Source organism: Pedobacter nutrimenti, assembly GCF_003208655.1.
Classification (GTDB): Bacteria; Bacteroidota; Bacteroidia; order Sphingobacteriales; family Sphingobacteriaceae; genus Pedobacter; species Pedobacter nutrimenti.
This window is the reverse complement of the sequence record NZ_QKLU01000005.1, coordinates 319,246-376,916: the sequence shown is the minus strand read 5'-3', so window position 1 is coordinate 376,916 and position 57,671 is coordinate 319,246. Positions and strand designations below refer to the sequence as shown.

General features: G+C 42.5%; 51 protein-coding genes and 1 other RNA gene (2 of these 52 only partly in view). 24 read left to right on the top strand and 28 right to left on the bottom strand.

All coding sequences use genetic code 11. The features are described from left to right. Both B0O44_RS16545 and B0O44_RS16540 read right to left on the bottom strand, forming a co-directional pair. Positions 1-156: the 5' portion of a LytR/AlgR family response regulator transcription factor gene (locus B0O44_RS16545; protein ID WP_110832895.1), read on the bottom strand. 549 nt of this gene lie to the left of the window's left edge; only the first 156 of its 705 coding nucleotides appear in the window; its start codon is at positions 154-156; its stop codon lies beyond the left edge, outside the window. After that, positions 125-1,171, bottom strand: a complete 1,047-nt coding sequence (locus B0O44_RS16540) for a sensor histidine kinase (protein ID WP_170123356.1) — start codon at positions 1,169-1,171, stop codon at positions 125-127. The genes B0O44_RS16545 and B0O44_RS16540 overlap by 32 nt, the downstream gene beginning before the upstream one ends. Before the next feature lie 276 nt (positions 1,172-1,447). Between B0O44_RS16540 and B0O44_RS16535 the strand changes: the two genes are divergently transcribed. After that, positions 1,448-3,895 carry a TonB-dependent receptor gene (locus B0O44_RS16535; protein ID WP_146229856.1) on the top strand — a complete coding sequence of 816 codons (2,448 nt, stop codon included), beginning with the start codon at positions 1,448-1,450 and terminating at the stop codon, positions 3,893-3,895. Between the two features lie 257 nt (positions 3,896-4,152). On the opposite strand, the gene mnmE is transcribed toward B0O44_RS16535, so the two are convergent. After that, positions 4,153-5,523 carry a tRNA uridine-5-carboxymethylaminomethyl(34) synthesis GTPase MnmE gene (gene mnmE / locus B0O44_RS16530; RefSeq protein WP_110832889.1) on the bottom strand — a complete coding sequence of 457 codons (1,371 nt, stop codon included), beginning with the start codon at positions 5,521-5,523 and terminating at the stop codon, positions 4,153-4,155. An 86-nt stretch (positions 5,524-5,609) separates the two neighbouring features. On the opposite strand from mnmE, the gene B0O44_RS16525 reads away from it, so the two are divergent. After that, positions 5,610-6,749: an AI-2E family transporter gene (locus tag B0O44_RS16525; RefSeq protein ID WP_110832887.1), complete on the top strand. Its 1,140-nt coding sequence runs from the start codon at positions 5,610-5,612 to the stop codon at positions 6,747-6,749. A gap of 40 nt (positions 6,750-6,789) precedes the next feature. Here the strand turns inward: B0O44_RS16525 and argS are convergent, their stop codons facing one another. Together argS and B0O44_RS16515 are read right to left on the bottom strand one after the other, a co-directional pair. Next, positions 6,790-8,568 (bottom strand): arginine--tRNA ligase, encoded by a 1,779-nt coding sequence (argS, locus tag B0O44_RS16520; RefSeq protein WP_110832885.1) that lies wholly within the window; start codon positions 8,566-8,568, stop codon positions 6,790-6,792. A 3-nt stretch (positions 8,569-8,571) separates the two neighbouring features. Then, positions 8,572-9,522: an arginase gene (locus tag B0O44_RS16515; protein WP_110832883.1), complete on the bottom strand. Its 951-nt coding sequence runs from the start codon at positions 9,520-9,522 to the stop codon at positions 8,572-8,574. Between the two features lie 101 nt (positions 9,523-9,623). On the opposite strand from B0O44_RS16515, the gene B0O44_RS16510 reads away from it, so the two are divergent. Then, positions 9,624-11,015: an arginine decarboxylase gene (locus B0O44_RS16510; protein ID WP_110832882.1), complete on the top strand. Its 1,392-nt coding sequence runs from the start codon at positions 9,624-9,626 to the stop codon at positions 11,013-11,015. Positions 11,016-11,195: 180 nt separating this feature from the next. Here B0O44_RS16510 and B0O44_RS16505 read toward each other — a convergent pair whose 3' ends face one another. Then, a complete protein-coding gene (locus B0O44_RS16505; protein WP_110832881.1) occupies positions 11,196-12,041 on the bottom strand; it encodes an AraC family transcriptional regulator in 846 nt (281 codons plus the stop codon). 169 nt (positions 12,042-12,210) lie between these two features. Here B0O44_RS16505 and B0O44_RS16500 point away from each other — a divergent pair, with 169 nt between their 5' ends. From B0O44_RS16500 to B0O44_RS16490, 3 genes are all read left to right on the top strand, one after another. After that, positions 12,211-13,461, top strand: a complete 1,251-nt coding sequence (locus B0O44_RS16500) for an MFS transporter (protein WP_110832879.1) — start codon at positions 12,211-12,213, stop codon at positions 13,459-13,461. Further along, positions 13,451-14,944 (top strand): alpha,alpha-trehalase TreF, encoded by a 1,494-nt coding sequence (gene treF, locus B0O44_RS16495; protein ID WP_110832876.1) that lies wholly within the window; start codon positions 13,451-13,453, stop codon positions 14,942-14,944. The genes B0O44_RS16500 and treF overlap by 11 nt, the downstream gene beginning before the upstream one ends. A gap of 72 nt (positions 14,945-15,016) precedes the next feature. After that, positions 15,017-17,665, top strand: coding sequence for a TonB-dependent receptor (locus tag B0O44_RS16490; protein ID WP_110832874.1), 2,649 nt, complete (start codon positions 15,017-15,019; stop codon positions 17,663-17,665). Positions 17,666-18,530: 865 nt separating this feature from the next. Here the strand turns inward: B0O44_RS16490 and B0O44_RS16480 are convergent. Then, complete coding sequence (locus B0O44_RS16480; RefSeq protein ID WP_110832870.1) at positions 18,531-18,962, bottom strand: Hsp20/alpha crystallin family protein; 432 nt, start codon at positions 18,960-18,962, stop codon at positions 18,531-18,533. Positions 18,963-19,106: 144 nt separating this feature from the next. On the opposite strand from B0O44_RS16480, the gene B0O44_RS16475 reads away from it, so the two are divergent. After that, entirely contained in the window at positions 19,107-19,538 is a 432-nt protein-coding gene (locus B0O44_RS16475) for an acyl-CoA thioesterase (protein ID WP_245943684.1), read from the top strand. 71 nt (positions 19,539-19,609) lie between these two features. Here the strand turns inward: B0O44_RS16475 and B0O44_RS16470 are convergent, their stop codons facing one another. Both B0O44_RS16470 and B0O44_RS16465 read right to left on the bottom strand, forming a co-directional pair. Then, positions 19,610-21,007, bottom strand: a complete 1,398-nt coding sequence (locus B0O44_RS16470; RefSeq protein ID WP_110832867.1) for an FAD-binding oxidoreductase — start codon at positions 21,005-21,007, stop codon at positions 19,610-19,612. Between the two features lie 45 nt (positions 21,008-21,052). After that, complete coding sequence (locus B0O44_RS16465) at positions 21,053-21,412, bottom strand: dihydroneopterin aldolase (RefSeq protein WP_110832865.1); 360 nt, start codon at positions 21,410-21,412, stop codon at positions 21,053-21,055. A 167-nt stretch (positions 21,413-21,579) separates the two neighbouring features. Between B0O44_RS16465 and B0O44_RS16460 the strand changes: the two genes are divergently transcribed. Together B0O44_RS16460 and B0O44_RS16455 are read left to right on the top strand one after the other, a co-directional pair. Further along, positions 21,580-22,770, top strand: coding sequence for an acyl-CoA dehydrogenase family protein (locus B0O44_RS16460; RefSeq protein ID WP_110832863.1), 1,191 nt, complete (start codon positions 21,580-21,582; stop codon positions 22,768-22,770). 5 nt (positions 22,771-22,775) lie between these two features. Next, entirely contained in the window at positions 22,776-23,159 is a 384-nt protein-coding gene (locus B0O44_RS16455) for an SRPBCC domain-containing protein (protein ID WP_110832862.1), read from the top strand. Between the two features lie 44 nt (positions 23,160-23,203). Here the strand turns inward: B0O44_RS16455 and lysA are convergent, their stop codons facing one another. Both lysA and B0O44_RS16440 read right to left on the bottom strand, forming a co-directional pair. Next, a complete protein-coding gene (gene lysA / locus B0O44_RS16450) occupies positions 23,204-24,361 on the bottom strand; it encodes a diaminopimelate decarboxylase (protein WP_110832860.1) in 1,158 nt (385 codons plus the stop codon). A gap of 182 nt (positions 24,362-24,543) precedes the next feature. Beyond that, positions 24,544-25,857 (bottom strand): aspartate kinase, encoded by a 1,314-nt coding sequence (locus tag B0O44_RS16440; RefSeq protein ID WP_110832856.1) that lies wholly within the window; start codon positions 25,855-25,857, stop codon positions 24,544-24,546. Positions 25,858-26,101: 244 nt separating this feature from the next. Between B0O44_RS16440 and B0O44_RS16435 the strand changes: the two genes are divergently transcribed. From B0O44_RS16435 to B0O44_RS16420, 4 genes are all read left to right on the top strand, one after another. Then, the gene (locus tag B0O44_RS16435; RefSeq protein ID WP_110832854.1) at positions 26,102-27,835 is read left to right on the top strand and encodes a phospho-sugar mutase; all 1,734 of its coding nucleotides are present in this window, start codon (positions 26,102-26,104) and stop codon (positions 27,833-27,835) included. A gap of 194 nt (positions 27,836-28,029) precedes the next feature. Next, on the top strand, positions 28,030-29,112 hold the full coding sequence (locus tag B0O44_RS16430) for a sensor histidine kinase (RefSeq protein ID WP_110832852.1): 1,083 nt from the start codon (positions 28,030-28,032) through the stop codon (positions 29,110-29,112). Further along, the gene (locus B0O44_RS16425) at positions 29,105-29,860 is read left to right on the top strand and encodes a LytR/AlgR family response regulator transcription factor (RefSeq protein ID WP_110832850.1); all 756 of its coding nucleotides are present in this window, start codon (positions 29,105-29,107) and stop codon (positions 29,858-29,860) included. Before B0O44_RS16430 ends, B0O44_RS16425 begins: the two co-directional genes overlap by 8 nt. Before the next feature lie 17 nt (positions 29,861-29,877). After that, complete coding sequence (locus tag B0O44_RS16420; protein WP_110832848.1) at positions 29,878-30,378, top strand: hypothetical protein; 501 nt, start codon at positions 29,878-29,880, stop codon at positions 30,376-30,378. 308 nt (positions 30,379-30,686) lie between these two features. On the opposite strand, the gene B0O44_RS16410 is transcribed toward B0O44_RS16420, so the two are convergent. After that, positions 30,687-33,275 carry a M1 family metallopeptidase gene (locus B0O44_RS16410; protein WP_110832844.1) on the bottom strand — a complete coding sequence of 863 codons (2,589 nt, stop codon included), beginning with the start codon at positions 33,273-33,275 and terminating at the stop codon, positions 30,687-30,689. Positions 33,276-33,423: 148 nt separating this feature from the next. Between B0O44_RS16410 and B0O44_RS16405 the strand changes: the two genes are divergently transcribed. Together B0O44_RS16405 and B0O44_RS16400 are read left to right on the top strand one after the other, a co-directional pair. After that, a complete protein-coding gene (locus B0O44_RS16405; protein ID WP_110832842.1) occupies positions 33,424-34,338 on the top strand; it encodes a DnaJ C-terminal domain-containing protein in 915 nt (304 codons plus the stop codon). 10 nt (positions 34,339-34,348) lie between these two features. Beyond that, the gene (locus tag B0O44_RS16400) at positions 34,349-34,645 is read left to right on the top strand and encodes a chaperone modulator CbpM (protein ID WP_245943683.1); all 297 of its coding nucleotides are present in this window, start codon (positions 34,349-34,351) and stop codon (positions 34,643-34,645) included. Here B0O44_RS16400 and B0O44_RS16395 read toward each other — a convergent pair. The 6 genes from B0O44_RS16395 to B0O44_RS16370 all read right to left on the bottom strand — a co-directional run bounded on the left by B0O44_RS16395 (position 34,633) and on the right by B0O44_RS16370 (position 38,878). Beyond that, a complete protein-coding gene (locus B0O44_RS16395) occupies positions 34,633-35,610 on the bottom strand; it encodes a 2-hydroxyacid dehydrogenase (RefSeq protein ID WP_110832838.1) in 978 nt (325 codons plus the stop codon). The genes B0O44_RS16400 and B0O44_RS16395 overlap by 13 nt on opposite strands. Positions 35,611-35,653: 43 nt before the next feature. Further along, positions 35,654-36,058, bottom strand: coding sequence for a hypothetical protein (locus B0O44_RS16390; RefSeq protein WP_146229855.1), 405 nt, complete (start codon positions 36,056-36,058; stop codon positions 35,654-35,656). A 98-nt stretch (positions 36,059-36,156) separates the two neighbouring features. Beyond that, positions 36,157-36,795 carry an SCO family protein gene (locus B0O44_RS16385; RefSeq protein WP_110832833.1) on the bottom strand — a complete coding sequence of 213 codons (639 nt, stop codon included), beginning with the start codon at positions 36,793-36,795 and terminating at the stop codon, positions 36,157-36,159. Further along, positions 36,795-37,229 carry a hypothetical protein gene (locus B0O44_RS16380; RefSeq protein WP_110832831.1) on the bottom strand — a complete coding sequence of 145 codons (435 nt, stop codon included), beginning with the start codon at positions 37,227-37,229 and terminating at the stop codon, positions 36,795-36,797. The genes B0O44_RS16385 and B0O44_RS16380 overlap by 1 nt, the downstream gene beginning before the upstream one ends. 94 nt (positions 37,230-37,323) lie before the next feature. Then, positions 37,324-37,698, bottom strand: coding sequence for a hypothetical protein (locus tag B0O44_RS16375; protein WP_110833060.1), 375 nt, complete (start codon positions 37,696-37,698; stop codon positions 37,324-37,326). Positions 37,699-38,089: 391 nt separating this feature from the next. Continuing rightward, entirely contained in the window at positions 38,090-38,878 is a 789-nt protein-coding gene (locus B0O44_RS16370) for an AraC family transcriptional regulator (protein ID WP_110832829.1), read from the bottom strand. Positions 38,879-38,964: 86 nt separating this feature from the next. On the opposite strand from B0O44_RS16370, the gene B0O44_RS16365 reads away from it, so the two are divergent. Further along, entirely contained in the window at positions 38,965-40,116 is a 1,152-nt protein-coding gene (locus B0O44_RS16365) for an Atu1372/SO_1960 family protein (RefSeq protein WP_110832827.1), read from the top strand. Between the two features lie 228 nt (positions 40,117-40,344). Here the strand turns inward: B0O44_RS16365 and B0O44_RS16360 are convergent, their stop codons facing one another. Then, complete coding sequence (locus tag B0O44_RS16360; RefSeq protein WP_110832825.1) at positions 40,345-40,881, bottom strand: ferritin; 537 nt, start codon at positions 40,879-40,881, stop codon at positions 40,345-40,347. Positions 40,882-40,981: 100 nt separating this feature from the next. Next, positions 40,982-41,347 (bottom strand): hypothetical protein, encoded by a 366-nt coding sequence (locus B0O44_RS16355; protein ID WP_110832823.1) that lies wholly within the window; start codon positions 41,345-41,347, stop codon positions 40,982-40,984. Positions 41,348-41,513: 166 nt separating this feature from the next. On the opposite strand from B0O44_RS16355, the gene B0O44_RS16350 reads away from it, so the two are divergent. The 4 genes from B0O44_RS16350 (at position 41,514) to B0O44_RS16335 (ending at position 47,785) form a co-directional block, all read left to right on the top strand. After that, positions 41,514-43,427, top strand: coding sequence for an ATP-dependent DNA helicase (locus tag B0O44_RS16350; protein WP_110832821.1), 1,914 nt, complete (start codon positions 41,514-41,516; stop codon positions 43,425-43,427). 129 nt (positions 43,428-43,556) lie between these two features. Continuing rightward, positions 43,557-46,019 carry an outer membrane beta-barrel protein gene (locus B0O44_RS16345; RefSeq protein ID WP_170123355.1) on the top strand — a complete coding sequence of 821 codons (2,463 nt, stop codon included), beginning with the start codon at positions 43,557-43,559 and terminating at the stop codon, positions 46,017-46,019. Positions 46,020-46,066: 47 nt separating this feature from the next. Beyond that, complete coding sequence (locus B0O44_RS16340) at positions 46,067-46,528, top strand: DUF4268 domain-containing protein (RefSeq protein ID WP_110832817.1); 462 nt, start codon at positions 46,067-46,069, stop codon at positions 46,526-46,528. A gap of 54 nt (positions 46,529-46,582) precedes the next feature. Beyond that, the gene (locus B0O44_RS16335) at positions 46,583-47,785 is read left to right on the top strand and encodes a Bcr/CflA family multidrug efflux MFS transporter (protein ID WP_110832815.1); all 1,203 of its coding nucleotides are present in this window, start codon (positions 46,583-46,585) and stop codon (positions 47,783-47,785) included. 28 nt (positions 47,786-47,813) lie between these two features. Here B0O44_RS16335 and B0O44_RS16330 read toward each other — a convergent pair whose 3' ends face one another. The 3 genes from B0O44_RS16330 to B0O44_RS16320 all read right to left on the bottom strand — a co-directional run bounded on the left by B0O44_RS16330 (position 47,814) and on the right by B0O44_RS16320 (position 49,715). Continuing rightward, entirely contained in the window at positions 47,814-48,239 is a 426-nt protein-coding gene (locus B0O44_RS16330; RefSeq protein WP_110832814.1) for an SRPBCC family protein, read from the bottom strand. Positions 48,240-48,258: 19 nt separating this feature from the next. Beyond that, positions 48,259-48,576, bottom strand: a complete 318-nt coding sequence (locus tag B0O44_RS16325; protein WP_110832812.1) for an ArsR/SmtB family transcription factor — start codon at positions 48,574-48,576, stop codon at positions 48,259-48,261. Between the two features lie 134 nt (positions 48,577-48,710). Continuing rightward, positions 48,711-49,715, bottom strand: coding sequence for a beta-ketoacyl-ACP synthase III (locus B0O44_RS16320; RefSeq protein WP_110832810.1), 1,005 nt, complete (start codon positions 49,713-49,715; stop codon positions 48,711-48,713). A 100-nt stretch (positions 49,716-49,815) separates the two neighbouring features. Between B0O44_RS16320 and B0O44_RS16315 the strand changes: the two genes are divergently transcribed. The 4 genes from B0O44_RS16315 to B0O44_RS16300 all read left to right on the top strand — a co-directional run bounded on the left by B0O44_RS16315 (position 49,816) and on the right by B0O44_RS16300 (position 52,791). Then, positions 49,816-50,466, top strand: a complete 651-nt coding sequence (locus B0O44_RS16315) for an SCO family protein (RefSeq protein ID WP_110832808.1) — start codon at positions 49,816-49,818, stop codon at positions 50,464-50,466. A gap of 2 nt (positions 50,467-50,468) precedes the next feature. Continuing rightward, complete coding sequence (locus B0O44_RS16310; protein ID WP_110832806.1) at positions 50,469-50,891, top strand: c-type cytochrome; 423 nt, start codon at positions 50,469-50,471, stop codon at positions 50,889-50,891. A gap of 53 nt (positions 50,892-50,944) precedes the next feature. Next, positions 50,945-51,317, top strand: an RNA gene (gene rnpB, locus B0O44_RS16305) — RNase P RNA component class A. 70 nt (positions 51,318-51,387) lie between these two features. Then, complete coding sequence (locus B0O44_RS16300; RefSeq protein WP_110832802.1) at positions 51,388-52,791, top strand: sigma-54-dependent transcriptional regulator; 1,404 nt, start codon at positions 51,388-51,390, stop codon at positions 52,789-52,791. Positions 52,792-52,825: 34 nt separating this feature from the next. On the opposite strand, the gene B0O44_RS16295 is transcribed toward B0O44_RS16300, so the two are convergent. The 5 genes from B0O44_RS16295 to gatB form a co-directional block, all read right to left on the bottom strand. Then, on the bottom strand, positions 52,826-54,613 hold the full coding sequence (locus B0O44_RS16295) for a chloride channel protein (protein ID WP_110832800.1): 1,788 nt from the start codon (positions 54,611-54,613) through the stop codon (positions 52,826-52,828). 11 nt (positions 54,614-54,624) lie between these two features. After that, on the bottom strand, positions 54,625-55,347 hold the full coding sequence (locus tag B0O44_RS16290; RefSeq protein WP_110832798.1) for an RluA family pseudouridine synthase: 723 nt from the start codon (positions 55,345-55,347) through the stop codon (positions 54,625-54,627). Positions 55,348-55,376: 29 nt separating this feature from the next. Further along, a complete protein-coding gene (locus B0O44_RS16285) occupies positions 55,377-56,066 on the bottom strand; it encodes a response regulator transcription factor (RefSeq protein WP_110832796.1) in 690 nt (229 codons plus the stop codon). A gap of 105 nt (positions 56,067-56,171) precedes the next feature. Beyond that, on the bottom strand, positions 56,172-57,284 hold the full coding sequence (locus B0O44_RS16280; protein ID WP_110832793.1) for a TlpA disulfide reductase family protein: 1,113 nt from the start codon (positions 57,282-57,284) through the stop codon (positions 56,172-56,174). An 18-nt stretch (positions 57,285-57,302) separates the two neighbouring features. Then, positions 57,303-57,671: the 3' end of an Asp-tRNA(Asn)/Glu-tRNA(Gln) amidotransferase subunit GatB gene (gatB, locus tag B0O44_RS16275; RefSeq protein WP_110832791.1), read on the bottom strand. It continues 1,095 nt past the right edge of the window; the window shows 369 of its 1,464 coding nt (coding positions 1,096-1,464); the start codon falls outside the window, past its right edge — the gene reads right to left on this strand; it ends in the stop codon at positions 57,303-57,305.

Here is a 57,671-nt window from a genome sequence, read left to right as displayed (position 1 = left end):
GAGGTCAATATCCTTCCTTCTTAGAATATCGAACGCTTTGGCCGCATTTCCGCAGGTAGCAACAACCTCCATAAAATCAAGCTGCGCAATGTGATTTTCGAGGAGATTGATCGCTAAAGGCTCATCATCCACCAATAAACAGCGTATCTTCTTCATATGTTTTCTTCATCGTTAAATCGATTTGCAGGATTACTTTAAACAGCTCATCGGTTTGCTCAATTATCAATTGATGAGCTGCTCCATAGATCAGTTGCAGTTGCTGTTTGAGGTTGTTCAATCCAATTTTTTCATTGATTCCCTCCTGGTTTCCCCTGTTATAGCTTACAGAGTTAACTACTTTAAAAATAAATAAGCTTTCGGATACTTCCATGTCTATTGCAATAAATGGGGTGCCAGCATCTTTACCTACTCCATGTTTAAATGCATTTTCTACAATAGAAAGCATAAGCAAAGGTGCAATACTGATTTCCTGATCAATACGTTTATTAAAATGCACTTGCAAACGCTTATCATACCGCAACTTTTCAAGCCCAATATAATTGTCTAACAAGGCAATCTCGGTAGATAAAGGAACAACCTGCTGATCACAACGGTATAAAATATGGTCGAGTATTTCAGAAAGCCTGGCAATCGATGGTGCAGTGGCCGGTGATGACATCAAAGAAAGAGAATAAATGTTATTTAAAGTATTGAATAGAAAATGCGGATTTAGTTGTGTTTTTAACAACCTGAGCTCCGCAACCACCTTTTGTTTTTCAAGCGTAAGTGTGTGTTTCTGAATATTCAGTTGGTCTTTGAGCAGTTTGATGAACATAAAAACAAAAGCAAGTGAAAAGATGCTAAAGAAATAAACATAAAGAAGCTTGGGAAGATCCGTAAATATCTCCCGGTTGGTTTCAAATGCTTTGGGACTTGTTCCAGCCAGAGGCTCAGCAACGCGGATGATTAGAAAACGGCACAAAACACAGATCAAGTAGCTGACCAGGATAAAACCGGTTAGAGTTACCATATATTTCTTCTTGAAAAGAAATCTCGGTACCACCCAGTAAGTCAGAAAATAAGTGGCAAGGATCTGCGGGCCAAGGAAAAGGCCATTACCTATCAGTGCAAAACGATAGGTAAATGTATTGCCATCCCGATATTTGCTATTGCTGATAGCGATCAGCATCATCGTCAGCCAGAATAGTACGTGACTTAACAGTCGGTACTTTTTTTCTGCATCAAGGATTTTTTCAACAAAGCTCATCATCAACAAGTATAGATAATTTAAGGTATAAATTAATCACTGGTCGACAAACAGGCAGTTTCATCCCCCTGAACTGCTCAAAACATCTCCCCAACCAGATCAATCAGGAATTTTCGCCTGTCCGTCAGCATCTAATACCTATCGATCAACTGCAGGTACATTGTATATCAAATCGCGCTACTATTGGTGAAAATCAAACAAATGAAATTCAATTCTATCTGGATAGGAACGCTCTGCGGTTGGCTATTGTTTTTAACCGATCCGGCAAAAGCACAAACAACCGTTAACCGGTCATTTACAGGGAACATTGTTGATCACAAAAACAGTCCCCAACCTTATGCTACCGTTATACTGAAAAACGAACAGGATACCAGCATCACGCAATCAACAAAAAGCAATGATCTGGGCTACTTTACTTTTAAAAATGTGAAGCCAGGGAATTACCAAATTAAGATTACCATGATCGGGTTTGAACCTTTTATAAGATCAGGTGTATTGATCGACTCTAACTCCAAACCCGCTACATTGGGGGTCATTCGTTTACAAGTATCAACCCGGGTACTTCATGATGTCATCATTAAAGGAACCGTCCCAAAGATTGAAAGACAGATCGATAAAACGATAGTTAATGTTGATCAGGACATCACAAATGCCGGTTCAACCGTGTTAGAAGCGATGAAGAAACTTCCCGGGGTACAGATTTCAGAAGATGGTCAGCTCAGCCTTAATGGCAAGTCTGGTATCAATGTGATGATCGATGGGAAACCAACTTATTTATCTGCGTCCGATCTGGCTGCCCTACTAAACGGTATGCCTTCGGCCAACGTTCAAAAAATAGAGATCATGACCAGCCCATCTGCCAAATATGATGCTTCTGGGAATGGGGGGATCATTAACATCGTGAAAAAGAAAAACCGAAAGGAAGGCTTTAATGGTAGTTTTAATGGAAACTACAGGCAAGGTTATTATGGCAATTATGGTGGCGGGGTAAGCTTAAGTTATAAAACAGATTTTTATAATCTTTACCTGGATAACAGCTATACCTATAAAAAAGACTTTTTTAACCGGACAGTAAATGTGGATGTACTAGATGGAAACCATATTCTCCAATCAGAACGGACTTCCAGCAATGACAACATCACTAGCAACAAAACTTACTCACCTGCCCTGGGGATCGACCTCTATCTCTCCCGCAACACAACACTTTCTTTAACAGGTAACATGAATATACAATCAAGTAGCGACCAAACCTTGTCTGATATGAATATCTTTGATGGCAACCGTTCACTGTCCGGAACTGAATACTTTAGCGCATTGAATAAAAATAAGCCCTTCAATTATACCACCGGGATTGCATTGGCCCATGAACTGGATTCTTCTGGCAGGGTGCTAACCTTTAGCCTGGATTATTCTGGTTACCGAAACCATGCCGGACAAGACAATCAAACCTTATTAAAGGATGCCTCCGGAAATTTTCTGGACCGTTCTTTAGTTTTCCTGGATCAAAGCAGACGGCTAAAGATCTATGCCTTCAAAGTGGATTATACACATCCCCTAAAAAGTCAAGGACGTCTGGAGGTTGGCTTTAAATCAAGCTATATAAGGGCTAATAACAACAACCTTTACTATCAAGATTTGAATGGCCTCAATATCCTGGATTCCATGCAAACCAATTATTCGGTCAATTCGGAAAACATTAATGCAGCCTATATTAACGTCAGCAAAGTCTATAAAAAGCTAAGCATTCAGGCAGGATTGCGCGCTGAACAAACCATTACTAAAGGGCTACAGTTGCTAACTGGTGAATCTGTGAAACAAGATTTCCTATCGTTATTTCCGGCTGTTTTTTTTGATTATAAGTTCAACGAGCAGCATGGCTTAACCATCAGGCTGGGCAGGAGAATAGAACGCGCCAGTTACCATGAGTTAATTCCATTCCGTAGACCGCTTACCCCGGTTTTGTATTTTCAAGGAAACCCTGATTTAAAACCGCAACTTACCTGGCATGGTGAGGTGGCCTGGTCATGGTATGGGGAGTTATTTCTGACTGTCGGATATACCATTGACCGAAACTATGTCCGGACTTTGCCTTATCTGGACAGTAATCAGGTTACTGTTACCCGCATGCCTACTAATATACAGAGATCCAGTTCGTGGAATATCGACCTTAGTTATTCCAGGAAATTCGCTAACTTGTGGACAACCAACACCACTTTTTCCCTATATCAAAACCAATTCAGCGGACAAGTGGCCAATTTCAAGCTAAATAATCCTGGAATCCCAACCATTTATATCAGCTCCAACAACAGCTTTTCAATTACCCCCAAACTGAGCGCCGAAGCTGACCTCGAATACAATTCTAAAAGGCAATTGGTCACCTCCTCCTTTGGTGCTTATTCTACGGTCGATATTGGGATCAGGAGGCTATTATTTGGCAGTAAGGGCGCCCTCACAATTAAAGCCACCAACCTTCTTCAAAGTGAAAGCCATAACGTGATCGACCTCTACAAGAACTTGTACCAATATTCGTATTTCAATTTTTACACCAGGGCCATCAGAGTCAATTTTTCTTACCGGTTTGGTAACGGAAAAGCAGCCAAATCAAAGAAAGAATCAAGTTCGGCAGATGAACAGAAAAGGGCTAATTGATTTAGCCCCATTCTGGCTAATAACGCTTTGCTTAATGCTATGTGTTTTCGCCTCAAATAAGGCTCGATAAGATCCGATAAGCTGATTATTCTCGCCACATTACGCATATGTTCACTATTTGAATTTCCATACGTTCTTCCAGGGGAAAAAAAGCAACAAAACAGGGCAAAGTATCGACAAACAAAAAAGCCGAAAACCTTAGTAAAAATAAGGCTTTCAGCTTGTTATATTGTTATGCTATGCGTTAGTTTGCGAGTCTACTTTCCGATACAAAACTTACTAAAAATATTCTCCAGCAAATCATCTGTAGTCACTTGCCCGGTAATCTCCCCTAAATAATAAAGCGCCTGTTTAATGTCCATGGATAAAAAATCGGAAGTAACCGGGTTAACCAGTCCGTTGGCCACACTGTCCAAAGCAGCCCTGGTCCTTTCCAAAGCCTCCACATGGCGGATATTGGTCACCATGGTATGGTTGTCTGAAAGCTGGTCCCCTACTGCGGTATCGTACAGCAATTCTTTAAGTTCTTCTACCTGCTGGTTTGCCTTTGCAGAAATGGCAATAAAACGGATTTCTGAGGGCAATTGCAGTTCTTTAAGCTTATTATTATAAGAAAGGTCTATTTTATTGGCCACGGCAATAAAAGCCATTCCCGGGCGGTATAATTTGGCAATATCTTCACGGATTTCTTTCACCGTCAGGTTCACCACATCGAACATATACACCAGCACAGCGCTCTGGTTAATTTTTTGCATGGTTTTTTCGACCCCAATGGCTTCAATGGTATCAGTAGCCTCACGAATGCCCGCAGTATCGATTAACCTGAAATTGATTCCGTTGATGTTTAACAATTCTTCAATGGTATCGCGTGTGGTACCTGCAATTTCGCTTACAATAGCCCTTTCTTCATTTAAAAGCGCATTGAGCAAGGTCGATTTGCCCGCATTTGGCCGGCCTGCAATAACCGTATTGATGCCTTGTTTGATCACATTGCCCAGTTCAAAAGAGCGGATCAGCTTATTGAGCACCAGATTGATTTTATTGATCAGCTCCTGTAACTGGTCACGGTTGGCAAACTCTACATCTTCTTCTGCAAAATCCAATTCCAGTTCAATCATAGAAGCAAAATGGATCAGCTGTTCCCGAAGCTGGTTCAGCTCGGTACTGAAACCGCCCCGCAGCTGGTTCATGGCCACATTGTGCGCCGCAGCAGAGTCCGACGAAATCAGATCGGCCACCGCTTCGGCCTGCGACAGGTCCAATCCGCCATTTAAAAAAGCCCTTAAGGTGAATTCACCTGGTTTTGCTGCCGAAGCTCCTTTTTTGATCAATAGGTTAATGATTTGCTGAATGATGTAATTGGAACCATGGCAGGAAATTTCGACCACATTTTCCTTGGTATAGGATTTCGGGGCAATGAACAAACTCACCAGGACTTCGTCAATGACCTTTTCCCCATCCTTTATTAAACCAAAATGAATGGTATGGGATTCCTGCTTCAGCAAATCCTTTCCGCTAAATACCGAATTGGTAATGGAAATGGCCTCTTTTCCTGAAAGACGGATCACCCCGATGGCACCGGTGCCGGTAGGTGTAGACAAAGCAACTATGGTTTCATTTGTAATCATCACTAAGCATCATTAGATGTAAAACACAAAACTAGGCAAACATTTCGACGCTCCTAGTGTTAGTTTTGTAAAAAACCAGACATTCTATGCCCGAAATGCCCCTTACTGTTAAAAGATCTATTGAATTATTGGGAATTGTTCTCCTGGGCACCATACTGGTGGTTGGAAGCAGCATCATTATGCCCGTACTGATGGCATTTTTTATCAGCATCCTGCTGGTACCGGTGTACCGTTTCCTGAGAAAATGGAAAGTTCCTGAAGTATTGGCTATTGTGGTTCCTATTCTGCTGCTGGTTATTTTTGTTGGCCTCATTGGTTGGTTCTTTTCTTCTCAGATCAGTACACTGGTGAATGATTTTCCGCAGATCAAAAAAAATGTCAGCCAGCATTTACATGCCCTAAGCAACTGGATCAGCAGCATCAGTGACTATTCGACCAAGGAACAAACCGATTTTTTAAATAAAAAGAGCGACGATTTATTGTCTTATGCGGGTACAGCGGCCAGTGGTGCTGCCGTGACTTTAAGCTCTCTGTTTATTTTTGTGGGCCTGCTGCCCATTTATATTTACCTGATGCTGTTTTATAAAGACATTCTGCTTCGGTTTATTTTTATGTGGTTCAAAACAGACCACCATCCAAGGGTAAAGGATGCCATTTATGAAACCGAGTCCATTATTAAAAATTATCTGGTGGGCCTGCTCATTCAAATTACGTACATGACCATTTTACTGGGAGGGGGCTTAATGATTTTTGGCATTAAACACGCCCTGCTTATCGGGGTTATTTTTGCCATTTTGAACCTTATTCCTTATGTAGGAGCCTTAATTGGCAACATCATCGGGGTCATGCTCACCTTAACCACCTCTACAGAGCTGTGGCCGGTATTAACGGTACTGATTGTCATTGCCGTGGTTCAGTTTCTGGACAACAACATTCTAATGCCCAGAATTGTAGGTTCTAAAATTAAAATCAATGCACTGGTGGCCATTCTGGGGGTAGTGGTTGGGGGCAGCATCGCCGGGGTTTCGGGCATGTTCCTGTCTATGCCGCTTATTGCAGTCCTGAAAGTGATCTTTGACCGTACCGACCAGTTTAAACAATGGGGCGTTTTACTGGGTGATGAACGTCCGGCCAAAAGCCCCATGACCTTTGCCGCTTTCCGTAAAAAGTCGCCCGTTCCGGTTAAAGCAGGTCTTGAAAAAACAAAAGCGAAACAGAAGGAATAATCCTTCTGTTTCGCTTTTACCTTCAAATTCATCCGTTTATTTACATTCTTTCTGGAACCGTAATCCCTAAAATGCGCATCCCCGATTTCAGGATGCCTGCGGTAACAGAACTCAGGTTCAGACGCTGCTGTTTCAGTCCGGCGTCTTCTTCTTTTATAATTGGCGGCACTTCGTGATAAAATTTATTGAACATTTTGGCCACCTCGTAAAGGTAATTGGCCAGTGTTGCCGGGGTATAGCCTTTTGCAGCCGAAGCCAGCTCCGAAGGGTATTTTGACAACAGGATAATCATTTCCAGCTCTGTTGCCGAAAGGGCCGTGTTTTCCTTCACCGGGGCACTTGCATAAGCAGCCTTATTCAGTAAAGAACGGATACGGGCATGGGTATACTGGATAAAAGGGCCCGTGTTTCCCTGAAAATCAATGGATTCTGCCGGGTCAAAAAGCAGGCGTTTTTTGGGTTCTACCTTCAATAAAAAGTATTTCAGTGCCCCCATTCCAATGTTATAGAACAAGGCTTCTTTTTCCTCTTCCGAGAAACCGTCTACCTTACCCAGGGCTTCTGTTTTTTGCTTGGCCGTTTCGACCATCTCTGCAACCAGGTCATCGGCATCTACCACTGTACCTTCCCTCGATTTCATTTTACCGCTTGGCAGGTCTACCATTCCGTAGGACAAATGGTACAATCCTTTGGCCCAGGTTTTACCCAGTTTTTGAAGGATCAGGAACAAGACTTTAAAGTGGTAATCCTGCTCGTTTCCTACGACATAAATGGACTGGTCCATTTTAAAATCGTCGTATTTCAGTTGTGCGGTACCGATGTCCTGCGTAATGTATACCGAAGTTCCGTCGGCACGTAAAACCAGTTTCTGGTCCAGGCCGTCTGCAGTCAGGTCAATCCAAACCGATCCATCGGGCTTTTTGAAAAATACGCCTTTGCTCAGTCCTTCTTCAATATTGTCTTTACCCAATAAATAGGTATCGCTTTCGTAATAGTATTTATCAAAGTCAACGCCCAGGTTTTTATAAGAAACGGCAAAACCATCGTACACCCAGCCATTCATCTTTTTCCAAAGTTCGACCACGGTGTTGTCCCCGCTTTCCCAGGCCAATAACATTTGCTGTGCCTCTTTAATTAAAGGAGCATTTTTCTTGGCTTCTTCTTCTGTCTGACCGGCCTGTTTCAGCGCATCAATTTCTTTTTTGTATTCTTTATCAAAAATGACGTAGTACTTGCCAACCAGGTGGTCTCCTTTTAAGCCAGAGCTTTCGGGTGTTTCGCCATTGCCCCATTTTTGCCAGGCCAGCATCGATTTACAGATGTGTATCCCTCTGTCGTTGACCAGGTTGACCTTAAATACCTCATAACCATTTGCTTTAAGCAATTCTGCAATGGAATAACCCAGTAAATTGTTACGGACATGCCCTAAATGCAGGGGTTTATTGGTATTTGGAGAAGAATACTCCACCATCACTTTTTGACCGTTTGGTTTAAAAGTTCCGAAAGAAGCGTCCAGTAAAGTGCTGTTCAGTAAATTTAGCCAATAACTGTCGGCAATGCTTAGGTTTAAAAAGCCTTTGACCACGTTAAAGCCGGTCACCTGGGCCACATGCTCCTGCAGGTAGGTACCCAAATCGGCCGCAGTGGCTTCCGGAGATTTTTTAGAAAAACGGACCACCGGAAAAACCACTATGGTGATCTGTCCTTCAAACTCCGCGCGGGTGTCTTGAAGGCTCACCTGGTTTTCAGGAAGGTCCTGATCATATAATTGTTTAACAGCCTGTATCAAGGCTGCGCTTATATTTTGTTCGATATTCATATTCTATTCGTTTCTGAAAGCATTGGTTGCTTTAATCAGGATTTCAAAAGCATGTTCTGCCATTTGATTTTCTTTATCCAGCGTTGGATTCACTTCTACAATTTCAAAACAGCAGACCTTCTGGTTGGTGATCAGCCGGGTCATCAGGGCACCTGCTTCCCGTTCTGTCAATCCCTGGACAACTGGTGTGCCTGTTCCTCTGGAAGCGGTTGGGTCCAGGGAATCGACATCAAAAGAAACATAGATCAGGTCGCAGTGGTCCAGGTACATCATCGTTTCAATCACCGTTCTTTCCACGCCCCTTTTCCGGAATTCGGCTGTGGTAATGTTTTTGACTTTATGTTTTTTGATCAGGTGCTCCTCGGGCTTTTCCATATCCCTGGCCGAAATGAGCACCAGGTCCCGGTAAGCGATTTTCGGGGCAATATTGCCTACATTTTTCAGCTGGTACCAGTAATTAATGGTCTCCTGATCCAGTTTATTGACTTTAGAGTCAGTATTGTCTTCGTCCAGTACCATGGCCAGGGGCATACCGTGCATATTGCCCGAGGGCGTAGTATAAGGAGAATGCATGTCCGAATGGGCATCAATCCAAATGACCCCAAGCCGTGACTTAGGGTAAGCGGCTTTGATTCCTGAAATGGTTCCGGCTGCTGTACTGTGGTCTCCGGCCAGTACAATTGGAAATTCGTTATTGCCCAGCGTATTTTTAACTTCATCACTCACCCGCTCTACCATGGTCAGTATACCGGAAATCCTTTTGGCAAAAGGGCTCCCTGTGCTTTCCAGCAGCAAATGGTTTTCATTTGGGACTTCTACCGATTTGTGTTTTTTAAAAAACCTGCTTCCAAAATCCAGGGCCGCAATTTTTATCGCATCTACACCAAGACTGGCACCGCGTGTACCCGCACCAATCTCAGATTTTACTTCAATTATCTTTAAAGATTTAGTCATAAAAAAAATTACGAGTGTATTTTATAAAAGGTTTATCTTTGAGCCAAAATTAACTTATTTTAAGTTGCTATACCTTTAATAATTGTTCAAAAATATAAAAAATGCAGAGTTACTCCGAATTTCTTGATCTAAGTGTTGGTTTTCCTCAGGAAGGTTATGACATAATAGATGATGAATTGTACTTCCAGGACCTAAACTTAATGGAAATGATCGAGACTTATGGTACGCCATTACGTTTCACGTATCTTCCAATGATCAGCAAAAAAATTCAGCAGGCCAAGATCTTGTTCCAGACGGCCATTCTGAAGAACAATTACAGGGGTGATTACAAGTATTGCTATTGCACCAAAAGCTCCCACTTCCGTCATATTGTGGAAGAGGCTTTGAAAAATGGCATTCACCTGGAAACCTCTTCTGCATTTGACATGCCTATGGTAGACGCCCTGGAAAAAAAAGGCGCCTTAACCAAAGACATTACGCTGATCTGTAACGGTTTTAAAACCTACCAGTACAAACAGTATATTATTGATATGCTACATGATGGTTATAAAAACATCATTCCTGTACTGGACAATAAAGAAGAATTTAATCTTTACGATGATGAGATCGAAATGGATACCCCTTGTAATTTAGGTATCCGTATTGCGGCTGAAGAGCAGCCGGACTCTCAGTTCTATACCTCCCGTTTGGGCGTAAGACTGGAAGATGTCATCGATTTTTACAACAGTAAAATTGCGGCCAATCCGAATTTTCGTGTAAAGCTGCTCCACTTTTTCATCAACTCGGGTATTTCGGATACGCCTTATTACTGGAACGAGCTGGAAAAATATGTAACCCTTTACTGCAAATTCAAAAAGATCAATCCTGAACTGGATACCCTGGATATTGGTGGTGGTATGCCTTTTAAAGATTCCCTGGTTTTCGATTTCGACTATGAATACATGGTGAACGAAATTGTAAAAAGGATCAAGGAAATTTGCGCTGAGCACGATGTAATCGAACCAGACATTATTACTGAATTTGGTAAATACACGGTAGCGGAAGCTTCTGGTATTTTATACAAGGTATTGGGCCGCAAACAGCAAAACGACCGGGAAAGATGGCTGATGCTGGACGGTTCTTTCATTACCAACCTTCCGGATGTATGGGCTTTAAACCAGAAATATGTGCTGTTACCGATCAACAACTGGGATGCAGAATATGAAAAAGTGAACCTTGGCGGGATCACTTGCGATGGCCAGGATTACTACAACCAGGAAGCACACATGAACAGTGTATTTATGCCTAAAACGCGTAAAGTACAATACCTTGGTTTTTTCCATACCGGAGCTTACCAGGAAGTATTGAGCGGTTATGGTGGTATTCACCACTGCCTGCTCCCTAGCCCTAAACATGTGATTATCCGCAGAAACCGTGACGAAACTTTTAACTTTGAGGTTTTCGGCGAGGAACAAAACAGCAAACAGGTTTTAAAAATTCTGGGTTATACCTAGGATTAAACCCACTAAAATAATTGAAGGTGCCAGGAAGGCACCTTTTTTTTGTGCCGAGCAATTTGGCAATATGTCTTACCGGAGTATAATTTTTCAATCCCGTTTTAGGGGTTCAGAAAGTGATATTGTCTGGACCGCTCTGCGGGAGCCTGAGCGGGCGCATCTTAAACCTGGTTTATTCTATTTATCAACCCTGAAATCGGAAGGGGTTTTATGAACAATCCGTTTAAATATCTTATTGAAGTAGGTCACATTATTAAAACCGCATTCGAAACAAACCTCCGAAATGGTTTTGTCTTGCTGCAAAAGCATACAGGCTTTCTGGATCCGGTAACGGTTTACAAATTCGGTATAGGTAATGTGCGTCATTTTTTTAAAGTAATTACAAAAGGAAGGCACAGAGATGTTTGCGATATCTGCTACTTTCTGAATGTCTATATCTTCCTGATAGTAATTCTCTACATAAGTAAAAATTTTCTGGAGCCTGGAGCGGTGTTTACGGATCAGCTCACCCAGAATAGGTTGTTCATTGAGCATCACATATTCTTCGCTTCCACCGAGTTTATGGAGCACCTTCAGCATACCCAGGTGTTTTTCAAAAGCCGAAACGTTTTTTAGTCCAATGAGCATTTTTGTAACTTCCTTTTTGGTTTTCCCTTCAAACTTAATCCCATGCCTGGAACGCTCCATCAACAAGGCGACCTCCTTCATTTCCGGAAAATCAGAAATCCATTGTTTCATGACCTCGGGCCTGATTTGGACAACGATTTCCTCGTGAGGATCTGTAGCGTTCAATCCAAAGCCAGAATGCGGCATATTGGAGCCGATGAGCACCAGGTCGCCGTTCTGGTACATACTCAGGTGATTGCCCACATGACGGGTCCCGTCACCGTAAAGCACACAGACCAGCTCGTATTCCGGATGGTAATGATACTGCCACACAAACTCACAGGTGTTTTTGTTCTGATACAGAAACCGGAAAGAAGAATGTTCATCTGGCTTTACAATTTCAAACTCTACTTTCATCCTTATTAATACTTAATAATTAAATATATGAATAATTATATTAATATAGTTCAATCAAAAATGAATACAGGATAATTTTTATCGCTTTGAAAGTCTGAATTTTATTAAACCAAATATAAGCCGCTCTAATAGCATAAGCTTTGACCAGCAGCAACATCATGTATAACAAATGGGAAACTTAAAAATTAAAATCTCTGTCTTTATCAATTACCTTCTGTTTGGGATTATGCTCAATAGCGTGGGAACCGTGATCATGCAGGTGCAACGCTATTATCATGTCAATGAATCTTCCGCATCTGTGCTGGAAGCTTTTAAAGACATCACCATTGCAGTCGTTTCCTTTTTGGTGGCTTCCTTTATCACCAGAATCGGCTATAAAAAATCCATGCAAATTGGACTTGCCGCAGTAGCCCTGGCCTGTTTTATTGTCCCTTCGGTGAAAACATTTATCGCTGTAAAACTTTTGTTTGCGGTCACAGGGGCCAGTTTTGCCCTGATCAAAATATCGGTATTTGGCAGCATTGGCCTGATCACCAAAAACGAAAAGGAACACATCAGCCTGATGAACTTTATTGAAAGCTGCTTCATGGTGGGTATTTTACTGGGCTATTTCATTTTCAGTTATTTTATTGATGATGCCGATGCCAGTTCGGGAAGATGGTTTCACATTTACTATTTTATCGGGGCTTTATACCTATTGGCTCTGCTTCTGTTAACCCTTGCCCCGCTCAATGAATCGGCAGCCAAACCTACCGAAGAAAATACAGGGGCCTCCTTTATGGAAATGTTCCGCTTACTGGTCCTGCCGCTGGTGGTTTCTTTTGTTGTCTGCGCTTTTTTATATGTGCTGATTGAGCAAAGCATTATGAGCTGGCTGCCCACCTTTAACAATAAGGTATTGCATTTACCTTCTTCCTTTAGTGTACTGATGGCGGGTATTATGGCAGCCTCCACGGCTATAGGGCGGTTTCTTGCCGGCATGGTCCTTAAAAAAGTTTCCTGGTATGTTACCCTGACGGTTTGCCTGGTGGCCGCAGCAGCATTGGTGCTGATTGCCCTGCCCCTGGCCAAAGCCGAAGAAGGGCATGTCATTAAAGTTTGGGCAGATGTTCCATTTTCGGCCTATATATTCCCCTTAATCGGGTTTTTCCTGGCACCGATTTATCCGGCCATTAACTCTGTTATCCTTGCTGCCCTCCCTAAAAAACAACATGGTACCATGTCGGGGCTTATTGTGGTCTTTTCTGCTTTGGGCGGCTCACTGGGCTCTATTATTACCGGCTATATATTTCAGCATTACGGCGGACAAAGTGCGTTTTACTTTTCCCTGGTTCCTCTGTTTCTGCTCAGCATCGCCTTGTTGTTGTTTAAAAAATCGAAAAAAATCAATCAGACCTCATCTATATACCATGCACCATAGCCCTTCCCTTTTTGTCGAAAACCTGGAAGAACTGTTCGCCGACGTACAGCTCAGCGGGCTGTATCCCGACCAGAAAACCTTTGCAGATTGCATCCCGAAATTTCCTGTACCGGACATTCTGAAACAATACAGGATCGAAAATAAAAAGACCGGTTTTAACCTGGCTGATTTTGTGAACCGGCATTTTGAGGTTCCCGTGCAGGAACAAAACCAGTTTAAAACAGATCTTTCCAAAAACATAGAAGAACACATCAGCTCCTTATGGTCTGTTTTGACCAGAACTGCAACCGATAACCACAGTTCGCTGCTTGCCCTTCCCTATCCTTTTGTGGTTCCGGGAGGAAGGTTCAGGGAATTTTTTTACTGGGACAGTTATTTCACCATGCTGGGCCTGCAGGTTTCCGGACGCAGCGATCTTATAAAAAGTATGATCGCTAATTTTGCCCATCTGATTGATCAGTTTGGCTTTATTCCTAACGGCAACAGAACCTATTTTCTAAGCCGTTCCCAGCCTCCTTTCTTTTCGCTAATGGTGGAACTGCTGGCTATAGAAACAGGCGGGGCAGCTTACAGCAAATACTTACCACAGTTACACCAGGAATACCTTTTCTGGATGAATGGCAAGGAATTGCTTCATGGGCAACAAAGGGATTACCAGCACCTGGTCCTTATGCCCGACGGTGAATTGTTAAACCGTTATTTCGACAAGCTCAACAGCCCAAGACCGGAGAGTTTTTTGGAAGATACCCAAACCATGGCCCATTCAGGCCCTTCCATTTGTCTGAACATCCGTGCCGCCTGCGAGTCTGGTTGGGACTTTTCCAGCCGCTGGTTCAAGGACCAGAAAAACCTGAACACGGCCCATACTACTGATATCGTTCCTATAGACCTAAACTGCCTGCTCTGGCACCTGGAAAAAACCATCGGAAAAGCAGAAGGGCTAAACGGAAATTTTAAAACCGCCGCATTATTTGAGGAGCAAGCCGAAAGCCGGGAACAGGCCATTCAAAAATATTTATGGTCTGCAGCAGAGGGAATGTATTACGATTATCAGCATTCGGCAGAAAAACAGACCAATTTTCCTTCCATTGCCATGGCTTACCCCTTGTACTTCGGTATGGCCAGCGCAGCGCAGGCCAAAGCCCTTGCATCGGTCATAGAAAAGGATTTTTTAAAAGCCGGGGGCTTACTGACGACTTTAAACCATTCCGGGCAGCAATGGGACGCACCAAATGGCTGGGCACCTTTACAATGGATTGCTTTTAAGGGTCTTAAAAATTACGGCTTCCTGGAGCTTGCTGAAAAAACCAGAACCAATTGGACCACCATGGTGGAACAGCATTTTAAGGAAACTGGCAAAATTTCCGAGAAATACAATGTCCAAGACACGGCTATGCTTGCAACAGGGGGTGAATATCCGAACCAGGATGGCTTTGGCTGGACCAATGGCGTGTATTTAAAAATGAAAAGTGAAACCTTATAAGTCTTTTAATGAATTCATGAAAACATAAACATCATCAACCACAACTAACCAGTATAAACAAAAAACCAGATTATGAACAGACATTTATTCTTTATTTTATCCCTCTGCATCATCGGCCATGCAGGGCTGGCATACAGCAATCCTATTCCTGTACATGCGAAAAAAGCGGAAACCATATCCGGAACTGTTGTCGATAAAAATGACCAGCCCATTCCGGGTGCAACCGTGGTCATTAAAGGCACCAAGACCGGTACTTCGACCGACCAGGCCGGTAAATTTGCGTTGAACAACACTCCTGATGGAAAAATACTGATCATCAGTGCCGTTGGCTATAAGTCTGTGGAACAACCCATCGGTGGTTCTGCTTTAAAAATTGTCCTGCTGGAAGATTTAATGGAGCTGAACGCGGTAGTGGTTACGGGTACCACCAATGCACTGAAAAAAATCGAATCCAGTGTGGCCATTTCCAGCTTCAGCAGTAAAACCATACAACAGCTTGCACCAAGTAGCGCCGCTGACCTGCTCAAACATGTACCAGGTTTTGTGGTAGAAACTTCTGGTGGTGAGGTGGGCAACAACTTATTTGCAAGGGGTATTCCTTCGGCAGGTGCTTATGAATATGTACAGATTCAGGAAGATGGCATGCCGGTTTTTGAAGATGGGGCCTTACAGTTTGCCAATGCCGACAACTGGCTTCGGGTAGATGAAACCATTTCACGTATGGAAGCCCTAAGAGGCGGTTCTGGTTCTATTTTCGCCACCAATGCACCCGGCGGGATCATCAATTTCATTACCAAAACGGGTACCAATGATTTTGGCGGAACGGTAAAATTAAGCACCGGGACTTCAGGACTGTTCAGAACAGACCTGAACATTGGCGGGGCCATTGTACCGGATAAATTATTTTACAACATTGGTGGTTTTTACCGGACGGAAAACGGGGTACGTAACCCTGGTTTTAAAGGCAACAATGGTGGCCAGATAAAAATGAACCTGAAATACAACCTGGATAATGGTTACATCAAATTGTCTTATAAAAAATTGGATGACAGAAACTTATTCCTTTTACCTATTCCTTTAACGGACAAGGATCACCCTAAAGGCATCGATGGTTTTAATCCAAATACAGGGACTTTAACTTCCCGGAATTTTAGCCAGCTGAGCGTTCCGCAACTGGGTGGGGGCACCTACAACAGAAACCTGGAAGATGGGGTACACCCTGTTGTGGATGTATTTGGAGGAGAATTTAAAACGGACTTGGGCGGTGGTTTTTCGGTGAGCAACAACATAAGATACACCAATATCAATATGCAGTACACCGCTATATTTCCAGGCGCTGAGCCTCAAACGGCAGCTGATTTTGCAAAAGGATATACCACCTCTGCGGGCGCATCCTTTCCGGTGCTAAACCCTCAGTATACGGATGTAAATACCGGCGCAGTGGTAAACCCGGCACTGGTGGCTAAAGTGGGCTACTGGGCCATTGACAAACAAATGAAAAACTTTGCCAACAACCTCAGGTTCGATTATAAAAATGATAAAACTACCCTTTCCCTTGGTTATTACTACTCCAACTGGAGTTCTGACCAGCAATGGAACTGGAGCAATTTACTGGTCAGCGTATCTGACAACCCACAATTGCTGAACCTGGTGGATAAATCTGTGGCTCCCGGAGCAGCCAATTATTCCAGGACTTATAATGGTGTAGCGGATATTTCATTTTTAACCAGAAAAGCACAGACCAAGGGGGATGTAAATGCTGTGTTTGGAAATGCAGAGATTAAGGCGACCGATAACCTGACCTTTGACCTTGGTTTACGTTTTGACATGGACCGCTACAGCGGCTATAAAGCCACCCAATCTGCGGCCCAGAATCTGGACAACAACAGCAGCTTTGGTTATGATTTCAGAAGCACAACGGCCGACAACTCCATCACCAACGTTTCAGGACCTTATTATTACTGGAAATATGACATTAACCGTTTATCGGGAAGTGCGGCTGCCAATTATAAGTTCAACGAGAATATGGCCACTTATTTCCGTTACAGCAATGGTTTCCGTTCTCCGATCGAAGAGTCTTATTTTGACAATGCCAGTGACCTGAGCAAGTTAAAACCTACGGTCATCAACCAGTTTGAACTCGGTTATAAGTTACAGGGCCAGCAATATGCTTTTTTTGCCAATGCTTTTTACATGAACCTGGACAATATCGCCTTTACAGACATCCTGCTCGACGGTACTTCCGAGAACAAGTTTGCCAAAGCCAAAAACATCGGTTTGGAACTAGAAGGACAGTTTAATGCCGGCGATTTTAGCCTGACGGTAAATGCCACCATTCAAGACCCTAAATTCAGGGATTTCTCTGGAAATGGTTTTGATTACAACGGCAATAAAGTGCGCCGGATCCCAAGCTTTTACGGAACCATCCGCCCGGCCTATAACATTACCAAAGCGCTGAGCATTTATGCTGAGGTCAATCATTTTGGTAAAAAATATTCCGACAACGCCAACGTTTTTGCTTTACCAAGCTTTGATGTCCTAAACGCAGGCATTTCCCTGAAGGTAAAACAAATGCGTTTTGCCATCGATGCCTCCAACCTGACCAACACCATTGGTTTAACCGAAGGCAACCCGCGGATCACATCAGCACCTGGCGCCATTTATTATGCCCGTCCAATTCTGGGCAGGTTCGCCAGGTTATCTGCTGCCTTTAACTTTTAAACACAACTACCTATACAATAAAAAGGGAACCTTTAGGGGTTCCTTTTTTTATGTTGAATGCTCAAAATAAAGAAATGCAAGTCAGACTCAAGGAGCTAAAAAGTGTATAAAAGCAAAGGAACAAGAAGGATAAAAGGAGCTAAAAGTAAAGGAATAGAAGGAGATATCTGTTTCGAAATGCGCCTGATCAGGCTCCTGAAGGGGAGCAGCCCAGCCAATATTTCTCTCCAGACACCCCTTCTATTCCTTAAAAAATTTCCATATAATTCTAACCCCATGCCTATCGCCCTTGTCAAATGCTTAACCAACTCGGCTCACAAGCACAAACAACCCAGCAACCATAACTCTCTCTGCATCCTACCAAAACTCACCTTAACCAACCTCCCAAATACCCCACCAACAATAACCTTCTCTGCACCCTGCCCGGACCATCCCCCCTCCAGCTAAGCCCTTACCATGTTCGATAATTTCTTGTAATAATTTATAAAAAAAGGCTGCGTTGTGAGAAGATATTGGCTGGTTTGCTCCGAAGGAGCCTAATCAGGCGCATCTTCGAACAATGACAGCCTTTTTTTTAAAACAAGTAAGGGTGTGCCTCCCAACACCAACAATAACCTTCTCTGCGCCCTGCCCGGACCATCCCCCCTCCAGCTAAGCCCTTACCATGTTCCATAATTTCTTGTTATGATTTATAAAAAAATGGCTGCGTTGTGAGAAGATATTGGCTGGTTTGCTCCGAAGGAGCCTAATCAGGCGCATCTTCGAACAATGACAGCCTTTTTTTTTACAAAACAGTCGTTTTTATAAACAAGTAAGGGCGTGCCTCCCAGCACACCCTTACCAACCTTAAACCAAACCTTACTTATTATGAAACTTTTATTTCTTTGTTTTCAGTTTTACTTTCATCTTTTTTACCAATAGTAATGTTTAAAATACCATTGATATATTCTGCGCTGATTTTATCGCCATCAACACTTTCAGGTAAAACGAAAGATCTTGCGAAAGAAAAATAATCAAACTCTTTACGGCTGTACGCTTTTTTATCTTCTTCGTTTACTTTTTTCTCTGCCCATACTGACAGGGTATCTTTTTTCAAATTGATTTGAAAATCTTCTTTGTTCAAACCAGGAGCAGCCAGCTCAATTTTGTAGTCCGTATCGGATTCCAGGATGTTTACCCCAGGGACCTTGTTAACGGTTAAATTTTTATTTAAAGCTTCATTAAACAATGAGTCAAAAAAATTGTTAAAATAAGGCGCTGTGTTTCTGGTTCTGTTGTTAAAATTTACTAAAGTCATGGTTGTGTTCTCCTATTGTTAATTTTTATTTTTTTAAATATTTATAATTCCCATTGTTCAACACTCATACCAAAGCCTATTTTTATGATTTTAAAGACATTTTGACACAAAAAACAAAAACAACAAGACAAAAAGACAGTAAACATGGATCAATTAGGCAGTTTTAAGTATAAAACCAATTTGGAAATGCGTTTTGCGGACTTCGATATGCTGGGGCATGCAAACAATGCCGTGTATTTCACTTACCTGGAAATTGCCAGGACCAAATACTGGAAACAGGCCGTAAAATGGGATTGGAAAAAAACAGGTGTGGTGATTGCAAAAGCAGAACTAGAATACATTACGCCTATATTTCTGGAAGACAAGGTCCACATTTATGTCCGAACCTCCAGAATTGGCAAAAGCAGTTTTGACCTGGATTACTTAATCGTAAAAACAGAAAGCAACAAAGAAACCGTTTGCAGTAAAGGCAAAACCGTTTGTGTAGCTTTTGATTATCAAACGCAGAAGGCCACCCCGATACCGGAAGACGAGAAAAACAAAATGCTGCAATTTGAACAGTTGGCCAGCAGCTAAATTCCCGGCAGGGCAATAAAAAACCGGCTGAACAAATCATCTTGCTCAGCCGGTTATATATTTATTAAACTTTAAAAAATCTTGCCCGGATTTAAAATACTGTTTGGATCAAAGACTTTTTTGATGCTTCTCATTAAATTAAGGTGTACCTCGCTGTATTTAATGGACATAAACTCCCGCTGAACCAGGCCTATTCCATGCTCCCCGGAAATGGTACCCCCCAGCTGGCTGGTCAGTTCAAAAATCTCGACGATACCATCTTTGAGTTTATTTTTCCAGTCTTCATCGCTCATTCCAGCCTTAATGATGTTTACATGCAGGTTTCCATCACCAGCATGACCATAACAAACACTTTCAAAACCATACCGTGCACCAATTTCCTTAATGCCTTTAATTAATTGCGGCAAGGTCGCCCTTGGCACTACGGTATCTTCCTCTTTATAAATTGAATTGGATTTTACCGATTCTGGCATGGTCCTTCTGATTCTCCAGATCTCTTCTTTTTGCTGGGCGGTATCGGCAAAAAGCACATCGGTACAGTTAAATTGTTCCAGTACCTGATTGGCTTTTTCGCAGTCCTTGAAAATGTGATCCAAATCGTCTCCATCAAATTCCAGCATCAGAAAGGCATTCACATTGTCTTTCAGATCAAACTTAATGTCATCGTATTTTATAACCCACTCCACTCCTTTTCTTTCCATAAATTCCAAAGCAGAAGGAATAATCCCAGCCCTGAAAATAGCAGATACGGCACCGCAGGCCTCTTCATTTTCAGCAAAAGAAGCCATCATCAATACACTTTGAGTAGGCTTTGGAATCAGTTTGGTGACAATTTTGGTCACTACACCCAGCGTACCCTCAGAACCAATCATCAACTGGGTGAGGTTATAGCCTGAAGCATACTTTAAAGTATTGGCCCCTGTCCAGATCACCTCACCGGTAGGCAATACCACTTCAAGGTTAAGGATATACTCCCTGATGGTACCATATTTAACTACCCGGGGGCCACCAGAACCGTGGGCTACGTTTCCACCGATAAAACAAGACCCTTTACTGGAGGGATCTACAGGATACAACAGGCCTTGTTCGGCCACTGCATCCATAAATTCTTCGGTAATGACACCAGGCTCCACGGTAGCCTGCAGGTTCTGGGTATCTATATTGATGATTTTTTTAAATTTCTCCATGGAAAGCAACACACCACCAAAAACAGGCAATGCCGCACCGCTCAGGCCTGTACCACCACCACGAGGGGTTACCGGCACATGATTTTCGTTGCATAATTTTAACAGGGCAGAAACAGAAACGGTATCCACCGGTTTCACGACAACTTCCGGAAAGTATTTTAGATCTTCAGTTTCATCATGAGCATAATTGGCCAGGGATTCCTCGTCTGTAAAAACATTGGCGGCCCCAACAGCTTCTTTAATTTGATCCAGGAACGTTGAAGTAATTTTAGTGTATTGCATGAAGTAACAGGTTTAATATATGGTATGGGTTAGGTTTTCAGAATTTTACTCAGCGTTGTAACGCAGCTGTACAAAGGAATGCCCAATTTCACCGGGCATGGGCGGATGGAGTTTTTTTATACCCACTTCGGCCGTCAGCAAAAAAGGATAGAAAGACAGAATTCGGTCGAGCATATTGCGCACAACAGTTTCCAGCATTTTTTGGGTCCGGGCCATCTCTTCCCTCATGATGCTGTTGAGTACTTCGTAGTTAACGGTGTGCTGCAAATTTTCGGAATCACCGGTAGGAACAAAGGTAACTTCTGCACTGACCAGAAAATGATTCCCTGTTCGTTGTTCTTCAGGATAATAGCCATGTAAGGAAAAGAATTTCACCTCTTTAAGTGCAACGGTTTGTATCAGCATTGGTATAACTTTAATTTTTTAGCGGGTTTTAGCCGGCCATTCCGCTAAATTATTAACTTTGATCGTAACTAATGGCATAAGGAGCGGTTAAATTTATAAATTCCAAAACCTTCCCTGCCTTTAACCGAATTAGACGAGAATTTAAGCCTGAACCAAATATTATCGAAATGAACAAATCTGGAAAGAAAGATCTCTACGAAGCACCTGATTACTATTTAATTGATGAGCTGTTGTCTGAAGAACATAAACTGATCCGTTCTACTGCCCGTGACTGGGTCAAAAAAGAAGTCAGCCCGGTCATTGAAGATTTTGCGCAGCGGGCAGAGTTTCCATCGCACCTGATTAAAGGTTTGGGAGAAATCGGTGCCTTCGGCCCGACCATTCCCCTGGAATATGGAGGAGCCGGTTTGGATTACATTGCCTATGGCATTTTAATGCAGGAAATTGAACGGGGCGATTCGGGAATACGTTCTACGGCCTCGGTTCAGGGCTCACTGGTCATGTACCCTATATATGCTTATGGTACCGAAGAACAAAAAAAGAAATACCTTCCCAAACTGGCCACCGGAGAACTGATGGGCTGTTTTGGTTTAACCGAACCTGACCATGGCTCGAACCCTGGTGGCATGGTCACCAATATTAAAGAACAAGGCGACCATTATATTTTAAATGGAGCCAAAATGTGGATTTCCAATGCCCCATTTGCAGATATCGCAGTTGTTTGGGCAAAGGACGAATCGGGAAAGATCAGGGGAATGGTTGTAGAACGCGGAATGGAAGGTTTCAGTACACCTGAAACCCACAACAAATGGAGTTTAAGAGCCTCTGCAACCGGCGAGTTGGTCTTTGACAATGTGAAAGTCCCTAAAGCCAATTTGTTTCCAGACATCCAGGGCCTTAAAGGACCATTGGGCTGCCTGAACCAGGCCCGCTATGGCATTGCCTGGGGTGCTTTGGGTGCCGCCATGGACTGTTACGATACGGCATTAAGGTATTCCAAAGAAAGAATCCAGTTTGGAAAACCCATTGGGGGCTTCCAGCTGCAACAAAAAAAGCTGGCGGAAATGGTTACAGAAATTACCAAAGCCCAACTGCTGGTCTGGCGTCTGGGTGTACTGAAAAGTGAAAACAGGGCTTCTGCAGAACAGATTTCCATGGCCAAAAGAAACAGTGTGGAAATTGCCCTGGATATAGCCAGAAATGCCAGACAAATGCTTGGCGGAATGGGCATTACCGGAGAGTACTCTATTATGCGCCATATGATGAACCTGGAATCTGTGGTTACTTATGAAGGTACCCATGACATCCATCTGCTCATTACCGGAATGGATGTCACCGGCTTAAACGCATTTAAATAGGAACAATGAAAACATTTAAAAAATATTACAGCTTTCCTGTTCCACCCCAGGAGGTTTACCTGGCCTTAACCAAAGCGCAAAGCATACAACTGTGGACAGGTGCAGAGGTAAATTTCACGGAGGAAGCCGGAACGGAATTTTCATTCTGGGATGGGGATATTGTAGGCAAAAACATTGCTTTCGAACCCGGAAAGAAAATTATACAGCAATGGTACTTCGGAGAGGACACCGAGCCTTCTGTGGTCACCATCAAATTGCACCCGGATAAAAAAGGGACTTCTTTGGAATTTGTGCAAACCAATATTCCGGATGAAGATTTTGTGGATTTTACGGAGGGTTTACAGGAGCATTATTTTGGAGGGCTCCTGGATTTCTTCGAAGAAGAATAAAGTTAAAAAGCGCCGTACAATGTTATACGGCGCTTTTTTTTAGATTATTTTGCAGTGCTGAACTCCACTTTTACATTTTCACGAAGGTTATAGTGTGAAGCCATCACTTCTCCATAAGCCCCTGTACTCCTTAAGGCAATTAAATCACCCCTAAAAGTTTCCGGAAGTTCAACTTCCTTTCCAAAGCAGTCTGTACTTTCGCAGATCGGACCAACCACATCGTACTTCATGGCTGCTTCCGTTTCTGGTCTGCTGATGTTTTCAATTTTATGATAAGCCTGGTATAAAGCAGGCCGCATCAGTTCTGTCATGCCGGCATCCAGGATCAGGAAATTTTTCTTCTTTCCGTTTTTCACATACAGCACCCTGCTGATCAGAGAAGCCGATTGTCCGACCAATGCCCTTCCAAGCTCAAAATGAACCTCCTGATTCGGTCTGACTTCCAGAAAATCCTGAAAAATTTTAAAATAAGATGCAAAATCAGGTATTTGCTCATCAGGTTGATGATAATCTATTCCAAGGCCACCACCAACATTCAATACTTTGACTAAAAATCCACGTTCCTCAAACCAGGAAGCGAATTCATTGACCCTTACACATAAATTTTTGTACACATCCAGATTGGTGATTTGTGAACCAATATGAAAATGAACGCCGATAAACTCCAGCTGACTGCAGCTTTTTAAGGTTTCTGCGCAGGCCGGTAAATCCCAGGAATTGATTCCAAACTTGTTCTCGTCCAAACCGGTGGTAATGTTGTGATGGGTATGTGCATCTACATTCGGATTAATCCGGATGGCAACTTTCGCTTTTTTACCTTTTTTTCCGGCCAGTTCATTGATTACTTCCAGTTCCTGAATGGACTCCACGTTAAAGCAAAAAATATCAAGGTCCAGTGCCTCATTGATTTCCTGATCGGATTTACCCACACCAGCAAACACTACTTTTCCAGGCTCAAAACCAATTTCAACTGCTTTTTTTACTTCACCTCCACTCACACAATCTGCACCAAAGCCGGTAGACCTGATCTTTTCAAGCACTGCCGGATTAAAGTTTGCTTTCATTGCATAATGAACATGAAAATTGTACACCTTTGCAGCATTAGAGCAGGCCTGAAGTGTATTTTGCAATAAAGTAAGATCGTAATAATAGAACGGTGTTTCTAAATTTGCAAAATGGCTGATGTCTTTATTAGAAAACATAATGTTTAAATATCTGATTATATTTTGTTTAGTTGGTTTGATGTTAGTCTATGCAGGCAATTATTTTGATTACCAGAGAGAAAAGATCAGCAGGAAGGAATATGACAGGAGAACCCGTTTTTTTATCCTGCTGGTCTTTTTATGTATCGCTATAGTCGTTTATCTTAAGAAAAAGTAAAACCTTATTCGAATAAACGGTTATGCAGGCTTCTGAGTGCTTCGGTTTTATCCCCGGTATTGATCAGCAGTGAAATGTTATAATTACTGCCTCCGTAAGAAATCATACGGATTGGAATATGTTTTAAAGCATCCAGTACCCTGGACGCATAACCATGTTTTTCTGCACCAAAGTCCCCTACCACACAGACAATGGTTTGATCCCGGTCAATTTCTACCGATCCAAAAGCATGAAGCTCCTTCACAATCGCATCCAGGTTATCTGTAAAATCAATGGTCAGGGAAACGGCAACCTCTGAAGTTGTGATCATGTCTATAGGCGTTTTGTAACGCTCAAAAATTTCAAACACCTTTCTTAAAAAGCCATAGGCCAGCAGCATTCTGCTGGACTGGATTTTTATTGCCGTAATGCCATCTTTTGCTGCAATTGATTTAATTTTTCCTTTTTCACTGTCGGCAGCAATAAGGGTACCCTGTGCCTGGGGCTCCATGGTATTGAGCAAGCGGACAGGTATTTTATATTTTTGTGCAGGGAATACAGATTGCGGGTGCAGGATCTTCGCCCCAAAATAAGCCAGCTCGGCCGCTTCGTCAAAAGACAAATGCGAAATGGGTTTGGTGCCCTTTACAATACGTGGGTCATTGTTGTGCATCCCGTCGATATCTGTCCAGATTTGTACTTCTTCGGCCAGAATTGCAGCCCCCAGCAAAGAAGCGGTATAATCGCTTCCGCCCCTTCTCAGGTTATCTACTTCGCCAAAACTGTTCCTGCAAATAAAGCCCTGGGTAATAAACAATTTATTTCCTTTATGCTTTTCCAGCAAGGGCTGAAGATTTTTTGTAGTAAAAGGAATATCCGGTTCATTGTCCTCATCAATTTTCATAAAATCCAAAGCCGGCAGCAGTACAGAAGGCACACCAATGGATTTCAGGTAAATGTGATATAAAGTAGTGGACAGTAATTCTCCTTGTGCCAAAACAACTTTTTCCTCAATGGGAGTAAACATGTCATTACTCAGGGCAGCAAGAAAATTAAAATGGTAATCGACAACTTCCTGTCCCTGCTCCCTGAAGTCCCCTTCTGCCAGCAGTTCAACAACAAAGTCATTATATTTCTGATGCAGGGCGTTAATCAGTGTTAACGCCTTTTGCTTGTCTTCCTTTAAAAGTTTGCCAGAGATTTCTACTAAACTGTTGGTGGTGCCGGACACTGCCGACAGAACCACGATCTGTTCTTCAGCCGGATTGATTATATCCAGCAATTTCATCATCCGCTCAGGGCTTCCAACGGAAGTTCCTCCAAACTTTAATACTTTCATTTTTCTTTTGTTATTTTTTCGTTTATTTAAACTTTACTATTTGATGGTAATAAATCCATTCTATCCGTATTATTTATATTTTTGTTATAGTCCCGGAATTTCCTATCAGGGCGTGAAAATAAATAAAACGAAGGTAATAATTAGGATATAAGCAAAATAAAATTTGGAATGGCAGGAAGTTTGCCCCTACTGAACAAAACATGATATTAAATATTAAAAACTCAACAAAACATAAACAATATATATGCAGTTAGAACAAAGTACCCTGACAACCATAAACCAATGGTTGAATGGCAATTACGATGAACAAACCAAAAAGAACATTCAAAACCTGCTTGATCAGGAATCCTATACAGAACTAACCGATGCTTTTTACAGAAATTTAGAATTTGGTACCGGTGGTTTACGCGGCATTATGGGCGCTGGTTCTAACCGTATTAATAAATATACGATCGGCACGGCGACCCAGGGCTTAAGTAATTACCTGTTAAAGAAGTATCCGGGCGAAAAAATTAAAGTAGCCATTGCCCACGACAGCCGGAACAACTCCGACCAGTTTGCGAAAATTACAGCAGATGTATTCTCTGCAAACGGCATTTACGTTTATTTCTTTAAGGAACTGCGCCCGACTCCGGAGCTTTCTTTTGCCATCCGCGAACTGGGCTGCCGCAGCGGGGTCATGCTAACGGCTTCCCACAATCCCAAAGAATACAATGGTTATAAAGCCTATGGCGCCGATGGCGGACAGTTTACTGCCCCTGATGATCGGCTTGTTATGGATGAAGTGGCCAAAATCACCTCCATTGATGAGGTAAAATTTACCCGTATTGATGCCAACATAGAATTAATCGGGGAAGAAATAGACCAGCTGTACCTGGACAAGATTACGGCATTATCTGTATCTCCTGAGGCCATCAGCCGTCAGAAAGACCTGAAAATTGTGTATTCTCCAATTCATGGAACAGGCATTACTCTGGTGCCTAAAGCCCTTGCGCAATTTGGTTTTGACAATGTGACCATTGTTGAAGAACAAAGCAAACCGGACGGCAATTTCCCTACGGTGGTGTATCCAAATCCCGAAGAAAAAGAAGCCATGACGCTCGCCCTGAAAAAAGCACAGGAAATTGATGCAGACCTGGTACTGGCAACAGATCCTGATGCAGACCGCGTAGGTATTGCCGTAAAAAACAACAACAATGAATGGATTTTACTCAATGGCAATCAAACCGGCAGTTTGCTGGTGCACTATGTGCTGACCGCCTGGGAAGAAAAAGGAAAAATTGACGGAAACCAGTATATCGTAAAAACTGTCGTGACCTCCAACCTGATTGAAGCCATAGCAAAAGCTAAAAAAGTAGATTGCTACAATACCCTGACCGGCTTCAAATGGATCGGTCAGCTGATCACCAGCCTTCAGGGCAAGAAAACTTTTGTGGTTGGTGGTGAAGAGAGTTATGGCTATTCTGTCGGAGAACTGGTCAGGGACAAAGATGCAGTGATATCCTGTGCCTTTATTGCCGAAATGACCGCTTATTACAAAGATAAAGGAAGCAGCCTGTACAATGCTTTAATTGACATGTATGTGACCCACGGTCTTTATAAAGAAGAACTGGTATCCCTAACCAAAAAAGGTAAAACAGGTGCCGAAGAAATCAAAGCCATGATGGAAAAATTCAGGAACAACCCTCCTGCCAGCCTTGGTGGCTCAAAAGTCAGTACCTTAAAAGATTATGAACTGGGTACGGAAACGGATTTGAATACAGGAAAAATATCAAAACTGAGTCTTCCAAAATCAGATGTTTTGCAGTTTGTCACTGAAGACGGCAGCATTGTTTCTGCGCGTCCATCTGGAACAGAACCAAAAATCAAATTCTACTGCAGTGTGAATGCAACTTTGCCCCAGGCAAGTGAGTTTGATAAGACAGATGAAAAGCTAGGCCTAAAAATCAATGCGCTGATGGAAGATCTCCAGAAATAAAGAACAATTATCATTTTAAAGACATCTCTCTGGTTTGAACCTGAACCCTGGAGATGTCTTTTTTGTACCCGCCGTCCCCACTCCATTTTACACCGTTCAAACCCCGGTATCTGCAATTCATCAGAATTAACATGTAATGTTAACGGTATAGTAACATATTTGCCTTTTAAAAGCACTAATCAGTATCTTTAACTATGTTCAATACCTGGAACTCTGAGAACATTGAAAAACCCATCAGCTTAAAGCAATGGAAAAAGGTGAACCTGGTTGGACTCGCCATTGGCCTGACCATATCGACCTCATTGGTCATTCTGATGTCCCTGATTAAAGGACAGTGGATTGGCACCAGGCAAGCCATTTTTCATTATATTTTTGGAATCATTATTTCTATTTTTGTTTGTAACGGATTGTTGTTGTCCAAAAAATTCTGGGCTAAAAAAGGAAATGGTGTTGTCCAGATCCTGATTTACTACGCTTTCAGCCTGGGGGCTGTATTTATAGCCATTGAGGTCATTTACCTGCTCTTAGCTGCGGTCCTTAAAACACCCTATACTTTTTTTCATAAAGACGATTTTCTCTTCAGCTGTGTTTTGACGATCATTGTGAATACAGTGATGTATGTTCATAATGCCCAAAAGGTCAATTTGAACAACCGCATAAAGGAAAAAGAACTGGCTTTGCTCCGGCTGAATCAAATGAAAACCGAAGCAGAACTGGCCACACTGCATTCTAAAATTAATCCGCATTTTTTATACAATTCCCTGAATGCCATTGCCAGTCTGATCCATGTAGATCCGGACAAAGCCGAGGGTATGACCCTCAAATTATCGAAACTGTTCCGCTACAGCATCAATCAGACCCAGGAAAACCTGGTGAGTGTTACTGAAGAAATAGAAATTGTGAACACTTACCTGGAAATTGAAAAAGTGCGGTTTGGAGACAGGATCAGCTTCAAAACAGACCTTGATCCTGCTTTAAACAGAGAAAAAATCCCAAGGTTCCTGATCCAGCCCCTGGTCGAAAATGCCTTGAAGCACGGCCTTAAAAATGTCCTGTCCCATGGAATGCTCCGCATCAGCATCAAAAAAACCGAGCTCATGGAGATTATCATTGAGGACAATGGCAGCCCTTTTCCTGAGGAACTGGAAATCGGTTATGGACTGCAAAGCACTTATGATAAACTTAACCTACTGTATGGCAGCAACAATTATGAAGTGCAAATTTTAAATTATCCCAATAAACAACTCCGGATTCAATTCCCTGTAACTTATGACTAAAATTTGGCGTACACTGATTATCGATGATGAAGAACTGGCACGGCAGCGCTTGAAAAGGCTCTTGCTTCCTTATGAGCAATTAAATATTATAGCAGAAGCTGCAAACGGGATCCAGGGGCTTGAACTTATTGAAAGCCACCGGCCTGACCTGATTTTTCTGGATATAGAAATGCCTGTGCTCAATGGCTTTGAAATGCTTTCGCGGATTAAAGAACAACCCAAAGTGATTTTTACAACAGCCTACGATCAATATGCTGTAAAAGCCTTTGAAGAGGAGTCTATAGATTACCTCCTTAAACCCATTGAAGCAGAACGCCTTGAAAAATCCCTCGCAAAGCTTTCCCGCTTTCAGCAGCAACAGGATTATAACCTTCCTTTGGAACTGCTGATGAGCAAGCTTAAAGTCAAAAAGGAAATTAAAACCCTGACGGTCAAAATCGGGGACCGCATTTTACTGATCAAACTGAATGACATTGTCAGTATAGAGGCAGAAGATAAATATGTTTTTTTAAATACCCTGGACGGGAAAAGGCACCTGACCGATTTTACGATCTCTGCCTTACAGGAAAAACTTCCGGAAAATTTCCTCAGAATAAGCCGTGGGTCTATTATGAATACCGATTTAATTCAGGAAATCCGCAAGAGCTTTAATGGAAGCCTTATTTTTATCATGAAAGACAACAACAGTTCCAAATTAAGTTCCAGCAGAGGCTATAGCACTGCATTAAAGGAAATGTTTGAGATTTAAACGCTAAATTTGGCCTGATGTTAAAGTATTTTTTGCTAGCCCTGTTGACGGGTATTTCTGTGCACGTTCATGCGCAAGGCCTAAGCCTAAAGGACCTTGAGGCACCCATAGGAAAATCCATGACCTATGTGAGCGATTCCTTGATTAACAAAGGCTGGAAACTCAACGCCGGATTAACCGGATCTTTTGAGACCGACTATTACAGGACCTTTTCTTACGGAAACCTGGAAAGTGATGCTTCCAAAGCTTTGGCCTGGATTAGAATTCATACCGAAAGAACTGCCGTTAACCGCATCTATTATCAGGCGCCGGACAAAGAGGCCTACGAAGCTTTACTTAAGGAAATAGAGGCCCTTCAAGCAGTTAAATTGGACACGCAGCTTATTGAAAACCAAACGGTCACCGTATTTAAAGGAAAAAATTATGTTTATCAGGGAATTACGGCAGACCAATCCTTTACCATTGTGGTGATCAGCCCCAGTTTTTATCAAAACCACACCGCAGCGCCCAAAAAATGATTTCTGATTATTTCATAAATTTGTTTAAGAAATTTAAATAAACATTAAACAATCGTTAACTTTGTTCTAAGAAACATTAGAACGATTGCAGTGTTAACAGGCCATATTAATTTTATAAATTATCAAAGGAAAATAGGTTTTATCACCGAGCTGGACACTTCAGTCAGCTTTATACTTTTAGCCTCTGACAATCCGGACCTGGATTTCAATACACTTTTTCTTCATGATCAGGTTACCTTTGAAAAAAGTGATGGAAAATACAGTCACCATGCCGTTCAGGTGCGTAAGATAAGATCGGGTTAATCCATTTATTTCAACAACTTTTCAGCCCTGAACAAATTATCTGCGGCCTGCAGGATTTTAGCCCTGAGCTTTGGATTATAAGATGGGTGTGTCTTTAAAAAATCACGGACCGTGTTCGCTGCTGCTGTGCTTTGGTAATTCCCAAAAGTAGCCTGCAGCCAGGACTGCGGAAAAAAGATGTCACCGGTAACCTGCAATTCTTCCAGTAGGTTTAAACTTTCCGGCAAATACCTTACAGAGGAATTCTGTCGCAATGGATGGTGCAGGTAATACAAGGCGGCCAGCACATTTGACTCTTTAGCCCGGTTTTGTTTTTCTTTCAGGCTTTTAAAAAACTGGTCTCTGGTGCCCTGGTCTGCAGAAAGGGCCGGCATGATAAATTCAAAGCGTTTTTTACGGTCTGCATTGATAATCCTGCCCAGCTGGGTACGAAGAATACTGGTATCGGCATTTCCTTTTAAGGCCAGCGAAAAAGCCAGGGAAGTATAGTCATCTTCCGATAAACGGATTCCTGCTGGAGCAGTCTGGCTTTTCCAGATCTGGTACAACCTGTCCGCTGCTGCTGTACTCAGATAAATGTCCTGGTAAGTTTTAAAAAGGATCTTTTTTTGGTTCGGGGAATTTTGCGCCTGCAAGGCAGACCATAAGGAATCTTCCAGTGTTGCTGCAATTTTGAGGCGTTCAGGCATCGTACTAAAATTCCAGAAAATGGCGCTGATATACCCATTGATCAGCTTCAAACTGAGTTCGTCTGTTTCTTTGTCCAATCCTTGTATAAATAAATTGAGTAACTGCCCTGGCTCAATGCTTTTAGCCCTCAGCATATTCTCATACAGGGAAATATAAGCCGAGGCCCTTCTAAGGGGTTTTTCAATTTTATAAAGCTGTGCAAACATCGCTGTGTCCACCGGCCAGCGGCCATAACCCTGGCCCGAGGAATTAAATAATATAAACGATGGTTTTTCCAAACCAAAAGCCTCTTTAAGTTCGGTTTTAGCGCCATCTAATCGGACGGTCATTTCCCGGCTGTAATTCGGATAAAAGAAAGTCAGTTCAAATGACTGGGGCCAGACACGCGGTAAACCTTGTTCAGGGGCCTGTTCAATGGTTAAACGATTAATTTTACCCTCTTTGAGTTCCATCTGGTAATCGATTTTTGGCATACCCGTTTCATTTACCCAGACTTTGTTCCAGCGCTTCAGGTCTGCAGAACTGTATTTGGACAAAATGGCAATGAGGTCCGGCCAGGAAGCATTCCCCCCTGCAAACTTCCGAAGGTATTCCCGGATCCCTTTTTGAAAAGCCTCTGGTCCGATCAATCGCTCGAGCTGACGCATCATTATGGGTGCCTTATGATAAATGATATTTCCGTACATGGTCCCTGCCTCATTCAGGTTGTCGAGCTCCTGACGGATCGGATTGGAACCCTGGGTCCGGTCTGTTGCATAGGCCGCAGGAAAGTGGTCCACCAGAAATTTTAAATCAAATTCATCGCTTCCGTTTGCATCAGCCATACTTTTATCGGCCATAAAATTGGCAAAAACTTCCTTCATCCATACATCATTAAACCAGTCCATGGTCACCAGGTCCCCAAACCACATGTGCGAGGTTTCATGGGCAATCAGGTTGTTTCTGGCATTGATCTGGTCTTTTGTTGCACCATTGTCCAAAAACAAGGAAGCTGCTTTGTACTGAATGGCTCCCGGATGCTCCATGCCCCCAAACTGAAAATCGGGTATGGCCACATAGCCAAACTTTTGAAAAGGGTAAGCAATGCCCGTCCACTGTTCCAGGTATTTTAAGGCATTGCTGTGTGTTTTAAAAATTTCCGGAACGCTAAGCCTGATTTTAGCTGTATCTGTTTCCCGAAACAAAAACTCTGTTTTCATGGAAGACACCATTCCCTGGCTTTGTGTAAAGCGGCCTGCTGCAAAAGCAAACAAATAGGTACTGATGGCCTGGGAAGTATTAAATTTATAGACTTTACGGTTATTTTCCAGAAGGGAATCTTTTAAAATGCCATTTGAAATGGCCTTCCAGTGAAGTGGCAACTTTAAACTGAGGGTATATGTGGCTTTCAGGTTGGGCTGATCAAAACAAGGGAATACTGTTCTGGCACGGTCCGGAACAAATAATGTATACAGGTAATCTGTATTTCTGTTTAAAGCACCTTCACCTGCCTGAAAATCAATTTTCACTTCGTTGCTGCCACTTTTAAGATACGCAGCAGGAATAATCAGATGTTCCTTCTGATGCTGAGCTGGCACTTTTTTTTGGTTCACCAGTACAGATTTCAGCTTGGCTGCATTTTCTTTAAAGTCGATCTGCAATGGGAATTTCACCTCTTTTAACTCAAAACGGAGCACCTCCTTTGCCTGGATAGCGGCCTGGCGCTCTTCCGGTAAATCAAATTCCAGCTCATACCGCACTTTACTCAATACAGATTTCCGGTACGCGGCCAGTTTTTTTGACACCCCATTTTCCAGCCCAAGACCTGAAGCTTTAGGGACTTGCAGTATACCTGCCTGGGCAGTCCACGAAAGAAAAAAGAGCGACAGGAGGTAAAATGATAAAACACGCTGTTTAAGAGTCATACCAGATGGTTAATTTAAATTCCCGAAAAAAAGAGAGAGATGTTTATAAAAATACAAAAAATTAAAAAAAAACGGGAATTGGTTTGAATTTTGGTGGGCATATCCCGAACTTGTCTGAACAGCATTTCATAAAAACATCTGTATTGATATGGCATTTATTGACTATTACAAAATACTCGGCATTGACAAAACTGCAAGTCAGGACGACATCAAAAAGGCCTACAGAAAACTGGCCAGAAAATATCATCCTGACCTGAATCCAAATGATAAAGAAGCCAATAAACAATTTCAGCAAATCAATGAAGCCAATGAGGCCCTTAGTGATCCGCAGAAGAGGAAAAAGTATGACGAATACGGTGAAAACTGGAAACATGCGGAAGAATATGAGCAGGCCAAACAATCCCGGGCCAACCAGCAGCATGCACAGGGAGCGGGCAATCCGTTTGGAAACTCCGCTTATTCAGAAAGTGCAAATTTTGGGGAAGGGGATTTCTCTGATTTCTTTGAATCTATGTTTGGTGCTGCCGGTGGCAGGTCCCAGCGGGGCAACACAAAATTTAAGGGGCAGGATTACCAGGCTGAGCTTCATTTATCGCTTCGGGATGCCTACAACACCCATAAACAAACCCTGACCGTCAATGGTAAAAACATCAGGATTACGATTCCCGCCGGTATTGCCAATGGGCAAGTGATCAGCTTAAAAGGCCATGGTGCCCCTGGGGTTAACGGAGGACCAAACGGAGACCTGTACATTACGTTTAATATTTCAGATGATCCTTCCTTTAAGCGGCTCAATGATGATCTTTACACCACGGCCGAACTGGATTTATATACCGCAGTACTGGGCGGAGAGACCACAGTAGAGACCTTTAACGGCAAAGTAAAACTTAAAGTTGCTGCCGCTACACAGAACGGCACAAAGGTCCGGCTAAAGGGAAAAGGCTTTCCTGTCTATAAAAAGGAAGGTGAATTTGGCAATTTGTTTGTCACCTATACGGTAAAAATACCAGATCAGCTGAGTGAAAAACAACGTGAATTATTTAAAGAACTGGCAAAATCTTAAATCTATGAGCATGCAACTTATAAAAATCACAGAATATTGTGTTCACTATAATATAGAACCTTCTTTCCTCATTTCTCTTGAAGAATCGGGCATCATTAGCCTTACCCTGGTGGGACCAGATAAGTTTATCCAGGAAGACCAGTTTTCAGAAGTAGAAAGATATATTCATTTACACTACGATCTGCAAATCAATATAGAAGGCATCGACGCAATCAGACACCTTCTTGGAAAACTAACAGATATGCAGCAGGAGATTACCGTACTCAAAAACCGTCTTCAGCTGCACGAAACCCTTCAGAGGTCATAAATTTCCGGGTTCACTGCATGAGGCAATCGTTCGCCTTTTAAACCGGCGATAATGTTCTGTGCGGCCAGTACAGACATGGCATCCCTTGTTTCACGGGTAGCTGAGCCAATATGAGGCAAAATACAAACATTTGGCCTGTCCAGTAAGGGATCATCTGCCGCCATTGGCTCGGGATTAGTGACATCGAGTCCGGCCCCCCAGATCATTCCCTGGTCCAGGGCTGTTTTTAAATCCCGCTCATTGTGCATGCCTCCCCTGGCTGTATTGATAAATATGGCTTCTGTTTTCATTCTTGAAAAAGCTTCCAGATTGAATATCTCCCTGGTCGAAAGGCTTAAGGCTGCATGCACAGAAAGTACGTCACTTTTTTTCAGTAAAGCTTCGAAAGGAACTTTCACGGCCCCCAATTCTTTTTCTGCCTGCTCATTATGTGCCCGGTTATGGTAAATGATTTGCATGTTGTATGCCCCTTTACAACGTTTGGCCATCTCCATACCTATTCTACCCAAGCCAAAAATACCCAAAGTCTTGCCATAGAGTTCTATTCCCAAATTTGCAGTAGGTTCAAAAAAGTCCCAGGCCCCTTTCTGGATTTGTTTGTGCATGTAAAATGCTTTTCTCGAACAGGCAAGCATCAACAGGAAAGCCGTATCAGCAGTGGCCGCACTCAATACCCCCGGGGTATTGCCCACCGGGATTTTCAACCGGCTGGCCTCTTCCACATCTACATTATCGTAACCCGCAGAATGCAGCGCAATCACTTTGAGGTGTTTACTGGCATTTAAAAAAGCCGCATCTATTTTTGTGCTTACACTCAGTAAGGCGTCGTTTTGACTACAGTAATCAATCAGCTCCTGAGGAGTCAGGGGCCGCTTCTGCGTCCACATATTCACTTCAATTCCTGCTTCTTTCAGCAGCTCCAAGCCTTTTTCGGGGATAACCCTGGTGATAAATACTTTCTTCATATCGCAAAAAAAATTCCCATGTAACTAAACATGGGAATTGCACTTAATGTTTTTCGTGCCCTTCATCTTTACACAAACCGACTATTTCATGGAAGCGGTCATGTAAAGCCACAAGGCTCTTTTTGATTTGCTCATCTGTTCCTTTTTTACGGATCAGTTTGTCCAGGTCTAGACTTTCAGCAGCCAGTAATTTTACTGCTTTTTTTACGGCAGGCTTGTTAAATTCTGATGGGATCATCGAACTGTTCAGTTTCGCTGCTTTTTCAGCAAGCTCAGCACTTCTTTCTTTAACAGGCTTTAAATCGCCTTTTTCAGAAGGGTGAAAGGTTTCAGACATCACTTTGTGAAATTCACCAAGTGCAGGCCAGGAAGAAAATTTATTCTGTGCTTTCGAAACCAGTGTACCCAGTGCAACAAACAGGACCATTAACAGAGCGGTTTTTTTCATATTGTTCATTTTTAAATTGTAAAACATTAAGCGTTTTTTTGTAAGTATAAACCAATCCTGCCTGACGGTCAAATTTTTCTTAAAATTTAAAACCGGGCCTATTTTTTATATTCTTCCAACAAGGTATCCATGTCCTCCATTAACTTCTTTACATCTGCGTCAACGGTACCATCATAAGCGCCCCTGATGCGTTTTTCCTTGTCCACAAGGATCAGATAGCCCTGGTGCACAAAACCTCCCGGAGATTGCTTGTCTTCTTTCACACTCACCAGGTAATTCCTTTCGGCCAGTGCGTAGATTTCATCCCTTGTCCCCCATAAAAACTCCCATTGTGTGCCTTTAACGCCCAGCTTATTCGCATAAGCTTTCATTCTTGAGGGCACATCGTATTTGGAGTCAATGGTATGTGAGGCCAGTTTAACCTGTGGATTGTTTTCGTATTTTTTATACACCTTCAACAGATTTCTGTGCATGGTCGGGCAAATGGTCGGACAGGAGGTAAAGAAAAAATCGGCCACATAAATGCTTCCGTCAAAGTCTTTCCCTGTAACCACCACACTATCCTGGTTCAGGAATTTAAAGGCCGGTATGGTCCTGAAAACCGTATCCGGGACAGTTTTACCATTTACCGTCTTTTCGTTAATCTCCGCCTGTAAAAAAGGCAAACGCGCCCGTTTTTCCTTGCAACCCATTAAACATAAAAGGACCAAGGCTATAAAAGAAGCTCTGTAGATCATTATTTTTTGAATTTAGATAAGTAAGCGTTTGAAACTTTGATTTCCTGTTTATACAAGCTGTCGATCCGTGCGATCTTCGCTTTTTCCCCTTTAAAATACACAATTGCATCTTCATTGGATTTGTTACTTACATCAGGTTCAAACTGATGCATCCAGTTATTCATCTGTTCTTCGGCATGGCTTAAACTCGCTTTAAGTTCCAACATCTGTATTTTTTCCTTTAAGGTATCTATTTCAGGACGGATGCTTTTTGCCTTCCTGAGGTCTTTAATCAGAGAGTCCAGCTTCATCTGGTTTCCCACCACAACCCCCTGGTCTTCCATCACCACGTCATGAAACTTCATCACCTGGTCACGTTCTGTTTTATAATCCTGTTGCTGGCTGCAGGCTGCAGCAAAAAAAGCACATATACTAATCGCTGTTAATCTTTTCATAATTGTTTTTATTGTAAATCATACGGGCACGTCCGCACTGGGACGAAATCATCATGGTAAACCACAGTGGTTCTGTGGCTCCTGTTTTGGTCGTTTATCCCCCGAATCGGGGAGGATGAAAAACAGAACCTGCGGCCGACTGGGGAATTCCGGTGCACAAAGGTATGTGCAAAGCAAGCAGGGGAACTGAAAAGTTTCTGAATAAAAAGGGCTGGACAACCAGCGCTTCCAGGGTTGTATTTTTCTGCGCCTGACGCTCCTGTTTCTGCTCTTTTTCTTCCGCCTGTTTGAGCTTTTTCAAGAGGTAACATTTTCCGTTACAATGCAGCTGTGGTTTATCTTTATTGACGCAAAGTTCCCTGGCAATATAAGCCTGGTTCATTTCAAAACCAGCCTCAATAAACAGGTTGGACAAGTTTGCAGAAATGGAACAAAAGATCAGTAATATGGCCGTTAAACGAGTCAGCATGCGGGGCAAATATACGCAAACATCACCTTTCTGCGCAGCAATATTCTGATTAAGATGTGCATTTTTCAACAAGTCTCAAAAATTCAACAAAAACAAAACAAATACCTGTTTATCAATTAAATAAATTGACACATATAAACAAAAAATACATTACTAAAAAAATTTAGGAACATTTTTTCAATAAATTAATAACGTGACAGTTACAAACTCAATATAGAGTATAAGTTCAATTATATAAACTTCAGATAAAAAGGAAGCAAAAAATGCGCTCCTCCCCTTTTCAGACAAAAAATATTTAAAACAAATGGATTGGAAAAACAGAAAACCCCCAGGTTAAAATGGCGCCCATCCTAAAGGTCTGGCGCCTGATTTTACAACAAAAACCAGCGCATTATTTTTCGGAAAGCATCTCCTGCGGCCTTGTTCCGAGCACCTTAAAAAAGGTATTGCTGAACGTGGAAACACTTTCATAACCGACCTGGAAAGCGACACTTTTAACCGTCTCTCCATTGACCGAAAGCAGTTCGGCGGCCTTGATGATTTTCAGTAATTTCTGGTAACCTGCAAAAGTAATTCCGATGTCTTTTTTGAACAAGCGTTCCATGGTACGAACCGTAAGGTTAAATCGCGCAGCGATTTGCGGCGAGCGGAATTCATTGCGGATATTTTCTGCCAGATAACCGACCACATCTTTTATTCTTGGATCAGAAGGCATCGGAAGCACCAATGGAATGGCAGCTTTAAAGCTTAGAGGCAGGATCCTTTTTAAGCCCTGCAAAAAATCCTGTTCAACGGCATCCTCCTTTTCCAGCCTGGACCATTGTTCTGTAAACAGGATCATTTCCCGCAGGACCCTGGGTGTATTAAAAACATTAATATTTTCAAAGAAAGGCTGCTGGCCGGTACTGCTAAAAAACAGACAGCGCAGGTACACCGGATGGACCGGTGAAGAGGTCCTGTGGGCCATACCAGGTGGTATCCAGGCACAATGATGGGTAGGCAATAAATAAGTCTGGTTTGCTGTGTGCAGATACTGCAAACCTTTTTCCACGTAAATGAGCTGCCCCCTGTGGTGTGCATGCCATTCATCTGAAAATTTCCAGTTGGCCTCATGCCATACATAAGCTCTTTTATCAACCGCGTCGACGGTCAGGTGACAAAATCTGGCCTTTTCCTCCATTGTCGTTTTTTAACATGTAATTGGCAAATATAAACATTTCGCCATGGCTTACTTTACAGACCTTTGCCTGCTCATATTAAAAAACTATGCATTTATTCCATCTCATCAGCAAAAGTGCTGTCACCACCTGCCTTATAGTCCTGACCTTATTTTCTTTAAGGGCCCAGGCCAGGCAAAATAAAGAAATTAACCGCCGCATTTTGGTCCTTTTCAATACCGAACAAGGGGGCACCTACAAACTTGCCCTGGCCATTGCTTCGGGAATAGAAAAAATGGAAGGCACAAAGGCCGTTTTAAAACAGGTTCCCCGGATAAAACCTTTGCAAAACGAAAAAAACATGGCCTTTTCCGGAATACCTTATGCCAGCATTGAAGATCTGACAGCCTATGATGGCATTGCTTTTGGCAGTCCGGTACATTTTGGCAACATGAGCGCAGACATGCGGTCCTTTCTGGACCAGTCTGTAGCCATCTGGACCGCCAGAAAACTGGAAGGTATTCCGGCTACTGTATTTATGTCTGCGGGCAGCGGGGCAGGAAGAGAAGCTGCGGTCCTTTCCTTCTGGAACACCCTGGCCCTACATGGCATGATCATCGTTCCCACCGGAATAATGGGCAACACGCCTTTTGGTGTGGTTTCCATAGCTGGCGCAGCTGGAGCACAGCGCCCCTCTCCGGGAGAACTTCATCTGGCCCAGCTTCAGGGTTATGCACTGGCAAGGGTTGTAAAGGGCTGTGCTCCACTGCATGATGCAAGCCCATCGGTTCAACCTGCAAAAAATGATATAGAAACGCGCTTAAAGGATCTGGGTATTACACTCCCCGAGGCACCTGCGCCGGTTGGAAGCTACAAAACCTATAAAAGGACAGGAAATCTTATTTTAATCAATCAGATCGCTTTAAAAGCAGGCCATATAGAACATCCTGGCATGATTGATAAAGAAGTCACTACCGAACAAGCCAGGCAGGCAACCAGGCAAACGCTCCTGAACATTCTGGCCGTACTTAAAGATGCAGCGGGCGGTGACCTGAACAAAGTAAAACAGGCGGTACAGCTCACTGGTTATTTTTATACACCAGCAGGTTACAGTCAACATGCAGCTCTCATGAACGAAGCGTCGGATTTACTTGTGGCTATTTTTGGCGAAAAAGGCTTACACACCCGTGCAACGGTTGGTGCATCTTCGCTGCCGATGAATTCGGCTGTCGAAATCCAGGCCATATTCGAACTGGAATAAAAAAGGGCTTACAACATCAGGCAAAAGGGCAACTTCCGCATCTTTTGCCTCTTTTGTATTTTTCACAGCATTCCGATTTTCTCTTGCTTTTGCCTTCTTTCTTGGAATGCTTTTTTTTAGAATGTTTATCTTTCTTTCCCACCGCAATCTGGTTCTTTGTATTACATTAAAACCTACCGCAGCATGACTGCGATAGGTTTGTATTCAAAACCAGACTTGCTGGTTAAGTTATTCTCCGGCCTGGCCGTTGTAGTTTATTTTACCTACGTGTTTGTCAATTTCCCATCTTCCTGTTCCTTCTTCTCCAATCAGATCAAACAACTCAACAGCTCTTCTGGCTTTATATTCTTCTTCTCTCTGTTCTTTAAAGAACCAGTTTAAGAACTCTACTGTTACATAGTCATGTTCTTTATGGCAACGTGCGGCAATGTTTTTAATGGACTGCGTTACGCTGATCTCCTGATCCAAAGCTTCTTCAAATACTTCGCGGAAAGAGTTGTACTCTATTTTAACATTGGTCACTTCCGGAGAAATGGCCGTTCCGCCCATATCAAGAACATATTTATAAATTTTTAGCTGATGTTCTCTTTCTTCATCAGACTGCTTAAAAAAGTATTCAGCAGAATTGTCAAATCCGTTACGGTCACACCATGATGCCATGGAAAGGTAAGCTGAAGAAGACTGCGCTTCTTTTTTAATTTGCTGATTCAACAAGGCTTCTACGTCTGCAGAAATTAAACTTTTTATGCGAATGATATCTTTCATGGTCTTCTTATTTTATTTTCAACTGATTATAAGTCAAAAATAATGCTATAAAATCACAAAAACTGCATCAGCGTGCAATATGGAAAGAGTCTAAAGCTAGTTAAGCAGAAATACGGTACAGGCGGTCCTGTATAATATGGTTCAGGTTCAGCATCACAAAAGTCCCTTCCAGCAGTTCTTTAAAAGCAATGATCTCCAATACAGTCAACACATAGCAATGATCACAGGCACAGATAAATACAATCTCAACATCTGCTGATTTAGAACTATCCATAAGAATTTCTTCTATATTGATGCCATAAATAGCTTTTTTCAATTTAAGAATATTCCTGTAATCAAAACAAGCAACCTTACCGGCAAAATCAATATACCAGCAACTTTCCTTGTCACTCTGGTAAACAGCACCTTTACTTGTACTAAATACCTCGGTCAGTTGAACGGAAATTTCCAGAATAGAATTTTGCATTGCTTCTAAATTTGCACAAAGAAAATCATTATATGGAATTAATCCAAATTAATAGCAATAATTATTCTAAATAACTATCCCTCTCTGTAAAAACAGCTTACAAACTCCTAATGCAGAACATTTCAACATTGGCCCTGTACAAAAAAATATCTGCTAAATTTGCAGAATGAGCAATGGCAGTTTTTCCAATACGGTTTTTGATAAAGTCCTATCCTTTATCGCCTACACCAATCAGCACATTTTCCTTACCGGAAAAGCGGGAACCGGAAAAACGACCCTGCTCAAAAAAATTACAGAAAGCAGCACCAAAAAAATGGCCGTGGTTGCCCCTACCGGCGTTGCCGCAATGAATGCCAAAGGCACCACCATTAATTCTTTCTTCCAGCTTCCTCCGGGCTCTTTTTTTCCCGGTGACCTCCAACTCGAAAACCTCCAGGCCGGTATCCTTTCCATCAGCGCTGTGGTTTCGGACATGAGTTATTCCCGGGAAAAGATCAGTCTGTTCAATGAACTGGAACTGCTGGTCATTGATGAGATTTCTATGGTCCGTTGTGACCTATTGGACGTCATTGATGCCATTTTGCGGGCCGTGAGAAAAAGTGACCTGCCATTTGGGGGTGTACAAATGCTCCTGATCGGTGATTTATACCAGCTTCCCCCTGTGACCAAAAGAGAGGACTGGGCTTTTTTAAACCGGGCCTATGCCTCTCCTTATTTTTTTGATGCCCATGTGGTCCGCCGAAATCCCTTATTGCAAATTGAACTGACCAAAGTCTTCCGGCAAACAGAACCGGAGTTTATCAATATTCTAAATGACATACGGAACAACCAGATTGACCAAAACAGCCTGGAAATCCTCAACCGTCGTTATGACCCCTTGTTTAATCCATCCGGAGAACTCAGCCCGATTATCATCACCTCCCACAATGCAGAAGCCAATGCCGTTAATACAGAAAAACTACATGAGCTTCCGGGAGAAGAATACAGCTTTGAAGGAGAGGTTAGCGGTGATTTTCGGGATCTTGGCTTACAGGCAGAACAGACCCTGAAACTAAAAGAAGGTGCCCAGATTATGTTCATTAAAAATGACACCGGTGATGACCGGAAATTTTACAATGGAAAAATCGGCAAAGTCAAGTCCATTACGGCCGGAGAAATCCTGATTTCTTTCCCCCAGGAGGAGGATATGGTCCTTGAAAAATCTTCCTGGCAATCCTTTGAATATAAAACTGATCCCGAGCAAGTCATTGTGCAGCAACAGGTAGGCGAGTTTTCACAATATCCCATTAAACTGGCCTGGGCGGTGACCATACATAAAAGTCAGGGCCTCACCTTTGACAATGCCATTATTGATGCGGGTAAATCATTTGTTTCCGGACAGGTCTATGTGGCCTTAAGCAGGGTAAGGACCTTAAACGGCCTGGTCCTCAAATCTAAAATCACCACAGAAAGCCTGCGTTCCAACCCGGAAGTCATCCGATATATGGCCCCGGCAAAAGAAGAAGACCTGGACCAGATTCTTATCTCCCAGCAGGAAAGCTTCATCCTTCAAAAGGTACTGGCTTATTTTTCCTTTCAGAAACTCAGTGCCGGCCTGGAAAGCATCAGCTCAAATCCGGAGGTTATTAAGTCCAACATTACCGAAATCAATTTGCTGCTTGGTCAATTGCGCAAATCTGTACATGAGCTGACCACATTATCTTCTCGTTTCCAGTCACAACTGCGCCAGCTATTAAAGCAAAATGGTTTTAAAGATCAACCCGCCATACAAAGCCGGGTCCTTTCGGCAGTTACTTACTTTTCAAAAGAAGTTTCAACCTTAATGTTGCAGCCCATGATCAAGTACCTGCGGATCAAACCGCAAAACAAGATCCACCAGCAAATCCATCATCTTTTTCAAAAGCAAAGACAACTCACCGAAAATCAGCTGGCCCTGCTTCAGATTGCCGCTGGTTTGCTGGACAAGCCTTTGGACCAAAAAGATTACCTGGAATGGCTGGACCAGCAAAAAAATAAAACTGCTCATCAGCCTTCAGGCAGCTCAGGTGGCCCACAGGCCGTTACACTTCAATTATTTTAAAAAAAATACAATAACCTGTAACCTTTTACCTTTTTCTAACATCTTATAGGTAATTAAAAAATCCACTCCCTTTTTACATGTTCTCCTAAGAATATGCTGTGAAGCGTATGTGGAATTATGATGACCATTATGAACCACAAAAAATACCACACCTGCCTGCTGATGATCTGCATTTTTTTAATGAACATCGGCCTCACTAAAGCTCAGAACCCGGTTTCTGATGGAGAAATTTCCGGCAAAGTACTGGATGAAACTCAAAAAGCTTTCCCTTACGCAACCATTAGCCTGTTAAATGCAAAAGATTCGACCGTTGTAAAGGGCACCTTAAGCCAGGACAACGGTACCTTTCAGTTTAAAAGTCTTAAAGCCGGCAATTACCTCATTGGATTTTATGTTGTCGGTTATAAAAAAGTATTTAAGGGACCTTATGGAATTGGCCCGGAGAAAAAATCACACAATACAGGAAGCGTACAGCTGAGTACAGATTCAAAGCTGCTTAAAGGCGTTGAAATTGTACACCAGAAACCCCTGATTGAAAGACAGGTTGACAAAATGGTTTTAAATGTCGAAAACAGCGCCCTGGCCGCAGGAAATACGGCTTTGGAAATTTTGCAGAAATCCCCGGGTGTGACTGTAGACAAGGATGGTAAAATCAGTCTGATGGGAAAACAAGGTGTAACGGTGATGTTGGATGGGAAACCAACGTATTTATCTCAGGAACAACTGGCCAACCTGTTGCGCGCTACAGAAGGCAATGCCATACAATCCATAGAGCTCATCACTAACCCTTCGGCAAAATATGATGCGGCGGGTAATTCGGGAATCATCAACATCAAACTAAAGAAAAACCGCAATTTTGGCACCAACGGTTCTGTGTATGTAGGCCAGGGTATAGGACAATATTATAAAGTTAATGGCGGGCTCTCGCTGAACCACCGGGAAAAGAAACTTAACGTCTATGGCAATTTCAATTATGGCCACAACAAAAGGTTTCAGTCTACAGACATCATGCGGGTAAACGAAACCAGCGCCAATAAAACTTATTTTAACCAGACCAGCAGTACCATAAACAACCGCAACAACAGCAATTTCAAAGCGGGTATAGATTACTTCATTAACGACAACAACACCCTGGGCTTTGCCATGAACGGTTACAACAGCAACGGAAAAAGCACCGCCAATGTCAATACCCTGATTGGTGACCGCCCTTCAAAAACAGATTCTTCAGTAGTGGCCACCAACCCAAGTAAATACAAATACACCGGGATGGCCTATAACCTGAATTACAAAAGCACTATAGATACCCTGGGCCAGGAATTCAGTGCAGATGCCGATTTTGCACAATACAAATCTTCAGAAATCAATGATTTCAACAACATTTACCTCAATGCTGCCGGACAAACCTATAAACCCGACTATCTTTTCACCAATCAGATCCCAACCAAGGTGAATATTTATTCAGGAAAAGTGGATTATACCTACCCGATTAATAAAGAGACCAAACTGGACCTTGGCTTAAAATCGAGTTTTGTTAAAACAGACAACAGTTACCTGTTCCAGAATTTCCTGAACAACACCTGGGTGAATGATGTTACGCGCAGCAACCAGTTTCTGTATGATGAAAATGTCAATGCAGCTTACGCCAATATCAAAAAGAAATTCAAAACCACCACTGTACAGTTGGGTTTAAGGGCGGAACAGACCAACTCTAAAGGAAATTCTGTAACGGACCAGAAAATTGTCAACCGCCATTACTTTGACCTTTTCCCAAGTCTTTTCGTGAACCAGGAATTGTCAAAAAACCATGACGTCGGCTTCTCTTACAGCAGGCGGATTGACCGTCCGGATTACAGCAACCTGAACCCCTTTGTCAATTACCTGGACCTATACTCTTACCGTTTTGGGAACCCTTTCCTCAAACCACAGTACACCAATGCTTTTGAGCTTTCTTATTCCTATAAAAAGACGCTCAACCTTACTTTTGGTTACAGCCATACCAGTGATGTCATGTCAGATGTCCTGCTGACAGATACTGCAAAAAAGACCATCTTTATTTCTACACAGAACCTGGCCACGCAGGACTCTTATAACATGAACCTGAATTACCCTGTTCAGATTACCAAATGGTGGAGCAGCAACAATAATCTGACGGTGTACTATAATAAGTTTAAAACACCAAACCTGCTGGGCCAGCCCTATGAAAGCGGCAGAACAGCTTTTAACTTCAACACCACGCAAACCATTACCCTTAATCCAAACACAAGTATCGAATGGTCGGGCTTTTACCAGTCCAAACAGGTTTACGGCACTTTATTGATTGACCCTCAATATGGGGTTGACCTGGGCCTGAGCAGGTCTTTCATGGATAAAAAAATCAACCTGAAAGTGGCAGCCAACGATATTTTTAAATTGCAGAAAAGCAGGATCACCAGTACCCTTCCATCGCAAAATTATGTGGTGAACGAAAGATGGGAAAGTCAGATTTTCCGGGTTACCTGCACCTACCGTTTCGGAAGCAGCCAGATTAAAGCGGCACGTCAGCGTTCCGGTGGTTCAGAAGAAGAAGGAAGAAGGGTGAAATCAGGAGGTTAAAGAATAAATTGTTAAATTTGGGTTTTGCAAGCTTAACCCAAATTTAATTGTATTCTAAAGATCAGGCTTCGGCCATTAAACAAGCTTTCTGGACAGCTTTTGGTCAGTATATGGCGCTGCAGCCCTCTTCTGAGGGGCTAAAAGTAAACTGGATCAATTACAAGACCGGCGTCAAACATTTATTTTTTAAAATGCAGGCAGATCAACGCACTGCATCTGTCAGTATTGAAATCAGCCATCCCGATCCAGGGGTCAGGGAACTGATGTTTGAACAATTCAGGGAATATAAAAACATTTTGCAAAGTAGCCTGAACGAGGATTGGGACTGGGCCGCCGAAACGCAAACTGAACAATATAAAACCATCAGCAGGATTTCCACACAATTGTCCGGACATAGTATATTCAAACAGGAAGACTGGCCGGCACTGATCCGTTTTTTCAAAGTGCGCATCATGGCGCTTGATGAGTTCTGGAGTACAGCGCAATATGGCTTCGAGCTCTTTAAATAAAGGGCTCAATCTTTATATATAAGAAATTAAAGCAGGTTTTTCCTAGCTTTGCGCATGCAACAGCAACGTACCGGTTTATTTATTCTGCTGATTCTGGGTTTACTAACCGCTTTTGGCCCCCTTTCTATTGACATGTACCTTCCTGCCTTCCCTGCTATCGCTAAAGGTTTGGGTGTCCCTATTGCCACTGTACAATTGTCCCTGGCCAGTTTTTTTATTGGCATATCTGCCGGGCAACTGATTACCGGCCCTCTTTCCGATCGTTTTGGCCGCAAAATACCTTTGGCCATCGGACTCTCTGTCTATGTCATCGCTTCCATAGGTTGTATGTTTACGCATTCTATAGAAGTTCTCATTGCTTTAAGATTGCTGCAGGGACTGGGGGGCAGCAGTGGTCAGGTCATTGCCCGGGCAATGGTCCGCGACCTCTACACCTCCGACCGCATCGCACATGTTTTTTCGATTCTTATGCTCATTATGGGCATTGCACCTATTGTGGCACCTTCCATAGGTGGATTTATCATTACCCACTACAACTGGAGGGTCATTTTTGCTGTCCTGGGTGGAATTGGAGTGTTTGCTTTTCTGGGCAACTGGCTGGTGCTCCCTGAAAGTAAAAAGGCAGACCCAAGTCTGTCCATGACCGCCGGAGGTATTGCCCGACAATATTTCCGTGTACTGCAAAGCCGGCAGTTTGTAAAATATGCCCTTATTGGTACCATCACAGATAGCGGGCTTTTTGCTTATATTTCGGGTTCGCCTTTTGTGCTGATGAAATTATACGGTGTTTCCGGCCAGCATTATGGCTGGATCTTTGGACTAAACGCCATAGGCCTTATTGGTTGCGGACAATTGAACCGATTGATGCTTAAAAAATATTCGAGCGGGCAAATTGTAAGCACGATGGTTTGGGTACAGCTTCTGGCAGGCCTTAGCCTGATCATTGGTATTCTATTGCACATTGAACTGATCCCGATGCTGCTGCTGGTTTTTATTTACGTTTCCACCCTGGGCTTTTTGCTGCCCAATACCACTGCTTTATCACTGGTTCCCTTTAAAAAGAATGCAGGTTCAGCTTCGGCATTACTCGGGGCATTGACTTATATTACCGCTTCACTTACTGCGGCTATTGTTAGTGCGGCAGATAATGGTACCGCCATGCCCATGGCAGCCACCATGTTTATTTGTGCATTGGTGTCCCTGCTGATTCTTGCTTTTTTCCGATACCGTACAGAAAATACAGAAACAGATCTTTGAACCAAATGGTCCAAAGATCTGTAAAAGCTTATTTTTCCAGATAGTTCTTAAGCGAAGTTCCCAGAATTGCCGTCCATCCGCCAAAGAAGTTTTCTCTCGCAAAGGAAGGATTGTTTTGAGCAAAAGTTTCCAAGCCCTTATGTGTCAGCTTAAGACGGGTCTGTCCGTCTTGCTCAAAGAGTTCAAAACTCACCTCCGAACTTCCATCGTAACCTTCATAGCTCCAGGTGTAGGCAAGTTTTTTCTCTTCGACGACTTCTGTGACCACACATTTATGCAGGTACATAACGCCTTTGTCTCCGGCTTCAAACTCAAACTCAAAGCCAACAACAGGTTTAAACTCATTGAGCTTGAAATACCATTTGGCCATTTGGTCCTTGTCGGTGATGGCCTTCCATACCCTGGCAATAGCTGCTTTATAGGTACGTTCTAAAATAATTGGTTCTGCATTCATCTGTTTATATTTAAGTTATTTAAATTTTATCTCCTTCTTCTGAAAGCAACTCGTCCAACGCATCCAGTTTTTTTGTCCAGAAAGCCCTGTAACTTTCAACCCAATCTTTAACCACTTTTAACTGCTCCAGTTCTGCATGGCAAAAACGTTCCCTTCCCTGTGCCCGGATACTGATCAGTCCGCACTGGTTTAAAATTTTAATGTGTTTGGACACAGCAGGACGGCTGATGTCAAAATGATCGGCAACCGCATTTAAATTTAAAGGCTGCCCGGCCAGCAGATTGATCATTGCTCTTCTATTGGGATCGGCAATCGCCTGAAATACATCTCTTCTCATTGTTTAGTTTATATGAAACCTTTCGGTTACAAATATATAGGAAACCTTTTGGTTACACAATAAAAAAAATAAAATTTATTGCATAAAAAAACCCGCCTGGATCAGCGGGTTTATCTATTTCGTCTGTAAAGTTTTTATTGTCCTCTGAGTTTAGACCAGACCAGGTAAGAGGCGCCCCAGGAAAATCCTGCGCCAAAAGCCGTCAGGATCATTTTATCCCCTGCTTTAAAATCATTTTTATAATCCCACAAACACAATGGAATTGTTGCCGCAGTGGTATTTCCATAACGGTCAATATTCACTTTAACATGATCAGCAGAAATGTTCAGCTTCTCTCCCACTGCCTGAATAATTCTCAAATTGGCCTGATGAGGGATCAACCAGTCTACCTGCGCCGCATTCAGATCGTTTCTTTCAAAAACCTCTGTACAGGTTTGGGTCATTCCTTCTATGGCCGCTTTAAAAACAACTCTTCCGTTCTGGCTAATGTAATTGAGTTTATTGGAAACCGTTTCCGTTGTAGAGGGGTGCATTGACCCGCCCCCACGGACAATCAGTTGCTCTTTTCCGCTTCCGTCTGTTCTGAAAACGTTATCAATCAGGCCTTCTTCTGCCGTAGTTTGCTCCAACAACACCGCTCCTGCCCCGTCTCCAAAAAGAATACAGGTGTTTCTGTCTTCATAATTGATAATGGCACTGTTTTTATCTGCACCGATCACAATCACATTTTTATATCTTCCGCTTTCTATTAAACTTGCACCCAATGTCAGCGCATAGAGAAAGCCGCTGCAGGCCGCATTGGAATCTACTCCCCAGGCATTCACCAAACCCGCTTTTTCGCAAACCACGCTGGCTGTAGAAACCATAATGTAATCTGGTGTAGAAGTAGCCACCACGACGCATTCTATAGCCTCCGGAGACAAATTTGCATCTTTCAGCAAGCGCTCCACAGCCTTTACTGCAAGATCAGAAGTTGCTGTATTTTTATCGCTGGCAATATGCCGCTCTTTAATTCCGGTCCTGGCGACAATCCACTCATTATTGGTGTCGACCATTTTTTCCAGATCATGGTTGGTTAAAACATTTTCTGGTACATATCCACCGAGAGCGGTAATCGCAGCATTATATCTAGTTCTCATTAATCATTTTTCAATTCGGTGCGCAAAACTAAGAAATATTTACAGCTGTGTTACACTTTATTTTTTTTGAACTGTACCTTTGCAGCGTCAACATATACATATGAAATATCTAAGCAACTTATCTATTCCCGTATTTTTCGCAATCCTGTTTTGTTTAACGTCCTGCAAAAATGAGAGAAAATTACCAATTTACGGAGAACGCGAGGCTAAAACTATAAAAAATGAAGACGGGACGACAAAAACCGACTCCATTTATCAAACCATTCCTGATTTTAAGTTCCTCAACCAGGACAGCGTTTTAATTACCAACGCAAAATTCAAAGACAAAATATACATTGCCGATTTTTTCTTCACCTCCTGTTCCAGCATTTGCCCGGTCATGCACAGGAACCTGAAAAGCATATACGACAACTACAAAGATAATCCCGATATTATGTACTTGTCCCATACCATAGATTTTAAATACGACAAACCTTCTGTTTTAAAAAAATATGCACAAAAACTGGGCGTAGGCCCCCAATGGCAATTTGTTTATGGCCCTAAAGAGGAAATTTATGGGATTGCGGAAAAAAACTATCTGGTTGCGGTAATGGAAGATAAGAATGACAAAGACGGCTATGTACATCAGGGCTGGCTGGTTCTGATCGATAAAGACAGGCGCATCAGAGGGGCTTATGACGGAACCAATCCGGAATCTGTTGCCCAGCTGACCAAAGACATTCCTGTATTGCTGGCTGAATATAAAAAATAACCATGAGAAAGACTTTTATTGCTGTTTTGTTCTTTCTGACCATTGCCTCCATCATCTATTCCTGCCAAAGCGCAGAAAAGGTTGAGCAGGACATGTATTATACCAATGGCAGGGACCTTTACATTAAACATTGCCAAAATTGTCATGGTGCCAAAGGTGAAGGACTTGGAGAACTTGCCCCTCCTTTAACCGATACCCTGTACCTGAAGGAAAATAAAACACGCCTGGCCTGCATTTTAAAAAACGGATTGAGCGGAACCATTAAAGTAGCTGGTAAAGAGTTTGAAGGGAAAATGCCCGATTTCAACTACCTTGCAGATATAGACATCGCACAGCTGATCGTATACATTACCAATTCCTCGGGAAACAAACAGGGCATGTACAAAACCGAGCAGGTGGCTACAGATCTGAAAAACTGCAAATAGAAACTCTTTTTACAGCTTAAAACCCTAAAAAAGTTTTTTGTATCTTCGCCCCGAATGCAAGCCGTTCTATCGCTGCGATTTATCGGAGAGGAAAGTCCGGGCAACACAGAGCATCTCGCTTCCTAACGGGAAGAGGTTTGGGAATGAAGACCTGAATTATGGAAAGTGCCACAGAAAATACACCGCCGATGGCTTTTAAGTACAGGTAAGGTTGAAATCGTGAGGTAAGAGCTCACGAATGTTCCTGGCAACAGGTATATTGGTAAACCCCGGGAGTTGAAAGACCAAATAGGCTAACGCATGTAGGGCTGCTCGTCCGATGTTAGTGGGTAGGTCGTTAGAGGTAAATGGCGACGTTTACAGTAGATTAATGATAGAAGTTTCTTTAATGAAATACAGAACCCGGCTTACAGGCTTGCATTTTTTTTGTTTTATCCTTAAGTATTAATAATACTTAATATATTCGTGTCCAATAACAAGAATATTTTGTATACCTATGGCGAAATTATTAATAATTGATGACGAGAGGGCGATCAGAAGTACTTTACGTGAAATTCTGGAATATGAGGATTATGATGTAGAGGATATTGATAATGGCGTAGACGGTTTAGAACTCATCAAGAAAAAGAAGTTTGATCTCGTTTTATGCGACATCAAAATGAACAGGATGGATGGTATGGAAGTCCTGGAACAGGCCCTGGCCTATAGCCCAGACCTTCCTTTTATTATGATATCTGGTCACGGTACAGTGGAAACTGCTATTGAGGCCAGTAAAAAAGGTGCTTTTGACTTTATTTCCAAACCACCGGATTTAAACCGCTTGCTGATCACCGTTCGCAACGCACTGGACCGCGGAACACTGGTTACAGAAACCAAAGTCCTGAAAAGAAAAGCAAGTAAAACTCGGGACATTCTGGGCAGTTCAGAATCCATTAGCAAAATTAAAGAAACCATAGAACGGGTAGCCCCTACAGAGGCCAGGGTGTTGATTACAGGCGCCAATGGAAGTGGAAAAGAGCTGGTTGCCCGCTGGCTGCATGAAAAATCCCAAAGGGCAGACAGCCCGCTGATCGAAGTCAATTGTGCTGCAATCCCTTCGGAACTCATTGAAAGTGAATTGTTCGGTCATGAAAAGGGCTCTTTTACTTCTGCGGTAAAACAACGCATTGGTAAATTTGAACTGGCCAATGGCGGGACCTTATTTCTCGATGAGATTGGGGATATGAGCCTTTCAGCGCAGGCAAAAGTATTGCGTGCACTCCAGGAGCATAAAATTACCCGGGTAGGAGGCGAAAAAGAACAGGAAGTTAATGTCCGTGTACTTGCCGCAACCAATAAAGACCTGCTGAAAGAAATCGAAGATGGCAATTTCAGAATGGACTTGTACCATCGTTTAAATGTAATTAACATACACGTTCCGCATTTAACTGAACGTACAGAAGATATTCCGGTCATTGCCCAAAATTTTCTTGAAGAAATTTGCAGGGATTACGGAATGCCGGTTAAAAAAATCAGCGATAATGGCATGTCTGCGCTTCAGGCCCTTCCATGGACTGGTAACGTACGGGAACTGCACAACATGATTGAACGTTTGATCATTTTAAGTGATAAAGTGATTACCGAGCATGATGTTACTGCCTTTGCCAATCCCGGAGGCGGTACAAATATTGGCGCTTCAACTGCCGCCACCTTTACTGCCGCCAATCATTCCAGCGCTCCTGATTATGAAAAATTTAGTAATTTCCAGGACTACAAAGACTTTGCAGAGCGCGAGTTTATTAAGTTTAAGCTCGAGAAAAACAACTGGAATGTATCCAAAACAGCAGATGACATTGATATACAAAGAAGTCACTTGTACAGTAAAATAGAAAAGTTCGGTTTGAAAAGGACCACAGAATAAAAAAAGCCCCTGACCAAATTCAGGGGCTTTTTTATTACTCCATGTAATCTGCCTGCCTGCTGAGCAAAGCACGGTATTTATTAAATACAGCTGTTTTAGATACAAAACCTATATATTTCCCATCAGCTGTCAGTACCGGAAGCAGCCAGGCATTCTCTGTTTCCATTTTTTGGAGCACCATTTTCAGGGAATCTTCTTCCATAACAAGTCCGGGTGCAGCATGCATCAATTCCTTTACACTGGTTTCCTGCTGCTCTGGATCGAGCGTAATTTTCAATACATCTTCCATATAAATCAGGCCTATAAATACCTGATCCTGATCAAGGACGGGAAAGAGGTTTCTTTTGGCCTGTAAAATTTCATTCATCCGCTCTGACAATACATCTTCTTCATTCAATACCAGGTAATCTTTTTCAATCAGGTACTTGAGTTTCATCATATTCAGTACTGTGGTATCCTTGTCTTCATGAGAAAGCAAAGCCCCGCTTTCTGCAAGTGGTTTGGTATAAATAGAATATTTATTGGCACTGCGGCTGATAAAATAAGAAATGGCCGAAGTGATCATCAGTGGTACCATTAAAATATAGCCACCGGTAATTTCTGCAATCAGGAAAATCCCCGTTAAAGGGGCATGCATAATGGCACTTAAAGAAGCGGCCATTCCTGCAACAATAAAGTTGGCCACATTCAAATGAGCTATACCAAGGGTATTGGCTGAAAAGGCAAGTATAAAGCCCAAAAGCCCACCCATAATCAGGCTCGGTGCAAAGATCCCACCATTCCCTCCTGCCCCAAGGGTAATGAGTGTTCCAAATGACTTTGCGAAAACAGTAATTACCGTAAACAGAATAATGGCTACAGGCAAATCGGAATACTCAGAAAAAATACTATTGTGGATTACCGTATTGTAATTTCCGCTCAATAAATTTTTAATGGTTACATAACCTTCTCCGTAAAGGGTTGGAAAAAGAAAAACCAGGGCGCCCAGGGCCAGCCCACCAAGGACCACCTTTTTATAAGGATGTTTGATCTTGTAAAAAAAGGACTTGACCGCATAATTTACTTTTACAAAATAAATTGAAAAAAAACCAATAATGGCTGCCAGTAAAACATAATAAGGCAGGGCATTCATTTTCCAGCCTTCGGTAACCAGGTAAAAAAGCTGCTCGGTATAAAATAACCTTGACACCACTGCTGCCGTGGCCGAGGCCAGAAGCAATGGGATAAAAGCCGGAATGGTGAACTCAGGAAGCAGGATCTCTATCGCAAAAACGATCCCGGCAATCGGGCTGTTAAAAGCGCCTGCGATACCTGCTGCGGCACCACAAGCGAGCAGCATCGTGGTTTCCCGGTACGATAAGCCTAAAAAACGACCTACCGCAGAACCAATACCCGAACCACTGGTCACAATAGGTGCTTCGAGTCCTGTAGAGCCCCCAAAGCCTACGGTAAGGGCGGCAGTAATGATCTGCGAATAAATATTGTGCGGTTCAACCTTGCTGGATTTTTTGGAAATGCTAAATAGTAATGGGGTAAGTCCGGTTTCAAACTTTCCCTTGCGAATAAACCTTCTGACATATAAGACCGATAGCAAAATACCGATCATTGGAAAAAAGATGTATAAATAATATTTGTAATGCCAGTGAAAACCACTTTGCAGAAAATCTTCAATGTGGTGGGTAATTGATTTCAGGGCGGCTGCAGCCAGTCCGGCCAATATGCCTACAATTAATGCGGCAATAACGAGAAAGTTTCTGTTTGAGATTTTAGTCCTACGATATTGATTGAGGCGATCAATATAGTTCACTAATCTTACATACATCTTTTTTGGTTTTAACTGTCAAATTTATCTAACAACTTGAGTAGCGTTGCAAAATCTTTTGGGTATGGGGCTTCAATTACAATATCCTGCTCATCGAGTCCTTTAAAAACAAGGTGCCTGGCATGCAGGGCAAAACGTTTCATAACCGGTTGTTCTTCTTCATCTTTTGCCAACCGGTAGCCTTTTTTTAGGCTCGACAAAAACACCGGTTTTCCACGGTACATGATGTCACCGGAAATAGAGGCACGCTGTGTGGCCAGGTGGATCCGGATCTGGTGCATTCTTCCTGTAATGGGCTTACACTCCACCAGGGTATAATGCTTGTAGTATTTAATAGAATTAAAATAGGTTTCCGCACGCTTGCCTTCCTGACGGTCTATGGTTACATTTTTATTGCCGTCATTTAGAATTGGTAAATCCACCAGCAGGTCATTAAACACAAACTGACCATCTACAAGGGCATGATAAGTTTTACTGACTTTTCTGCGTTCAAACTGCATTGAGGCATGCCGATAGGCTTCCGGATTTTTAGCGATAATAATTGCGCCGCTGGTTTCTTTATCCAGGCGGTGACAAACCTGGGCATCACCTGCGTATTGTTTGGCCAAACGAAGAATATTTACTTCACCTGAACCTCCGCGTTCATCCAGAGATGCAACAAACGGAGGTTTATTTACAACGATAAAATCATCGTTTTCAAATAGTATAAGATCTTTAAAAGAAGGATATTTCAATGATAATGGGTTTCTTGAGCACAAAAGTACTAAGAAAGTTCGAATTTATAGCCTACTCCCTTCACAGTAGAGACATAATTCTCACCCAGTTTTTCCCTCAGTTTGCGGATGTGTACATCAATAGTGCGGTTGGTCACCACCACAGAATCTTCCCAGATGTTTTTAAGGATGGACTCCCTGGTATATACTTTACCCGGTTTGGAGGCCAACAGGTACAGCAATTCAAATTCTTTTTTCGCCAAAACAACTTTTTCGCCACCCTGGTACACCAGATAAGCTTCCCTGTCGATCACCAGATCGCCTATTTCTACTTTGTTTTCAGAAACTTCATCACTGCTTACATTTCTTCTCAAAATTGCATTGATCCTGCTCACCAGGGCCCTTGGTTTAATTGGTTTTGCGATGTAATCATCTGCACCTACATTAAAACCTGCTATTTCGGAATATTCTTCACTTCTGGCAGTTAAAAAAACCATAAAAGTATTTTTAAACTCCGGTATAGCGCGCATCAGGCGACAAGCCTCAATACCATCCATTTTGGGCATCATGATGTCCAGAATGATCAGATCAGGATGAACTTTTCTCGCAACCGAGATCCCATCCTGTCCGTTACTTGCTATAAAAACCTGATAGCCCTCTTTTTTAAGGTTATACTCTACCAATTCGAGTATATCTGGTTCATCATCAACAATAAGTATCTTTTGCTTGGCAGTGCTCATATCTTTAATTATTTGTTACGAAAATAGCTAATCAAATGCACTATAAAGTTAAACATAAGTTAACAAATTGTTAAGCAGACCATCTATTTTAACATGAATTTAGGATTAGCGTAAAGTTTTATTTAAGAAATCTTCCAATTCCTTGCCTCGCAGGTTTTTGGCAATGATATTTCCCTTAGGATCCACCAGGAAAGAACTTGGAATAGCCTCAATCTGATAATTCCTTACTGTCGGGCCTTCAAAATCCTGTAATTCACTGCCATGGTTCCAGGTCAGGTGATCGGCTGCTACCGCTTGTTTCCAAGCTACAGGGTCCTTATCCAGGGAAATTCCCAAAATGGTAAAGTTCTTGTCCTTATAGGTATTATAAGCCTTCACTACATTTGGATTTTCCAATCTGCAGGGCCGGCACCAGGACGCCCAAAAATCAAGCAGCACATATTTTCCTTTAAAATCGGCAAGGCTTATTTTTTTTCCATCAATACTGTTCATGGTAAAAGCGGGTGCCGGTTGCCCTACCTGTACCGATTTCAATTTTGCCATACGGCTCAAAAAGTCCTGTACAGCAGGTGTATTTTTAAAATTTCCTTTAATCTGATCCGCAAAGGCCACCAGTTCTTTTTCATATTCAGAAGGTGGGCTTAACAAATTAATTGCATAAAATCCAGCCAGTGAACTGGTATTGGCCTGGGCAAATTTCAGAATTTCCTGGTTGAGCTCTTCTACTTCTTTCATATATTCCGGCCTTAAGCTTTCCATAATGGCTTCTCTTTTTGCAGGCTCCTTGGAAACCATATCGTCAAATTTCTTTTGAACCGCTGCAATCCTGGACATATACTTATTTTTAATGGCATTCAGTCCTTCCAGCTTGTCGGCTTCTTCTGCACCGGAAATGCTATAGTGCATGGTTTTGTCCCCAAGATCTGCATCCAGTTTAATGTCATCACCATTTTTGGCAATAATCATATACTCATTGTTTCCTGCAGTAATTTTGTAAAAATTCACCTCAGGACTGGCATGATTAAATTTAAAAGCCCCTTTATCGGACAGTACAGTAGAATCCAAAGCCACAGGATTTGCTTTATCCAAACCAAAAAGATAGACTTTGCTCTGCGCAGCACCATTTTTAATGGTTCCGTTGATTACAAATTTACTACTGTCCTTACATGCTGTAAAAGCCATACCGGCCAGCAATACATAACCTAATTTCTTAATCATATGATGGTACATTTATGTTTAACTTAATTTTTCCAAAACAAGCGTATTTACTTTTTGCGGATCTGCTTTTCCTTTGGCCATTTTCATCACCTCCCCTACAAACAAACCCAACACACCTTTTTTTCCATTCCGGTAAGCTGTTACCTGAGCTTCATATTTTTGAAGTACCTGATCTACAAAAAGCCCCAGTTCATCTTCATTATCTTCAATCAGTAAATTAAATGCTTTTGCCAATTCCAGCACATCTGCACCTTCTTTTTCTTCGAGTAAAGGCAACAACTGCTGCAGGGCAACCTGCTGACTGATTTTTTTATCATCCGTTAAATTGATCACCGCGGCCAGTTGCGGGGGCGTTAGTTTATAAGCACCGATTTCGATTCCTTTTTC

What these genes read in the sequence shown, in the direction of transcription:
- B0O44_RS16330 (WP_110832814.1), bottom strand. Translation starts at nt 48,239, where the DNA reads ATGAATGCAGAACCAATTATTTTAGAACGTACCTATAAAGCAGCTATT.
- lysA (WP_110832860.1), bottom strand. Translation starts at nt 24,361, where the DNA reads ATGTTTTCTAATAAAGACATCAGCCATTTTGCAAATTTAGAAACACCG.
- B0O44_RS16440 (WP_110832856.1), bottom strand. Translation starts at nt 25,857, where the DNA reads ATGAAAGTATTAAAGTTTGGAGGAACTTCCGTTGGAAGCCCTGAGCGG.
- B0O44_RS16410 (WP_110832844.1), bottom strand. Translation starts at nt 33,275, where the DNA reads ATGACTCTTAAACAGCGTGTTTTATCATTTTACCTCCTGTCGCTCTTT.
- B0O44_RS16370 (WP_110832829.1), bottom strand. Translation starts at nt 38,878, where the DNA reads ATGGAGGAAAAGGCCAGATTTTGTCACCTGACCGTCGACGCGGTTGAT.
- B0O44_RS16420 (WP_110832848.1), top strand. Translation starts at nt 29,878, where the DNA reads ATGTTAAAGTATTTTTTGCTAGCCCTGTTGACGGGTATTTCTGTGCAC.
- B0O44_RS16350 (WP_110832821.1), top strand. Translation starts at nt 41,514, where the DNA reads ATGAGCAATGGCAGTTTTTCCAATACGGTTTTTGATAAAGTCCTATCC.
- B0O44_RS16345 (WP_170123355.1), top strand. Translation starts at nt 43,557, where the DNA reads ATGAACCACAAAAAATACCACACCTGCCTGCTGATGATCTGCATTTTT.
- B0O44_RS16465 (WP_110832865.1), bottom strand. Translation starts at nt 21,412, where the DNA reads ATGCTGATACAAACCGTTGCACTTAAAGAGGTGAAATTCTTTTCCTTA.
- B0O44_RS16475 (WP_245943684.1), top strand. Translation starts at nt 19,107, where the DNA reads ATGGATCAATTAGGCAGTTTTAAGTATAAAACCAATTTGGAAATGCGT.
- B0O44_RS16500 (WP_110832879.1), top strand. Translation starts at nt 12,211, where the DNA reads ATGGGAAACTTAAAAATTAAAATCTCTGTCTTTATCAATTACCTTCTG.
- B0O44_RS16360 (WP_110832825.1), bottom strand. Translation starts at nt 40,881, where the DNA reads ATGAAAGATATCATTCGCATAAAAAGTTTAATTTCTGCAGACGTAGAA.
- B0O44_RS16525 (WP_110832887.1), top strand. Translation starts at nt 5,610, where the DNA reads ATGCCCGAAATGCCCCTTACTGTTAAAAGATCTATTGAATTATTGGGA.
- B0O44_RS16535 (WP_146229856.1), top strand. Translation starts at nt 1,448, where the DNA reads ATGAAATTCAATTCTATCTGGATAGGAACGCTCTGCGGTTGGCTATTG.
- B0O44_RS16400 (WP_245943683.1), top strand. Translation starts at nt 34,349, where the DNA reads ATGCAACTTATAAAAATCACAGAATATTGTGTTCACTATAATATAGAA.
- B0O44_RS16540 (WP_170123356.1), bottom strand. Translation starts at nt 1,171, where the DNA reads ATGATGCTGATCGCTATCAGCAATAGCAAATATCGGGATGGCAATACA.
- treF (WP_110832876.1), top strand. Translation starts at nt 13,451, where the DNA reads ATGCACCATAGCCCTTCCCTTTTTGTCGAAAACCTGGAAGAACTGTTC.
- B0O44_RS16395 (WP_110832838.1), bottom strand. Translation starts at nt 35,610, where the DNA reads ATGAAGAAAGTATTTATCACCAGGGTTATCCCCGAAAAAGGCTTGGAG.
- B0O44_RS16355 (WP_110832823.1), bottom strand. Translation starts at nt 41,347, where the DNA reads ATGCAAAATTCTATTCTGGAAATTTCCGTTCAACTGACCGAGGTATTT.
- B0O44_RS16325 (WP_110832812.1), bottom strand. Translation starts at nt 48,576, where the DNA reads ATGAGAAGAGATGTATTTCAGGCGATTGCCGATCCCAATAGAAGAGCA.
- B0O44_RS16320 (WP_110832810.1), bottom strand. Translation starts at nt 49,715, where the DNA reads ATGAGAACTAGATATAATGCTGCGATTACCGCTCTCGGTGGATATGTA.
- B0O44_RS16490 (WP_110832874.1), top strand. Translation starts at nt 15,017, where the DNA reads ATGAACAGACATTTATTCTTTATTTTATCCCTCTGCATCATCGGCCAT.
- B0O44_RS16390 (WP_146229855.1), bottom strand. Translation starts at nt 36,058, where the DNA reads ATGAAAAAAACCGCTCTGTTAATGGTCCTGTTTGTTGCACTGGGTACA.
- B0O44_RS16280 (WP_110832793.1), bottom strand. Translation starts at nt 57,284, where the DNA reads ATGATTAAGAAATTAGGTTATGTATTGCTGGCCGGTATGGCTTTTACA.
- B0O44_RS16375 (WP_110833060.1), bottom strand. Translation starts at nt 37,698, where the DNA reads ATGCTGACTCGTTTAACGGCCATATTACTGATCTTTTGTTCCATTTCT.
- B0O44_RS16315 (WP_110832808.1), top strand. Translation starts at nt 49,816, where the DNA reads ATGAAATATCTAAGCAACTTATCTATTCCCGTATTTTTCGCAATCCTG.
- B0O44_RS16335 (WP_110832815.1), top strand. Translation starts at nt 46,583, where the DNA reads ATGCAACAGCAACGTACCGGTTTATTTATTCTGCTGATTCTGGGTTTA.
- B0O44_RS16515 (WP_110832883.1), bottom strand. Translation starts at nt 9,522, where the DNA reads ATGACTAAATCTTTAAAGATAATTGAAGTAAAATCTGAGATTGGTGCG.
- B0O44_RS16285 (WP_110832796.1), bottom strand. Translation starts at nt 56,066, where the DNA reads ATGAGCACTGCCAAGCAAAAGATACTTATTGTTGATGATGAACCAGAT.
- B0O44_RS16405 (WP_110832842.1), top strand. Translation starts at nt 33,424, where the DNA reads ATGGCATTTATTGACTATTACAAAATACTCGGCATTGACAAAACTGCA.
- B0O44_RS16480 (WP_110832870.1), bottom strand. Translation starts at nt 18,962, where the DNA reads ATGACTTTAGTAAATTTTAACAACAGAACCAGAAACACAGCGCCTTAT.
- B0O44_RS16435 (WP_110832854.1), top strand. Translation starts at nt 26,102, where the DNA reads ATGCAGTTAGAACAAAGTACCCTGACAACCATAAACCAATGGTTGAAT.
- B0O44_RS16470 (WP_110832867.1), bottom strand. Translation starts at nt 21,007, where the DNA reads ATGCAATACACTAAAATTACTTCAACGTTCCTGGATCAAATTAAAGAA.
- B0O44_RS16300 (WP_110832802.1), top strand. Translation starts at nt 51,388, where the DNA reads ATGGCGAAATTATTAATAATTGATGACGAGAGGGCGATCAGAAGTACT.
- B0O44_RS16460 (WP_110832863.1), top strand. Translation starts at nt 21,580, where the DNA reads ATGAACAAATCTGGAAAGAAAGATCTCTACGAAGCACCTGATTACTAT.
- B0O44_RS16380 (WP_110832831.1), bottom strand. Translation starts at nt 37,229, where the DNA reads ATGAAAAGATTAACAGCGATTAGTATATGTGCTTTTTTTGCTGCAGCC.
- B0O44_RS16510 (WP_110832882.1), top strand. Translation starts at nt 9,624, where the DNA reads ATGCAGAGTTACTCCGAATTTCTTGATCTAAGTGTTGGTTTTCCTCAG.
- B0O44_RS16505 (WP_110832881.1), bottom strand. Translation starts at nt 12,041, where the DNA reads ATGAAAGTAGAGTTTGAAATTGTAAAGCCAGATGAACATTCTTCTTTC.
- mnmE (WP_110832889.1), bottom strand. Translation starts at nt 5,523, where the DNA reads ATGATTACAAATGAAACCATAGTTGCTTTGTCTACACCTACCGGCACC.
- argS (WP_110832885.1), bottom strand. Translation starts at nt 8,568, where the DNA reads ATGAATATCGAACAAAATATAAGCGCAGCCTTGATACAGGCTGTTAAA.
- B0O44_RS16430 (WP_110832852.1), top strand. Translation starts at nt 28,030, where the DNA reads ATGTTCAATACCTGGAACTCTGAGAACATTGAAAAACCCATCAGCTTA.
- B0O44_RS16365 (WP_110832827.1), top strand. Translation starts at nt 38,965, where the DNA reads ATGCATTTATTCCATCTCATCAGCAAAAGTGCTGTCACCACCTGCCTT.
- B0O44_RS16295 (WP_110832800.1), bottom strand. Translation starts at nt 54,613, where the DNA reads ATGTATGTAAGATTAGTGAACTATATTGATCGCCTCAATCAATATCGT.
- B0O44_RS16455 (WP_110832862.1), top strand. Translation starts at nt 22,776, where the DNA reads ATGAAAACATTTAAAAAATATTACAGCTTTCCTGTTCCACCCCAGGAG.
- B0O44_RS16425 (WP_110832850.1), top strand. Translation starts at nt 29,105, where the DNA reads ATGACTAAAATTTGGCGTACACTGATTATCGATGATGAAGAACTGGCA.
- B0O44_RS16385 (WP_110832833.1), bottom strand. Translation starts at nt 36,795, where the DNA reads ATGATCTACAGAGCTTCTTTTATAGCCTTGGTCCTTTTATGTTTAATG.
- B0O44_RS16310 (WP_110832806.1), top strand. Translation starts at nt 50,469, where the DNA reads ATGAGAAAGACTTTTATTGCTGTTTTGTTCTTTCTGACCATTGCCTCC.